Raw genomic sequence first — 55,900 nt, forward strand, 5'->3', positions numbered from 1 at the left:
CAGTTCAACAACGACGTCAATCAGGTGCTGCGGAATGCTCAGGCGCTTTCGGAGTATATTCAACGGCTGGATAACCCGTCACTCGGCGCACTGGCATCGCTGACGCCGGCAGAGAACACAGTCCCGGTGTTCACCGGGCCCGAAACGGCTGCCGCTTTGGTGGCGGTGGATTTCCTCGCCTTCCTCGGCTTCTCCAACTTCATGGCGGGGCTGCGGGATAAGGCAGATGTAGCCGCGCTGCTGACGGCGCTGGAATTCTCCAACTTCATGGCGGGGTTGCGGACTGCCGCCAATCAGGCCGACGCTCGAACTGCATTGGGTGCCCAGGCCGCGCTTGGATACACGCCTGTCAACAAGGCCGGCGATACGATGACCGGTGTTCTTACCGGTGTGGCCAGTTCTGCAGCTTTTCCACCGTCATCTTTCCTTGTGCCGGCCTCCACTCACGCGACCTCCAGGCGAGCCAGCATTCAGATCGGCAGCTGGCAGTTAGTGCAGGATGTGGTTGGGAACGGGCCTACCGACTTCGCATTTTATAACGGATCGGTTGGTCACCGTCTAAGGATGTTTACAGGTGGCCAGGTATCCCTATTGGGGAATGCGTCGCCCGCGGGCTGGATGGACATCAGTTCAGCCGCAAACGCAACGCGCCTGTACATTTCTGGATATGGCATCAATCAGGGTTTCGGTATTGTCATGCGATCTGGAGTCGCGGCAGGCGGCGGGTCGGTCGTATTTCAGAACTCAAGCGGGTCCAGTATTGGGACCATCAATCACACCAATACCGATACCACCTACGGAACGACGTCCGATTACCGCCTAAAGACCAATGTCGAGCCTTTGGTGAGCTTCACCCTGGCTGGAGACCAGTTCGATCATCTCGATGATGCCGTCCTGCGCGTCATGGCTATGCGCCCGGTGAATTTCACCTGGGCGGAGTATCCCGAGGCCGGCCTGCAAACGGGTTTCATCGCACATGAGCTACAGCAGGCAGCACCGCATGCGGTGGGCGGCCAGAAAGATGCCAAGGAAGATATCGGCACGGCCACCATTCCCGAGAAGGTCATTCCCGCCCAAGTGATCCCCGGCGATACAGTCACGGTCATTTACCCGGAGACCGGTGAACCGGTGGAGATACAGACGCCCGACCGTGAAGTTCCAGAGCAGATCATTCCCGCACAGGTCTTTGAGGACGTCCGCAATGGCGAGATCGAGGGCGCCGAGTGGGTGAAGACGGGAACACGACCGGTATACCAGGCTGTGGACCACGGCAGGTTGACGCCGGACCTCGTGGCAGCCGTCCAGAGCCTGACGCTCATGGTTTTGGAGCAGCAAGCGGAAATGAAGGCGATGGCGGAGCGTATCTCCGCGCTGGAGCTGGCATAACGCCGCGATGGTGGCGCGAGGATCCAGGCTGACGTGAATCGAGGGTGATTGTTGATCGATTGACGTAATTATTGCTTCCCGCGAATGGCTTTCGTATAAGCCTCGTAGGATTGGGCGGGGAAAAATGCCACGAATTCTTCATCTCGACGGCGTTCGAGGGCTTCTTGCTGCGAGCGTCATGTTAAGTCACGTAATTGGTGGCATCACCGGTTGGGCAGCGGATAGGCCGTTTTACGGTGCATTTTTAGCCGTTGATTTGTTCTTCGTTCTCTCGGGCTTCGTCCTGTCGAAGTTGCTGCTAGCCGAGAAGTATGGCTTCCGCGCGTTTTTCTGGATGCGCTTTTGGCGACTGTGGCCTCTGCATGTCGCGACCATCCTACTCTGCATCGTCGTCTATGAGTTAAACCGCTCGGTTGGACATTATGCGCCGCCGGACGTGATGTTCTCGGACATCCCGCTGATCCTGGAAAACGCGGCGTTCCTGATGACGTTGGGGATCGTGGATGTGGCGGTGATTAATGATCCCTCTTGGTCGATCGGGATCGAATTTTGGCTTTCAGCGCTATTGTTGCCTCTTCTGATTAGAGGCAGTTTGGCTGTGTTGCTAGCAATCATTGTGGCGGCTTACCTCTTCATCGCCATTCACGCGCATGGGCTTATGGCCATTGGTGCTGTGTACCCCTTCGTTAGCCTTGGGGTGCTGAAGGGGATTGCCGGGATGTCGCTTGGTGTAGCGATCTGCAAGGTCGAAGAGCCGCTGAACTCAAAGCTGGAAAACATGGACGTTCAGTGGTACGCCGCATTGATTTCCGTATCGTTTGCATTCACTGCGGCCGCTATTGTCTGGCAGAATAATAGCCTGCTCAACTTCGCGGTAATCGTCGCTATCATCCCTGTCCTGGCCGCGAGATCGTTCTCAAGATTGAGGTCGATCAATGGCTTTTTGTCTTCCAAGCCGTTAGTTTGGCTCGGCACGATCAGCTTCTCACTCTACCTCGTCCACACACCAGTCTTAGTTCTTCTGGATGTACCGACTGTTGCAAGAAGTCTTGGCGGTGTGAATGCAGCGATTTTTCTTAGCGTCGCCTGCATTCTTGCCGGTGCTGCTGTCCATTACTTCTTCGAGAAACCGGTAGCGCGGATAGTAAAGGGCTTTGGTCGAAAGGCCACTGGTGGGGACCTTATTGGGGCCGCAACGCGCCCAAGTCCGAAGGAAGGTGAGAGGCCTCTGGACCCAACACCGAGCAACGCCTGAAATTCGCAATCTCTTAGATGAGTATTCGGCCGGCGCACCCCAAGACTGTGCACCGGCCAGCGGCTGGCTGCTGAAGGAGCGCCTTGCCGCACTCCTTATGTGGCCCTTTGAAGATGCTCGATCAAGGCAAGCATAGGACCGGCAGTTCGCGCTCCTGCCGGTCCTACGGTCGCGGGGAGGTCAATCGGCATTCGGCCGCGACCTTCACCAAACTCTCATGAATGGGCGGTGTTCCCGCGTCGTAGGGGTAGAGCATAGCGCCGGCAAGTTTGGACTCTTGCCGGCGCTATGGTCGCGGTGCTCCCAGGAGAATGAGCACGCGCGACTTGGGGCCGAAAATACGGAGCATGAACCGTTACCTCGGCCCTAATCGCCATAAGACCGGCGACATGCCACGATCGCCGCCCCTATGGCTTAGATCAGTCTAGAACCTGCACGACTGTCCTGGATTTCGGCTCCACGATTATGCGGCGTTCATTGACGACCGTATAAGCGTAATCGGGGTTTTGAGGCACAGGGGTCAAAACTACGGTTTCAGGTACCGGCTTGCCGACCACGATCTCCTGTTCCACCACAATCGGCTGCGCTGGCATCGGTGCTTCTTCGACATACGTTACCACTTCCCGCGGCGGCGGATCGATGGCCCCGCCGGCTACACCGCCCACCACGGCACCAATACCTGCGCCGACTGGGCCGCCTACGATTGCGCCAGTGGCGGCGCCGCCTACCATGCCAGTGGCTGCACCCTTACCCTCTTGGGCAACGGCTGTGCCGGCAAATAGGATTGCGGCAGTTGATAGAATACATGTCCATTTCATTGGTGTTCTCCTCTCTGTTACGTCGTGCTCACAACAGGCCGGAAGTCAAATAGGTTCCCGGATGGGGCTTTAGTCCTAAGCAACTCGAATAAAAGGAGGAGGTATTCTTCGGCAGGGTCGGTTCCGTGGTTGGAATGCATGCTAATAAGCATAGGCCGGAAACCGCTAGCCTCGCGCCGGCGCGAGGAAAGAGGCCCGACATAGCCTGACGGAACCATGTCGAGCCCCGCCGCTAGGGAGTGGGAAGCTCTTCGCGGCGGCTCATTCTACACGCTGTCCTGACCGAAAAACCCCTAGAAATGGGGGAGGAAAGGAGAGGCCCGAACTGTTCAGGCGTTGTCCGGGCCCCTCACGCCGCAGCGGGTCGGGGAGACTTCCACGGCAAATTCTGCCGTAGAGCGGCAACCGCTTCCAAGCAATCTGTTCTTCTGGATCAGGTAAATATCAAATGAAGGAGGCCTGGTGGCTGCTACTCCACCAGGCCTTTGTGCTGCGAATTGTATTATTTCGGGGTGACGGGGATCCGCAGCCTCGCACCGCCGCTGGAGGTCTCTGGCGGGTGCGATGGCAGGTTAACCACGCATCCCCCCTAACGGTTCCCTTCAACATCGGAGAAAAATCATGACACGACGCATCAACGCGGCGGGGCTTTCGCACGTCAAGCAGTGGGAAGGCCTCAAGACCCGCGCCTATCGAGACGTGGCCGGTATTCTGACGATCGGCTACGGCCACACCTCCGCCGCCGGCGCGCCCATGGTCACGGAAAGCATGAAGATCACTGAGGCTCAGGCCGAGGAAATCCTAAGCCGCGATCTCCGGAAGTTTGAGGAGCGCGTCGAGCGCTTCGTGAAGGTGCCGCTGACCGACAATCAGTTCGCGGTGCTGGTCTCCTTCGATTTCAACACCGGCAAGCTCGACAAGTCCACGCTGCTCAAGAAGCTCAACAAGGGCGACTATGACGCCGTTCCGGTCGAGTTGATGAAGTGGGTTCACGCTGGTGGCAAGAAGGTGAAGGGTCTCGTCAATCGCCGTGCTGCCGAGGCTGGCCTGTGGGCAAAGGGCGAGTTCGTCTCGAGCAACACTGTCGAAGCGAAGACGAAGGCTCCCGCGACCGATGTTGCCGTGGTCGGCGGTACCGGTGCGGCGGGGGGTGGGGGGGCCATCGGCCCCGCTCTTCCCGAGATCGTGGGTGTGGGCAGCGGCCAACAGGACGAGCTTTCGAGCGGCGATTGGACCCGGATTGCCATTGCCGTGATAATTGTTGTTTTGACCCTCTATGGCATCTATCGGAAGGTGAGGGCGTGATGACTTCTACGCCCCGCATTCTCGGTGCCTTCGGTATCCTCCTCATCCTCGTGCTCATCGGCGGCTGGTTCTGGAAACAAGCCGGTGACGAGGCTCGTCTATCGATCGAAAGGCATAACAATGAAGCAGGTGATGCTTCGGATCGGGCTCGTAGCGATTTTGACGTTTGTCCTCACGGCTTGTGGGACTTCGGCGCCGAAAAGTGTGTCGGGGCTGCGGCGGGTGGTGGGGACTGACCTCATCGGGGCTCGTGGAGCCACGCCAGCCGATCAGCGAAAGATTGACCGGACGGTGGTCGGGATCTGCTCTGCTGACCTTTGGAGCCGGGAAGAATGCGCGCGGCACGGGGCAGAAGCCAAAGGCGCCTAGCTTACCGTCTTTCCGGGCGATCGGGTCACGGATCGCATCACTCGACTGAGTTCAGGCTCACGCTCTTCACCTTCATCCGGATTGCAAACGGGGCAGGGCATCCCGGCCCCGCCGCAATGGCAGGCCTTTGGGCCAGCCCAAGGCCGGTTCGGGTGAGCCTCACATATCCAACCGGTATCGTCGCACTTCTCGCATCGCATATCGGCACCAATCCCGCTTTCGGTCGATCTTACCACAGGCCGAGGGCGCATGAACTCTATACCACAACACGCATCATATGAGGGCCGGGGAATTGACGAGCAAGGATACGGACATGGTCACGGTACCAACTCCCACCTGGAAGTTCGAATGGAACCTGAACACTCTGGTGAGCCTGATTGGCTTCATCGGGATTTTCTTCGCCTGGGGCGCCACCTGGAACCAGGTGCAATCCGAGATGCGGGCGAACTCTGCGGCGATCGAGCGGCTCGACAAGAGGCTCACCGCGGCGGAGGTCGCTCTCCGTACACTCGATACTCAGGAAATCCGGATCGCTGCTGTCGAGAAGCAGGCGAGCGAGGCAGCCGTTTCCATGCGCTCGCTTGAAAGCACGCTCAATACCCTGGGTTCCGATATCAGGGTGGTGCGCGAAATCCTGCAGAGGATCGAAGGTGACCGGCCTTCATTGCCTGCACGCTGAGAATTGCGGGACTTCTCATGGGGCGATAAGCTGCAGGTGGGCAATGCGGCAGCGCGGGCTAGTGTTTGAAATCATGCTTCCGAAGATGAACGGATGCGAACAGAAGGTCGTCGGCACATTCCGCAATTGCTGAAAGGACTTCTTCTTCGTTCCAGCCCGCCTCTACAGCAGCAGTGACCAAGTCTTTGATTGGCTTCTCGACCACCGATCTGCATTGCAGCAGTCGGGTTCCGTCAGTGGTTTCGACTGTTGGTGACGGGAAGCGAGGCATTTCCTTCTAAGTAGAGCATGTTTGTTCTTAGACAAGATTTGTACTTGTCCCGCACCATTCTTTATTCAGACGCTCTTTCGCGCATTTCTCTTGATCTCATCCCACTGCGGATAGTGCTCATAGCACCACCATGTGACCGGCTCCGCATAGACGGCTGCTGCCAGTATTCATAGCTTGACGTTATAAACGTCTTCTAGATTGATCTGGCTGGAAAACCAACGGATGATCTGCCCCTCAAGCGAATCCTTGCATCAGTTGGAGAGGACAGGATGGAACTGCGCCACATGAGATGCTTTGCCACGCTGGCCGAGGAACTTCATTTCGGTCGCGCGGCTGCGGCGCTGTCCATGGCGCAGCCCGCCCTCAGCGTGCAGATCCAGACGCTGGAAAAGGAGCTTGGGGTTCAGCTTCTCACCCGCTCCACCCGTCGCGTTCAATTGACCAAGGCCGGCGAAATTTTCTACGAGCGGTGTATCCGTATTCTGCGAGAGGTCGAAAACAGTTCCGCGGTCGTCAGGGCTGTTGCAGGCAAGAATGTCGACCGGATCACGATCGGAACCATATACCCGGCAACCTTCGGTGTCCTGCCACTCTTTCTCAGCAAGATCGGCAAGAGATTTCCTGATATCGAGATTCACATCAGCAGCGGCTCCACCGATGCGATCGTCCGCGATCTGGAAAAGGGCCGCATCAATCTCGGTTTCATCCGGCCATTCGAGAACATCGGATCGCTGCGTTGGCAGAAGATCGCCAATGAGCGTTATCTCTTGGCGGTGCCCACTGAAAGCCCGCTGGCGACGGCGCAAACAATTACCATGAGCGATCTGAAACGCGAGCGGATCATCTCCTTTTCTCGCTCAAACCTCTCTTATACGGAAAAGTACTTCTCCGAGCAGTTCAGAAAACACGACCTTGTCGATCATGTCGCCTATAGCTGCGGCGACACCCTCTCCATGGTTTCGCTCGTTGCCGCAGGGCTTGGCGTCGGTTTCGTTCCCGAATGGACGCAGGATCTGCCTCATCGGTCGTTTTGCCTTCGGGAAGTGAAGGGAGTGGATTTTACGATCGGCATGGGGCTCGCCTGGAGCAAGGAAGACCCCACCGCGAACCGCGATGAGATCGTGGAGATCGTCCGCTCGCTTGCAACAGCCTCGCGACCACTACGTTCCTGACTTTCTCTGCTCGGCGCCCAACCTTAGGCGATCGAACAGTTCTGGACAGAACTCAAACTGCCGGGCAGTTCCGCGCCCCATGGAGTTCTTGACGATCGTCTCTGTGAGTATGCCACGCTCGACAAGCGGATCGACCGATTCCGCGACGGCATTGCGCGTCAATCCGGTGATTTTAACGATATTGGATAGAGTTAGCTTTTCGTGGCGCTGATGCATCACGAAGAGCACCGTCATCATCCCCACTTGCTTTAAACGCGATTGCGGCGTTTCACCCTCTGCCGGTTTGCCGAGGACCTCCTGCAGAGCATAGGCCGAGAAAAGCTGGCTTTGCCAATGAGCATTAAGTGCGCCTGTCATATCTTCTCTCGTGCGGCATCCGAAGTCCCCTCGTGCTAGAACACTATCGTTCTGCCACTCGGTTGAGGAGGACCGGTCATGGAGAATATCGCCACCATCGGATTAGACATTGCCAAGAACGTTTTTCAAGTGCACGGCGCGGATAAGGATGGCGCACCGTTGCTCGATCGCAAGCTTAGCCGCGCGGAAGTGCTGGGCTTTTTCGAGCGATTGCCACGATGCGTGGTCGCTCTGGAAGCGTGTGGAACTGCGCATTACTGGGCGCGCTGCATCTCGGAACTGGGCCATGAGGTGCGCCTGATACACGCCACATATGTGAAACCCTTCGTTAAGCGGGGAAAGACCGACGCCTTGGATGCGCAGGCAATCGCCGAAGCGGCCACACAAAAGACGATGCGGTTTGTTCCGATCAAGTCGGTTGACCAACAGGCAGCGACCATGATCTTCGGCGCCCGGAGCCTTTTCGTTCGTCAAAGAGCGCAGGCTACAAATGCGCTACGCGGTCACTTGTCGGAACTTGGATTTACCACGAATACCGGACTTGCAAGCTTCAAGTCGCTTGCGGCGGCTGTTCGTGGCACGGACGGGACACAACTTCCTAAGATTGCCAGAGATGCCCTCGAGGAAATCGTTCTGCAAATCGAACGCTTGTCAGAGCGCATAGAAAAACTAGATCGAGAGATCGTTGAGCGCGCAGATCGTGACGAGGATATGCGGCGACTAATGACGATACCGGGGATTGGGCCCCGGATCGCTGCGGCAGTGAAGGCAATCGTTCCAGATCCCTCCGAATACAAAACGGCGCGCCATTTCGCAGCTTGGATTGGTCTGACGCCGAAGTCACATTCAAGCGGCGGCAAAATTCTCCTGGGGCATATCTCGAAGATGGGCAATCGTGAACTTCGTTCGCTGCTCTACTTGGCGGGGGCAACAGTGCTTGGCACCGTCAAAGATGACAGTGGGATGGTGCGCTGGTCAAAAAGGCTGAAAGCTCGACGCCCCTTCAAGGTTGCTGCTGTAGCGGTGGCAAACAAGCTGGCCCGAATAATTTGGGCAATATTGGTCAAGGGCGGAGTTTACGTTCGCGTGAAAACGGCGTCGAATTCAGGGGTGGCGGCGGGCGAGGTGCAGGGACTCGCGTGATCTGCCATTGCCTATGCATAGGCGGGACGAAAACCAATGTGTTGGTCTCTTGAAACGCAAAAGATGGGCAACGAAAACCGGCATTGTGTGAGTGCGCCTAGGCACGCGAAAGATTGTGGGACTTGCCCCGCGGGGAGGCTAAAGGCTAGCGGCTAGCTGTCGCTAAGGCCGTAGTTGATACAGCACCGTTTCGACTGAGGGCATCGCAATAAACGCGTCTCGCCGGCGGGTCGCTCTGCATAGCTGGAGCGGCCCGTCCTGTTCGTCGACTACTCGCGAACAGGATCACTCCTATCCTTCAGCGGCAGGTGATCTTGAGTACTGGTCGAAGGAATGCGCATCGGTCAGTCTGGGTATCTGCGCTTCCACCCTCGGGTGGGCAAAGCCCTTGTATTCGACGCTAGGCACATCGTTTGCTGCTCATTTCATCGTAGAGCTGCTCGACGCGGCACATGGCGTCCAGCCGCGAATTCTCCCAACCGCTGCCTTTTCCTGGGCGCTTCCGACGACGCCCTTCGACGCCGTACAAAATCCAGAACCAGATATCCTTGCTGGTGGCCGCCGCCTCAAGCTGGAAGACCCTGCCGATCGGCTGTGTGCCATCGAGGCCGATGAAATCCTCCGGCTCTTCTTCCGCCCAGCTATGTTGCCAGCGGTATCGAGGCTTCGATCCTTCTGGGATTTTCTGCCAGCCCATCCAGCCATTGTAGCCGCCAACCCGGATCGCCGCGTTCTTCTCCCGCTCTGCCTGGCGGGCTTTCTCTGCCGCGCGTTGTCGGGCAGCTTCTTCTCTTTCCTTCCGCTCGCTCTCCTTTCTTGCGAGGATAGCCGCTTCGGCACTGCGCACCTGGTCGGTATAAGCGCCGCACGGCGGCTGGCTTCCGAAGGCGCGTCGATGCTCACAGTCCTTTGTTGCGTTCATGACGAGGACTTCAAGCAGCACATCGGGTGAGGACGTCTTGAGAACCTCCGCTTTCGACAGATCCTGCCGAAAGTCGCATTGCGTGCAGGCAATCTCGATTATCTCCTCCGGCACGTCTCTCAGCGAAACCAATTTTCTAGGCCTCTCGGCATCGGACACGACTTCTCCTTCGCGCCGAAGCACGTTCTTCCTTTGTAACTTTTCATAGGGAGCGCCGCCGCATTGCGGCTCCGATGTTCTGATTATGTTCTCATCTGATGCGATGAGTCAATGATGAATGTTATTAAGAACTCGCTGATGTAATATCGGGCATGACCAAGCGCCCGAGAAAACCACCCTCCAAGCCGCTGCTCAACGAAACCGATCTGCCGCTCCAAAGCCGGCCGATCCGCAAGCGTGATCCCAAGCAGCCGCAGCTTCCCTTTGACCCCATGCCGGAGCGGGTAGAGCCGTGCCTAGCTCTCCTGAAGCCGAAGGCGCCGCATGGGCCGGAATGGCTCTTCGAGATCAAATGGGACGGTTACCGGCTAGCGGTGCATATCGAGCCGAACCGCGTTCGCATCCTCACCCGCAACGGCCACGACTGGACGCACCGGTTTCCGGCGATCGTTGACGCGGCGAAGGCTCTCGGGCCGACGACGATGATCCTGGACGGGGAGGCGGTCGTTCTCGACGAGCATGGTCTACCAAACTTCGGCATGCTGCAGAACTCCCTCGGCGGCCGCGGTGGCAAGCTTCCCTCCCGAAATTCCCTTCTCTACGCCTTCGACCTCCTATACTTCGACGGCCACGATCTGAGGGGCATGGAATACGAGGGCCGGCGATCGATGCTGGAAAGCCTTCTCGTAGGCGCTGACGGCTCTATCCGTCTTTCCGAGAACTTCGATGAAGATCCGGAGGAAATGCTTCGCCATGCCTGCCAGTCCGGTCTTGAGGGCATTATTGCCAAGCATCGGGACCGGCCGTATCGATCCGGACGCACCGGCGACTGGCTGAAGATCAAATGCGTCCTCAGCGACAGCTTCACGGTTGTCGGCTACGAGCCGTCCACGAAGGTGCCGGGCGCAGTCGCAAGCCTTCTCCTGGCCGCGTACAAGGGCGTGGATCACGTCTATGTCGGTGGGGTAGGGACAGGCTTCAGCCAGGACGAGGCGAGGCGGCTCAAGAAGCAACTCGACAAGCTCAAGACGAGACTGCCGCCAGTGACGATCCGCGGCAAGAACCTAGTGCTGACCGCGCCGGCATTCATTGCCGAAATCGAGTATCGCGGCTGGACCCATGACGGAAAGCTTAGGCATCCATCATTCAAAGGGATTAGGGACGAAGCGGACGCGGGTGATGTCTATCGCCTGCCCGATTGAAATCTATCAATATTGGCAGATGGCGGTTTTGGGGAATATGGCCTATCCCAAGTGAGAACGGCACAGCAGGGAGGACTCGCCGTGGGGATTGTAGTTTACGGATACCAGATCATTCCGGGCGACGACGAGGATCTTCACTTCGCCACCACGCTAGAGGCGTGCATGAAGGATGCATCCGACCTTTTGAAGGATTTGCGCAATGATCCGGAGGTCAGCCCAACCGAGTTCGGCGCCAGAGCGGTATATGAATGCACTCTGAAGATGCCGGACCCTGCAACCCTTGTTGCCTTCCTCAATGAGCATACAGAAGCGATCGAGAATTGCATAATGGACCGTAAGCTGGTGACGGTCGTCGGGAATTAGGGGCAGCTATTCGAGCTTCCGCTTCAATGCATGCAGCAGCGCCTCCAACTCTGCATTCGAGCCGGCCGCGAGCATGAGGTTGTCGGCGACCTCGATGATTGCCGTCAGGACCTCCGTCTCCTCCCATCCAGCCTTCACCGCATCCTCAATCAGCTCCTGCAGCGGTATCTCGACCGCCATCTGGCAGAACAGGTGCCGGTTCTCGTCTCCCATAGGGAGCGTTGGGGAAGGGATATCACTCATCCCGAAAAGGATAGGGCGAACTGAGATGGCGAAAAGGGAGGGGAGGTTGACCTTGAAAAGGTGGCGGCTCATGGCCGTTCGCCAGAGCCGCCAACAAGATGCTAGTAGAGAATGCGCCGGTTATTGTTCTTGCGGTAGATGTTCCGCGAGGCTCGATCTTGCATCCGTTCAATCTGACGACGCTCGCGAGGCGAAACGTACCCGTCTCTGCCTGCGCGCCACTGCGCCCGGTCAATCCGCTGCTGCTGGCGGCGAAGATTGTGCAACTCTCTCGGCGTTAGCTCTCCGCGTGCGGCTCCGCGGTAAATTCGCTGTTCCTGGCGATATTCACGCGTGTCGCTACGGTAAGTCTGGGCAAGGATCGGAGAGGCAGAAGCCAATATGACTGCGATGGCACTGATGATGATCTTCTTCATGATAGGGGCCTCCATTTCCCAACAGTCGAAATGTGCGCGCCGAACTTTGAACAGGCGATTAACGCTCCATTCATGTGAGGGAGGGACTGAAGAGGAAGGGCCGTTTCGATCCCACAAAAGGTGAGGGGACGGCCTAAAATTCGATAATCAAATCAATGGTGCTCCAAATCCCCTCACCATCGCTGATTTTCATTGAAAACACTTAGAAATTTGGAACTTCTGGCATTCCTGCAGGGGTCGCCATTATCTTCATTGTCCGACCCGGAGATATAGGTAACAGAACTTACCGGAGACACGGGTAACAACTCTCGTTCCGAATGGGCTCGGTAAGTTCCTAGCTTGCATGGCGTCACCGCCATCCGCGGCATCGCCATGGCTCAGCATGCCGGATGCCGTCCGAGACTGCAGCAAATCGGCAACGCGGGCGGATCAATCCCATGTTTACGAAAATTTCGGCTTGGGAAGAGCCGCTTCCGCTCTTATATTAGCGATATCGGTTCCGTCGTGTTGCACGGGGAAGACCGGATTTGGATTTCGCGGGCAGGACCAGCGAAACGCGTCAAGCACATTCAATGGCTTTTAACCGGGCGGCTTCAGGCTGCCTGGCGGGTAGACTATTTTGATTTCGTCCGGGAGTTCTCATGACCAAGACGATTCGCGCCGGCATGGCGGCCATGGTTTCCATTTTTCTTGCGACGGGTCCGGCGATCGCCGATAGCGGGCGGCTGATCTGGCAACCGGCCAAGAGTTCGGACACCAGCTATTCGGTGAAGATGGGCATGCGCTTGCCGACCAGGCTCGAGCCCGAGGCCGGCATTAATATGGGCATGTCGGCCTCCAAGGGCGGGGCGCTGGTGGAGACGCCGGTCAATGTCTGGGGCAGGGTGAAGACCCAGGCCATCCAGAGGCCGGCCTATGAAAGCAACCGCGACATCGATTTGTCCTTCGATGCGCTGCACGGCAGCGGCGCAATCACCATGAACTATTATGACAAGCGCGTCGCGACGCCGACGATCGACGTCGAGCGGCGCAGCAGCTATGCGATGCGCTATGACGGTGTCGCGCAGGAGTGGTGCGGGTTGGAAACCAGCCAATCGCTACGCATTGCGCGCCCCGGCACGGTTGGCACCGCCTTTGTCGTGAAGGGCAAGGCGGCCAATAATTTCGAGACACTCGGCGCCGATCTCGGGCTGGAACAGAAATTCGGGAAGAACATGACCCTCAGCGGCTCGCTAGGGCGGACGACGACTTCGACCGACACCGCAGTGAACGTGAACGCCCGCTATTCCTTCACGTGGTAGCGGATGCGTGCCCCTCGAATAAATAAGTACCTCTAATAAAAAGGGCGCCTTTCGGCGCCCTTTTTCGTGAAAGCCCCGCTCAGTGCAGGATCTGGCTGAGGAAGAGCTTGGTGCGCTCGTGCTGTGGATTGTCGAAGAATTCCGCGGGAGAATTCTGTTCGACGATCTGTCCCTGATCCATGAAGATCACCCGGTTGGCCACCTGGCGGGCAAAGCCCATCTCGTGGGTGACACAGAGCATGGTCATGCCTTCCTCGGCGAGGCCCACCATGGTGTCCAGCACTTCCTTGATCATTTCCGGGTCGAGTGCAGAGGTCGGCTCGTCGAAAAGCATGATCTTCGGGTTCATGCAGAGCGACCGGGCGATCGCCACGCGCTGCTGCTGACCGCCGGAAAGCTGGCCGGGATATTTATGCGCCTGCTCGGGGATCTTCACGCGCGCGAGATAGTGCATGGCGACCTCTTCCGCCTGCTTCTTCGGCATCTTGCGGACCCAGATCGGCGCGAGCGTGCAATTTTCCAGGATCGTCAGATGCGGGAAGAGGTTGAAATGCTGGAACACCATGCCGACCTCGCGCCGCACCTCGTCGATCTTCTTGAGATCGTTGGTGAGCTCGATGCCATCGACGACGACGCGGCCGGACTGATGTTCCTCGAGGCGGTTGATGCAGCGGATCATCGTCGATTTTCCGGAGCCGGACGGGCCGGCAATGACGATGCGCTCGCCGCGCATGACCTTGAGATTGATGTCGCGCAGCACGTGGAAATCCCCGTACCACTTGTTCATCTTGATGATCTCGACGGCGACGTCGGTGTCGGAAATCGTCATTTTCTTGGGTTTGGCTTCTGCCATCTTTTTCCCCTTTGTTATCGTTTGCTGCCAGCTTAGCGCTTATGGCCGGTGTCGAGGTGCCTCTCCATGAAGGCGGAGTAGCGCGACATGCCGAAGCAGAAAAGCCAGAAGATGAAGCCGGCGAAGATGAGGCCGGTTAGCGGCGTGACCGGCGTGATCCAGGTCGTATCGGTGAAGTTGAGGCGCACGATGCCGAGCAGGTCGAACATGCCGATGATCGACACCAGCGAGGTATCTTTGAAGAGGCCGATGAAGGTGTTGACGATGCCGGGAATGACCAGCTTCAACGCCTGCGGCATGACGATCAGCCGGATTTTCTGCCAATAGCTCAGGCCGAGCGAGTCGGCGCCTTCGAACTGCCCCTTCGGAATGGCCTGCAGGCCGCCGCGGATGACTTCGGCCATATAAGCGGAGGCGAAGAGCGCCACGCCGACGAGGGCGCGCAGGAAGTTGTCGATCGTCCAGCCGGTCGGCAGGAAGAGCGGCAGCATCACGTTCGCCATGAAGAGCACGCTGATCAGCGGCACGCCGCGGATGATCTCGATAAAGCCGACGCAGAGCGTGCGGATGATCGGCATATTGGACCTGCGCCCCAGCGCGAGGAGAATGCCGATCGGCAGCGAGACGGCGATACCCACGAAGGACAGGATCAGGGTGACCATCAGGCCGCCCCAGAGGGGTGTCTCCACCTCTCGCAACCCGAACCCGCCATGCAGCAGGAAGAAGGCGACGATCGGCAGGGCGCCGAAAAGCAGTATGGCGTTGAGGCCCTTGCGCGGCAGCTTCGGAATCAGGATCGGCACCAGGAGCGCGATGAACATGATACCGACCAGTATCGGCCGCCAGCGCTCGTCATAGGGGTAGCGTCCGAACATGAACTGCTGGAAGCGGTCTCCGATGAAAGCCCAGCAGGCGCCGGACCAGCCGTCGGGCTGGATGCCGCCCTGCGCGATGGTGGTGCAGGCGCTGCGGTCGGAGCCGGACCAGACGGCATTGAAGAACAGCCATTCGAGCATGCCGGGCAGCACCCAGAGCAGGAAGGCGATCGCCAGGGCAGTGAGGATCGTGTCCCTCGGTGTCGCGAGCAGGTTTGCCCTGATCCAGCCTGGGACGCTCCTGATGCTGAGCGGGGCCGGTTCGGCCGGCAGCATTTGGGGACGGACGAAAGCGACGTTCTTTGCGCTCATGATCTTATCTTTCCACCAGGGCCATCTTGGCGTTGAACCAGTTCATGAACAGCGACGTCAGAATGCTGATGGTGAGATAGACTGTCAGCATGATGAAGATCGCTTCCACGGCTTGTCCCGTCTGGTTGAGGGTCGTGCTGGTCGTGGAAAAGAGTTCGGGGAAGCCGACGGCGACACCGAGCGAAGAGTTCTTCGTCAGATTGAGATACTGGCTGGTCAGCGGTGGAATGATGATGCGCAGGGCCTGGGGAACCACGACGAGACGTGTCGTCATCGCCGGTTGAAGTCCGAGTGCGGACGAGGCTTCGGTCTGTCCTTTCGCCACGCCTCGGATGCCGGCACGGATCACCTCGGCGATGAACGAAGCCGTATAGAGGGACAATGCCAGGTAGAGGGCAACGAATTCCGGCAGTATCCGGGCTCCGCCCGTCATGTTGAAACGGCCGGCGATCGGAGGATCGAAGGTGAGGGGCGCGCCCGCCGCCAGGAAGGCGAGGATAGGCAGCCCGACGACAAGGCCGATGCCCGTCCAGATGATCGGGAACTGCTGCCCCGTTGCCATCTGTCTCTTCGTGGCCCATTGCGCGATTGCGAGCGCGGCGATGATGCCGAGCACGAAGGCGATGGGTACGAACACCGCACCTTCGCCCCAGATCGGTTTGGGGAAGGCCAGCCCACGATTGTTGAGAAATGTGCTGAAGGGGAGCGCGATCGAATCTCTTACCTGCGGCAGGGTGTCGAGCACGCCCTTGTACCAGAAGAAGATGACGAGCAGCACCGGGATGTTGCGGAAGATTTCCACATAAACGGTGCAGAGCTTGGCGATCAGCCAGTTTCTGGAAAGGCGCCCCAGACCGACGAGAAAGCCGATGATCGTGGCGGTGACGATGCCGAGGGAGGCGACCAGCAGCGTATTGAGGAAGCCGACCACGATGGCGCGGCCATAGGTGGAGTCGTTCGTATAGGAGATCAGCGTCGTGCTGATGTCGAAGCCGGCGCGTCCATTGAGGAAGCTGAACCCGGATGCCGTACCAGCCCGGGCAAGGTTCTCTGTCGTGTTATGGAATATCCACCAGCCGAAGATGACGACGATTGCGAGTGCGAGTACCTGGAAAAAAATACCCCGGTATTTGGGGTCGTAGACATAGGACCGGAGAGTCCTCGCCTCGGGAGGCGCGAGTGCAGCGTCTGTCATGCTAGCCAAATCCCCTTATGACCTTGTTCAGGTCTTCTTTTTCTTATGCGTTTTTATGAGTTCTCAAGCGAGATAAGGCGGCCGGGGCCGCCTTATCAATTCACGATCCAGCGATCAGCGGACCGGGGGCGCGTATTGCAGGCCGCCCTTGCTCCAGAGAGCATTGAGGCCGCGCTCGATTTTCAGCGGCGTGTTCTGGCCGATATTACGCTCGAATACCTCGCCGTAATTTCCGACCTGCTTCACGATGTTGTAGGCCCACTCGTTGGTGAGGCCGAGGTCGGTGCCGATCTTGGTATCGGCTTCGGTGCCGAGGAACCGCTTGATGTCAGGGTTCGTCGATTCCTTCATCTCGTCGACATTGGCCTGGGTAATGCCGAATTCCTCGGCTTGAACCATGGCGTAGCCGGCCCACATCACGATGTCGAACCACTGGTCGTCACCCTGGCGGACTGCCGGGCCGAGCGGCTCCTTGGAGATGATTTCCGGCAGGATCATGTGATCGCCCGGATTGGAAAGCGACAGGCGCAGGGAATAGAGGCCGGACTGGTCGGTCGTGTAGACGTCGCAACGGCCGGACTGGTAGGCGGCGTTGACTTCCTCGAGCTTTTCGAAGACGACCGGATTGTACTGCAGGTTATTGGCCTTGAAGTAGTCGGCGAGGTTGAGCTCGGTCGTGGTGCCGGACTGAACGCAGACGGCGGCGCCGGAGAGTTCGAGCGCGGACTTCACGTTGAGGCTGTTGGGCACCATGAAGCCCTGGCCGTCGTAATAGTTGACATAGCGGAAGTTCAGGCCGAGCGAAGTATCGCGGCTGATCGTCCAGGTCGTGTTACGCGCAAGCACGTCGATTTCACCCGACTGCAGAGCGGTGAAGCGGACCTGTGCGGTGGTCGGCGTGTACTTCACCTTGGTCGCATCGCCGAAGATGGCGGCGGCGATGGCCTTGCAGTAGTCGACGTCGAAACCGGTCCAGTTGCCCGACGCGTCCGGCGCTGCGAAGCCGGCAAGGCCGGTATTGACGCCGCACTGAACGAAACCCTTGGCCTTGACATCATCGAGCGTGGCCGCGGAGGCAGCCGAGCCGAGGCCCATGACTGCAGCGCCAATTGCGGCTGACAGAAGCGTCTTTTTCATTTTCCCAACCTTTATCTGTTTTCTTGAATTGATACACCGCGCCGCTCCCCTTGTTCTTTGAAATGCAGCCGGCGGCCCGCTGACCCTCCCGGCGCGAGCGTTCCTATCTCATTCGTAAATACTGACATGGTCAAGCCTCGCTCGCCCGAATTGCGGCGGAAACGAGGTAAATTCATTAATCATGCCTGATTTGAGAGCAAATGATTACCAATTGAGCATCCGTTGCCGAAAATCTCGCCTCTGATCGCGCAGCGGTTGTCGTGGCGGTTCGGGACAGACTGCAACGGGGTTGACCCTTCCCGAACCGGCTGCAACAAAACAACGTCGTTCGTTTCCTTAATGAAAGCTTCCCCGAGAGATGAAGAAGAAAGATACCTTGCTCGCCGATGCCGGTCCCAATACCCGTCTGGCGCATATCGGCCATGATCCCCACAGCTTTCACGGTTTCGTCAATCCGCCGGTGGTGCACGCATCGACGGTTCTTTTTCCCGACAGCCGGGCCATGGAAACGCGCGCGCAGAAGTACACCTATGGCACGCGCGGAACGCCGACGACGGATGCGCTGTGCAGGGCCTTGGACGAACTCGAAGGTTCGGCAGGGACGATCCTCGTTCCCTCGGGACTGGCGGCCATTACCGTGCCGTTCCTGGCCTTTCTCTCTGCCGGGGACCATGCGCTGATCGTGGATTCCGTCTACACGCCCTGCCGCCATTTCTGCAACACGATGCTGACGCGGCTCGGCGTGACGGTGGAATACTACGATCCGGAAATTGGCGCGGGGATAGAGGCGCTCATCAGACCCAACACCAAATTGATCCACACCGAGGCGCCGGGCTCCAACACGATGGAGATGCAGGATATCCGCGCGATCGCGGATGCGGCGCACCGGCACGGCTGCATCGTGACCATGGATAATACCTGGGCAACGCCGCTCTATTTCCGGCCGCTGGATTTCGGCGTCGACATCTCGATCCATGCGACGACGAAATATCCCTCTGGCCATTCCGATATCGTGATGGGCTCGGTCTCCGCCAACGGCAAATACTGGCCGCAGCTTCAGGAGGCGACGATCACGCTCGGTATCTGCGGCGCGCCGGACGATTCCTATCACATCCTGCGCGGCCTGCGGTCCATGGGCGTACGGCTCGAGCACCACCAGAAAAGCGCGCTTGCGATCGCCGAGTGGCTGGAAGGCCGGGAAGACGTGGCAAGGGTCCTCCATCCGGCGCTGCCGAGCTTTCCCGGCCATGCAATCTGGAAGCGGGACTTCAAGGGATCGACGGGGGTCTTCTCATTCGTGCTGAAGGCTGATGCGCCGGAGAAGTTCAAGGCCAAGGCCCATGCCTTCCTGGACGCGCTCACGATCTTCGGGCTCGGCTATTCCTGGGGCGGCTACGAGAGCCTTGCCGTGCACGTCAACCTCTCCGACCGCACCATCCGGAAGGCGCCGGCGGAAGGCCCGGTAATCCGGCTGCAGATCGGGCTCGAAGACGTCGCCGATCTCAGGAAGGATATTGAGGCGGGATTCGCTGCCGCCGCTGCCGTCTGATCAGTCCGGGATACGGTAACCGTAGAGCCAGTCGAAATCCGCCGCGAGCGATTGCGGCGGACGCAGCGATAGAACCACGTCGCGGCCGAATCTCAGCGGGCCTCGGGCATGATAGGCGAAGCGGTTGAACGCGCCGCGCGCTCTCACGCGGGCGATGCGCGCTCCGCGCTCGGTTTCGAATTCAGAAAGGGCGCGCACGAGGGGCAGGGGGCCGCTAACCTTCGCGGCGAGCGCGAACGCGTCCTCGATCGCCATGGCCGCGCCCTGGGCGGCGAAAGGCATCATGGCATGGGCGGCATCGCCGATCAGCACCATGTCGCGGCCGTTCTGCCAGCGCCCCGCGCTTACCTCGTAAAGCGGCCAGAAGATCGGCTGAGCGGCCTCTTCCAGCATGGCGATGATTGCCCTGTTCCAGCGCAGGAACTGCCGGAGCAGCATCCGCCGCTGGCTATCTGTGGTTTCCGCCTCCCAGGTCTCGCCGGGGTTCACGCCCGAAGCGATCGCCACGATGTTGAAACCGCCGGTCTCCTTCAGGGGATAGGACACCAGATGGCTCGACGGCCCGAGAAAGGCGGTGACCGCATCCTTTTTCAGGAAAGAGGGGGCGGCGGCATTCGGGATGGCAAAGCGCCAGGCAATATTGCCTGAAAAATTCGGTACCGGGGCATTGGAAATCCGCGAGCGGGTTTTCGACCAGACCCCATCGGCTCCCACCACCAGATCAGGCTTTCGGCCCGCCGTGATCGCAAGCGCCTGCGGGTCGGTGTCCGTGATCCGGCTGTCGAGATGCAGGCGGCAAAGCGGGTTGGTTTCGACCGCGTTCAGCAGGGCGCGTTGCAGCGTGGAGCGGTGCAGCACTCCATAGGGCGCGCCCCAGCGATGGCGGGCGAAGGCCCCGGCCGGCATATGGGAGATGGGACGCAGCGTCGTGCCCGATACGAGTTCTATCCGCTCCGGCTCGGTCCAGACCTCTTCCAGCTCGTGGAGAACGCCGAGCCTCGCCAGAATGCCGGTGGCGTTCGGCGAAAGCTGGAGGCCCGCACCGATCTCGGTGAGCGCCGGCGCCTGTTCGAAGATATCGGAAGCTATCCCGCGTCGCGCAAAGGCGAGTGCCGCGGCAAGTCCGGCCATTCCGGCGCCGATGATCGCAACTGTTTCGACGGGCATCGCCTATGCCGCGCGCAGGGAGGTCAGGCGGCCTGGACGTGGAAGACGCAACCCGGAGGGTCGGTCTGGTCCGCCTTGAGCGCGGGATTGTACCGGTAGAGCGTGGAACAGTAGGAGCAGACCTTCTCCACGTCGTCGCCCATGTCGATGAAGATATGCGGATGATCGAAGGGCACGGAAGCGCCGGTACACATGAATTCCTTCACGCCGATCTGGATCAGCCGATGTCCGCCGTCGTTCTGGAAGTGGGGAATGCCGTGTCCCGCCATGATGATCTCCGTAACTTCAAGATTTCGCCGGACATTATCTCTCCCGGCTCCGAATGTGTAGTGATAAAACCCGGCGAGCCGCCAGGCCATGTTGCCGCTATCGGCGCGGCTCGCCGCCGGGCGGATAGTAGCTCTTGCTTTCGAACCGGAACTTGTGGCCGCACAGGCAGCGCAGCATGTATTTCTTCGGATCGCGCGATGCGAATTCGGTGGAGAAACCTCCCGGCATTTCATCGACGGAAAAGCCGCGGTCCTTGCGGCGCGGGTCGTCGTCCTCGGAAACTTCCGCAAAGCCGGTGTGGCCGCATTGCGGGCATTCGAGCTTGCGGGAATAGCGGTCGCGTGCTGCCAAAATTCCTATCCTTTCGTTCGGCGTGCTTATAGCGAGCGAGTTCGCCGGAGGGAAGCCGGGCGAGCGGCGGAAAATCTGCGGATGAGGGTTCATTCCCCCGGCGCTATCCTCTATGGTCGCGCCAAAAAAGCGGACCGCCGACGATGAACCTGAATGCTCCCTCCTTCTCTTCCTTTTCCCATGACGGATTGAAACTCGCCTATTTCGACGAGGGTGATCCCTCCGGCGATCCGGTATTGCTGATTCATGGCTTCGCCTCCAGCGCGCTCGTCAACTGGGTGCATCCCGGCTGGCTGAAGACGCTCGGCGATGCCGGCTACCGGGTCATCGCCATGGATGATCGCGGCCATGGTGCCAGCGACAAGCCCTATGACCCGGAGGCTTACAGGCCCTGGGTGATGGCCGAGGACGCGGCCGCGCTGCTCGACCATCTCGGCATTCCCGAGGCGCATGTGATGGGCTATTCGATGGGCGCGCGGATTTCCGTATTCCTTGCGCTGCGCCATCCCGAACGCGTCCGCTCGCTGGTGCTCGGGGGGCTCGGCAGCGGCATGACGGAGGGCGTCGGCGATTGGGACTCGATCGCGGACGCGCTTCTCGCGCCTTCCCTGGACGATGTTGAACACGCCCGCGGGCGCATGTTCCGCGCCTTCGCCGACCAGACGAAGAGCGACCGGGAAGCGCTTGCCGCCTGCATTCGCGGCTCGCGCGACCTGGTTTCTCGCTCCGACATGGGGCGCATCGAGGCGCCGACGCTGATCGGCGTCGGGACGAAGGACGATATCGCCGGCTCCCCCCAGGAACTCGCCGCGCTGATGCAGAATGCCCGCGCGCTCGACATTCCCGGCCGCGATCACATGCTGGCCGTGGGGGATAGGGTCTTCAAGAAGGCGGTCCTCGATTTCTACGCCGAGTTCTGAACCTTTGCCGCAATCTCACAGTTACGATCAACGGAATGCGATTTCGCTCCCATTGGTCTTCCTGTAAGATTATTCTATATGAAGTCGCCTACGGCAAACAGGGAGACGGCGATGGCCGCAAGAACCGAAATCCGCCAGAGGGACATGGTCTCCGCCGTGGACCCGATCTGGGATACGATGCGCCAGGAGGCCAAGGCCGCCGCGGAGAGCGATCCGCTGCTGGCCGCGTTCCTCTATTCGACCGTGCTGAATCACCAGTCGCTGGAAGAATGCGTCATCCACCGCATCTGCGAGCGGCTCGATCATCCCGACCTGCAGGCGGTGCTGCTTCGCCAGACCTTCCTCGAAATGCTGGCCGACCGGCCGGAATGGGGCGCCGTCCTTCGGGTCGACATCCAGGCCGTCTACGACCGTGATCCCGCCTGCGTGCGATTCCTCGAGCCCGTCCTCTATTTCAAGGGCTTCCATGCCATCCAGACCCACCGGCTGGCCCATTGGCTGCTCGAGTGCGGCCGGCGTGATTTCGCGCTCTATCTGCAGAGCCGCTCGTCCAGCGTCTTCCAGACGGATATCAATCCGGCGGCGCGCATCGGCAAGGGCATATTCCTCGACCATGCGACCGGTCTCGTGGTGGGCGAGACGGCGGTCATCGGCGACAATGTTTCCATCCTGCACGGCGTGACGCTCGGCGGGACGGGCAAGGAAGGCGCAGACCGGCATCCCAAGATCGGCAACGGCGTGCTGATCGGCGCGGGCGCCAAGATCCTCGGCAATATCGAGATCGGCAGTTGCTCGCGCGTTGCGGCGGGTTCCGTCGTGCTGAAGCCGGTGCCGTCGAAGTCGACGGTGGCGGGCGTTCCAGCCAGGGTGGTCGGCACGGCGGGATGTTCCGAGCCCGCGCGCCTGATGGACCAGATCTTGATGTCCGAGGACTGAGTTCCGCTCCGCCGCCTGTGGGCGGTGGATGCTTTGCTGCCTTTACTTTCGCCTTTATCCCGTGCCAAAAGCGCCGCAACGCGAAAAGCAACGGAGAACCTCGTGAAACCGGACGAAATCAAGAAACTCGACGCCTATTTCAAGCGCACGTTCAACCCGCAGGTCGTTGTGAAGGCTCGTCCGCGCAAGACCGATTCCGCCGAAGTCTATCTGGGCGACGAATTCCTGGGTGTCGTCTATATCGACGATGAGGACGGCGACCGGTCCTACAATTTCTCCATGGCTATTCTCGACGTCGATCTCTGATCGGCTTCAGGGCGAAAATCCCATGCAGCGGGCCTTCACGGGCCCGTTTTTTGTTTCGCCACCTCAGTTTCACGGGAGAGCGAAAGCTTCCCGGTGCCCGCCGTCGAATCACGCCGCTCATGTGCGCCTCGTATGATTGTGCGGCGCACAATTCCGTCTTGACTTTGACGGGGCGAGGCAATTCTATGAGCATCTCCGAATGAACAAGGGGCGATGCCATGTTCCACTTCGACGATGCCGAGGGGACGACCAGGGAGGCGATGGACGCCATGCTGAAGAGCTATTCCGAGGTGGCCAAGGGGTTCCAGACGATCGCCACCGAGGCAAACGATTACTCCCGCAAATCTTTCCAGGACGTGACGGTCTTCATGGAAGCCTTCGTCAGCGCCCGTAGCGTCGAAGCGGCTTTCGAGCTGCAGGCGAATTATTTGAAGTCGTCCTACGAAGGTTTCATTGCCGAAGCGACCAGAATGAGCGAAATCTATGCCGATCTCGCCAAGGCCGTCTACAAGCCGTACGAGGCGCCTATTGCGAAGCCTGCAAACCCGGCGACGACCGCCGCCGCCTGAGCGGCCAGGAAGAAAAACGGTCAACGGCCTTCATCGTCAGAGGCCGGCGTCGCTTCGCGGCGCCGGCTTTTTCGTTTCCGCTCCTCGCGGCCGGAGTTTTCCGCCGCTAATGCATGCGCGTTAGCGGATTAGTGATTGCGCGGCGGCGAAGGGGGCTTAAAATCTGCGTCCAATGAACTAAGTTAGTAAAAATCTGATGTCCGGCCGGAAACCGTTCGGAACTTCCACCGGATGATTGGGGAATGAATGAAGATGATCGCAGGGCCGATCTTGATGGAACGTGAAAAAGGCACGGACGGAGACAATGCCAATCGGGGAACTTCGGTTATCACCCGCACGAAGCCGAAGACCAAGAAGCCGAATCTCTATCGCGTGCTTCTCCTGAATGACGACTATACGCCGATGGAATTCGTCATTCACATTCTGGAGCGTTTTTTTCAGAAGGATCGCGAGGCGGCGACGCGCATCATGCTCCACGTCCACAACCACGGCGTGGGGGAATGCGGAATATTTACATACGAGGTGGCGGAAACCAAAGTGAGCCAGGTCATGGACTTCTCCCGGCAACACCAGCATCCGCTGCAATGTGTCATGGAAAAGAAGTGAGGAACCCCACGTGCCAACTTTTTCGCCTAGTCTTGAAAAGGCGCTGCATCAGGCACTGACCTTTGCCAACGAGCGGCATCACGAATATGCCACGCTCGAACACCTGCTTCTCGCGTTGATAGACGACGCGGACGCAGCGGCGGTCATGGGCGCTTGTAACGTCAATCTCGAAGTCCTGCGCAAGACCGTTAGCGACTATGTCGACAACGAGCTTTCCAATCTGGTCACCGGTTATGACGAGGACTCCAAGCCGACGTCCGGCTTCCAGCGCGTCATCCAACGCGCGGTGATCCACGTCCAGTCTTCCGGTCGCGAGGAAGTGACCGGGGCAAACGTCCTGGTCGCGATCTTCGCCGAGCGGGAAAGCCATGCGGCCTTCTTCCTGCAGGAGCAGGAGATGACCCGCTACGATGCGGTCAACTACATTTCCCACGGCATCGGCAAGCGGCCCGGCTCCTCCCAGGTCCGTCCGCCGCGCGGCGCCGAGGAGGCCGATCCGGATTCCAAGCCTGCCCGCGAGCAGGACGAGGGATCGGCCAAGAAGCCGCAGGACGCCTTGAAGGCCTATTGCGTCAACCTGAACGACAAGGCCCGCGAGGGCAGGATCGATCCCCTGATCGGCCGCAATGCGGAGGTGAACCGCACCATCCAGGTGCTGTGCCGCCGCTCCAAGAACAACCCGCTCTATGTGGGCGACCCCGGCGTCGGCAAGACGGCGATCGCCGAGGGCCTAGCCAAGCGGATCGTCGAAGGCAAGGTGCCGGAAGCGCTTTCCGACGCCACCATCTTCTCGCTCGACATGGGCACGCTGCTTGCCGGCACCCGTTATCGCGGCGATTTCGAAGAGCGGCTGAAGCAGGTCGTCAAGGAGCTCGAGGAATATCCGGGCGCGGTGCTCTTCATCGACGAGATCCACACCGTGATCGGTGCGGGCGCCACCTCGGGCGGCGCAATGGATGCGTCCAACCTCCTGAAGCCGGCGCTTTCGTCCGGGGCGATCCGCTGCATCGGCTCGACCACCTACAAGGAATATCGCCAGTTCTTCGAGAAGGATCGGGCGCTCGTCCGTCGCTTCCAGAAGATCGACGTCAACGAGCCGTCGATCGATGACGCGATCGAGATCATGAAGGGCCTCAAGCCCTATTTCGAGGACTATCACAAGCTTCGTTACACCAACGAGGCGATCAAGTCCGCCGTCGAACTGTCGGCCCGCTACATCTCCGACCGCAAGCTGCCGGACAAGGCGATCGATGTGATCGACGAGACCGGTGCGGCGCAGATGCTGCTGCCGGCCTCGAAGCGCCGCAAGCTGATTACCGAAAAGGAAATCGAAGCCACGGTCGCCACGATGGCGCGCATTCCGCCGAAGACCGTTTCCAAGGATGACGAGATGGTTCTCGCCAACCTGGAAAAGGAATTGCGGTCTGTGGTCTATGGCCAGGACAAGGCGATCGAGGCGCTTTCGACCGCCATCAAGCTTGCCCGTGCGGGCCTGCGCGAGCCGAACAAGCCGATCGGCGCCTATGTCTTTTCCGGGCCCACCGGCGTCGGCAAGACGGAAGTCGCCAAGCAGCTTGCCTCCTCGCTCGGCGTCGAGCTGCTGCGCTTCGACATGTCGGAATATATGGAACGCCACACCGTCTCGCGGCTGCTCGGCGCACCTCCCGGCTATGTCGGCTTCGACCAGGGCGGCCTTTTGACCGATAGCGTCGATCAGCATCCGCATAGCGTGGTCCTGCTCGACGAGATCGAGAAGGCGCATCCGGATATCTTCAATATCCTGCTGCAGGTCATGGACCACGGCTCTCTGACGGACCATAACGGCAAGAAGATCGACTTCCGCAACGTCATTCTGATCATGACGACGAATGCGGGCGCTTCGGAAATGGCCAAGGCTGCCATCGGCTTCGGTTCGTCCAAGCGCACCGGCGAAGACGAGGAAGCATTGAACCGCCTCTTCACGCCGGAATTCCGCAACCGCCTGGATGCCGTGATCCCGTTCGCACCGTTGCCGACGGAAGTCATCCATCAGGTCGTGCAGAAGTTCGTCATGCAGCTCGAGACGCAGCTTTCGGAACGCAACGTCACCTTCGACCTGCACGAGGATGCGATCGCCTGGCTCGCCGAAAAGGGTTACGACGAGAAGATGGGCGCGCGTCCGCTCTCGCGTGTCATCCAGGAGCACATCAAGAAGCCGCTTGCCAACGAGATCCTGTTCGGCAAGCTGCGCAAGGGCGGCGTGGTGAACGTCACGGTCGGCAAGAAGGAAGACGGCAAGGATGGCCTGATCCTCGAAGCCATTCCGGAAACCGCGCCGGTGAAACCGAAGCCGGAAGCCGAAGTGGAAGAAGCAGCCGAAGAGGCTGCGCCCAAGGCAAAAGCCAAGACGCCGAAGAAGTCCGGCAAGGACAAGGACGGCGGATCGGCCAAGGCGCGCGCGATGGTCGATGCCGATGTGATAGCATCGGAAGAGCCGCCCAAGACATCGCCCCGCAAGGGCAGCACCGTTCCAAGGGTGCCGAAGAAGAAGTGAGGCTGGCGTCACCAGCCGACAATGCCGGGCTCGTCCCGGCATTGTCGTTTCTGTATTGAAGTACCTTTGCGCTATCCGGATTTTTCATGTCCCTAGACAGTGATACGCGGCCCGCTTCGTTCTGGTTCTATACCGGAATGAAGGGCATCACCTCGCTGCCCGCCCTCATACTCATGACGTCCTTCGTCGGCTTCAGCGCCTTTGCGCTGGAGGCGGGGATCTCGCGCGGCGAGGCGATGTTCATGACCTTCGGCATATGGGCTCTGCCGGCGCAGATGATCCTTGTCGGCATGATGACGACCGGGGCGCCGCTTGCGGCCTGCTTCCTCGCGGTGACGCTGTCGTCCATCCGCATGATGCCGATGGTCGCTTCGATCGTGCCCGAGATGCGCACGCGGCGGACGCCCACCTGGCTCTTGCTCTTCGCTTCCCATTTCATCGCAATCACCGCCTGGGTGTTCGCGCTTCGAACGCTTCGCGACGTGCCGCGCGAACACCGCGCCGTCTATTTCCTGGGGTTCGGCCTGACGCTTACGACGATCAACACCGGCATCGTCGCCATCTGCTATGGGCTGGTGTCGCAATTTCCGCCGCTTGTCGCCGGCACGCTCTTCATGCTGACGCCGGTCTATTTCGTTGCCTCGATCTGGGCGACGGCGCATCACAGCGTGGTGAAGCTTGCTTTCGTGGTCGGTATCGTCGGCGGGCCTTTGATGGCGCTGGTGGCGCCGGAGTTCGACGTGCTCTATGCGGGGATCGGCGGCGGCACGGCCGCCTATCTCGTCGACCGGTTCTATATCCGCCGGCGCAGGCGGGCAGGGAGCGCGCGATGACCGAGGCCTGGTGGTGGAGCTATCTGGTGATCGCCGTAGCGGGCTTTCTCGCAACCGACATCTGGCGCTGGCTGGGGGTTCTCACCGGCAACCGCCTGAACGAAGATTCGGAAGCGCTGCACTGGGTGAGGGCGGTGGCGACGGCACTTGTGATGGCCGTCACCGCCAAGCTCATCGTTTTTCCGACCGGAACGCTTGCGGGCTCGCCGCTATGGCTGCGGCTGGCTGCTGCAGGCCTCGGGTTCGTCGCCTTCCTCCTGTCCGGCCAGAAGGTCGGCGTCGGGGTCGCCGTTTCCATGGCGCTTCTCGCAAGCGGGCTCTGGTGGCTCGGTTTCTGATACCGGCCCCGTGAAGGCTCGGGTCAGTTCCCGAGCTTGCCGATGATCTTTTCCGCCTGGGACGCGAGCACCTCATTATCTTCCATCTTGCCGGAATGCGGCTTGAGCGCCAGACCCTCGTAGCGGGGGATGACGTGGAAATGCAGGTGATAGACGGTCTGCCCGGAGGCGGGCTCGTTGAACTGGATGACCGTGATCCCATCCGCCTCAAAGGCTTCTTTCGCGGCCTTGGCAAGCTTCTGGACGATCGGAATAAGTTCCGAGAGCACCGTCGGATCGGCATCGAGTATGTTGCGGGAGGGCGTCTTCGGCACCACCAGCAGGTGGCCCGGCGATTGCGGCATCACATCCATGAAGGCGAGCGTATGGTCGTCCTCGTAGATGCGGTGGCAGGGGATTTCGCCACGCAGGATTTTCGCGAAGATGTTGTTCTCGTCATAGGTCTGGCCGCTCATGGTGATGTCCTCTCCTTGATTGATGAACCCGATTGCGCCGGGCTCAATCCTGTTCCTGCTGCCGCTCACCCTTACGGAACGGACTGTGTTCGGACAGGTATTCGCTCATATACTCGACCTCATGGCGTTCGCGCTCGAGATAATCGGCGATCGCCCGCCGCAGACCCGGATGGGCGATGTAATGCGCTGAATGGGTGGTGACCGGCAGATAGCCGCGCGCCAGCTTGTGCTCCCCTTGCGCGCCCGCCTCCACCCGTTTCAGGCCCTTGGCCAGCGCGAAGTCCACCGCCTGATGATAGCAGACCTCGAAATGCAGGAAGGGGTGATCCTCGATACAGCCCCAATGCCGGCCGTAAAGCGCATCGCCCCCGATGAAGTTGATGGCGCCGGCGATGTATTTGCCCGCGCGTTTTGCCATGACGAGGAGGATGTCGTCTGCCATGCGCTCGCCGATCAGCGAATAGAAGCTGCGGGTGAGATAGGGCCTGCCCCATTTGCGGCCGCCCGTATCCATGTAGAAGGAGAAGAACTGGTCCCAGATGTCTTCCGTAAGGTCCGTGCCGGTCAGCCACTCGATGGTGATGCCGTTCTCGACCGCGGCCCGGCGCTCCTTCTTCAGCGCCTTGCGCTTGCGGGAAGCCAGCGTTTCCAGAAACTCGTCGTGGTCGGCATAGCCTTCGTTGAAGAAATGGAACTGCTTGTCGGTGCGATGCAGATAGCCGGCCTCTTCGAAGGCGGGCAGTTCCGCCTCCGGCAGGAAGGTCACATGCGCGGAGGAGACGCCGAGCTGGCGCGTCACCTCCTGGAGACCGGCGGCAAGCGTCGCGCGGGTGGCTTCCGGATCATAGCCGGCGGAGATGAGGAGGCGCGGACCCGTCGCGGGCGTGAAGGGCACGGTGCATTGAAGCTTCGGATAATAGCGGCCGCCGGCCCGTTCGAAGGCGTCCGCCCAGCCGTGGTCGAAGACGTATTCGCCCTGGCTATGGCTTTTCAGATAGCCCGGAACCGCTCCGATCAGCGTTCCCGCATCGTTTTCCAGGAGCAGATGCTGCCCTAGCCAGCCGGTCTTTGCGGCAGCCGAGCCGGACTCCTCCAGGGAGGAGAGAAACGCATGGGAAATGAATGGATTATAAGCGATGTCTAAAGAAGCATTCGAGGTGCCGGAAAGGCGCGACCAGCTTTCCCGGTTGATCGCGCAGAAGGATTTTTCGATGCGGATGGTGAGGTTGCCTGGCATTTAGACGGCGGCCATCTCCCGTGGGTCAAAACCCTCGAATGTCATCTGGTCCGCATATTTATAGGTATCTTCGCGGGCCTTTGCATCCCTCACGGTCCAGGTGATCACCGGAATTTGTGCCTGTCTCTGCCCGGTGACGAAGCTGTTCGGCAGATGCGCCCAGTGATAGGAGATGAAATCGAGCCCGAGCTGCATGGCTTCGTCGTGCCTGAAGAAATCCTCCGGCTTGTTTCCTTCGGCGGTGAGGCCGAGCGGATAGGGAGCCTCTGCAGCCTTCAGCTCCTTCAGGAGGTGATGATCGAAGCTCATGAGGGCGACCTTGCCCTGATAGCCTTCCAGCACTTCGAGCACGGCTTCGATAAAGCCGTCATCCTCGCCTTCGCGGCCCTTGAGTGCGCGGCCTTTGAGCTCGATGACGAGCGGCACCTTTCCGGCGACGAGCGCCAGCATCTGCTTCAGCGTCGGAATTCGGTCCTTCGTCCCGCCGACGGCGAGCATGCCGAGTTCGGCCGAGGTCCGTTCGCGCACATCGCCCTTGATGCCGCAGAGCCGCTCAAGGTCGTGGTCGTGAAAGACCACCGGCACGCTATCGGCGGCGAGCTGGAGGTCGCATTCGATGGCGAAGCCCGCTTCCACCGCCCGCGAGAAGGCGGACAGCGTATTCTCCCAGACGGATTTGTTCATGTCGTGATAGCCGCGATGGGCGACGGGCAATTCCTTGACCCAGGATGCGGAGGTCATGCTTCGATCTCGATGATCGCGTCGATTTCGACGGCGGCATTGAGCGGAAGGGATGCCATGCCGACGGCGGCGCGGGCATGCTTGCCGGGCTCGCCCAGCACATTGGCGATGAGGTTGGAAGCGCCGTTCATGACGAGGTGCTGTTCGGTGAAGTCGGGCGACGAGGCGATGAAGCCGTTGAGCTTCACGATGCGGCGTATCCTGCCGAGGTCTCCCGCAAGTGCCGCCTTGGCCTGGGCGAGGATGTTGATCGCGCAGAGTTCCGCGGCGCGCTGGCCCCTTGCGACGTCCACGTCGCGGCCGACCAACCCGGTCACCGCAACTTTGCCATCTTCGATCGGCAATTGTCCCGAGAGGAAAAGAAGATTGCCGCTGATGGTGAAGGGCACGTAATTGGCTGCCGGCGCTGCTGCGGCGGGAAGCGTGATCCCCAGTTCCTTCAATCGGCTATCGATGGCATCGGACATTTTCGACTCCCGGTTTCGTTGTAATGTCTTCCAAAATCCTGCATCAAGCAGATAAGCTTGCTTGATTGCGTTCTTATAACACCGAGCCCTGAGTCCAACAGGAGATAATGAATGTATCGCATGAGCTTCGGGGCCATCCTGACCGCCGCGTTCGCCTTGAGCGGAGCGATCTCCGCAAATGCCGGGGCGGAGAGTGCGCGAATGCTCGTGCCGCACCGCGCCGTCTACGATCTCAAGCTCAAGGAAGCTTCGGAGCGCTCGGGAATCGAGGGCATGTACGGCCGCATGGTCTACGAATTCACCGGCTCCGCCTGTACCGGGTTCACCACCAATTTCCGTTTCGTCACCAGGATCAGCACCGGTGAGGAAACGCGCATGACCGACCAGCAGACGACCACGTTCGAAAATGCGCTGGCCCGCGAATTCCGCTTCGAGACGAAATCCTTCACCGACGAGCAGCTCGACAAGCAGGTGAGGGGCGAGGCGGTCGCGGGGGAGAGCGGCGTGAAGGTGGCGATATCTGCGCCCGAGCAACGGCAGATCGATCTTGCGACCAGCGATTTTCCGACCGAGCACATGCTCGAAGTCATCGAGAATGCCAAGAAGGGCAACCGCTTCTTCGAATCGCGGATTTTCGACGGTTCGGAAAACGGCGATCAGAGCCTGATGACCACGACAGTGCTCGGCAAGGAACAGGCGCCGGCGCCGGGCGATGCCGATGCGGACAAGGCGGGAGAATTCTCCAAGACCCCCTATTGGCCCGTCACCATTTCCTATTTCAATGAAGGCGCCGACGGTGACCCCACGCCGGTCTACAGCATGTCCTTCAAGCTCTACGGCAACGGCATCACCCGCGACCTCACCATGGACTATGGTGACTTCGTACTGACCGGCAGCCTGGAAAAGCTGGAAATGCTGGACAAGGGGCCGGAAAACTGCTCCGCGCCGCAATAGGCGGAACCTTGCCGCGGGAACGCCGCCCAACCGCTTGACAATTTTGGGAAATTTGCCCCCTTTGTCGTGTCTCCAGCCATGCGAGGAGACAGGATATGCAGCATTTTCCCTATATCGGTTCCGGCCCCTATTGCTACGCGAACTCCTTCGCGATGATGTTCGGCGATCACGCACCTTCGACGGCGGTGATCGAGTTTGCGACCGGCAGCCCTTTCGGCATGCAGCTGATCGGCGGCAAGCAGCCGTTCTTCGATCCGTACGGCTGGGATCCGGAAAAGGGCTTCGACGATGCCCTGCGGGCGCTCGGCTGGACTTCCAAAACCAGCAAGGCCTGCTCCTCCGAGGAGGCGCTTCGCAATCTCGAACTGTCCCTGCGGGACGGTCCTGTCTGGGTCGGGCCCGTCGAGATGGGGCATCTGCGTCACCAGCCGGGCATGACCGGGCCGATCGGCGCCGATCATTATGTCGTGGTGCTGGAAGTTGCCGGGGGCAGGGTGCTGATGCACGATCCGCAAGGCTATCCCTATGCCTCGCTGCCGGTTGCGGATTTCATGGAGGCCTGGCGCGCCGAAACGCTCGATTACGGCGAACCCTATACCATGCGCACCGGCTTCGAGCGGCTGAGCCGGGTTTCGGAGGAGGATACGATCCTCGCCTCGATCCCGACGGCGATCCGCTGGCTTTCCATGGAGGGAGATCACAAGATGCCTGCGGGAAGTCTCGGCAATGGCAAGGCAGCCGAAGAGCTTGCCCGGATGATCGAGAAGGGCTGCGACGAGGAACTCCGGGGGCATTTCATTCACTTCGCGGTCCGCGTCGGCGCGCGCCGGACAAACGATGCCGCGGTCTGCCTTCGCCGGATAGGCAATCTGGAGGCATCGGCGACGGCCGCCGAACAGGCGCAGCTCATCGGCTCCCTCCAGCACCATCTGGTTGCGCGCGAGGACGCTGCTGCTGCCGCCTCGCTGCGCCGACTCGCGCCCACCTATGAAAAGCTGCTTTCGGCGTTGAGGAAGGCGAGCTGACTTTCATTCGAAGAGGAAGGACCGTGATGGATGGCTTAAGTCATCTTTTTCCTTGCGGCCCTTGCTTTTCCGACGGATCGACTGTAAGGGCAGCCCTATTCCACACGTGAGGCATGGGATCGTCCGGGAGAAATCCGGGCAATTCCGCCGGTGGCAGGTCCGAAGGATCTGCTGTTCGCCTTGCGGAGGTTCAACCGGAAAAGGAGAAAAAGGCATGGCATTGCCTGATTTCAGCATGCGCCAGCTTCTGGAAGCTGGTGTTCACTTCGGCCACCAGACCCATCGCTGGAACCCGAAGATGAAGCCGTACATCTTCGGCGATCGTAACAACATCCACATCATCGACCTCGCGCAGACCGTTCCGATGCTGTCGCGCGCCCTGCAGGTCGTTTCCGACACGGTAGCCCGTGGCGGCCGCGTTCTCTTCGTCGGCACCAAGCGCCAGGCTTCCGAACTGATCGCCGATTCGGCGAAGCGTTCGGCCCAGTATTACGTCAACTCCCGCTGGCTCGGCGGCATGATGACCAACTGGAAGACCATCTCGAACTCGATCGCCCGTCTGCGCAAGCTCGACGAAATCCTCAACGGCGAAGCCCAGGGCTTCACCAAGAAGGAGCGTCTGAACCTTGAGCGCGAGCGCGAAAAGCTCGACAAGGCTCTCGGCGGTATCCGCGACATGGGCGGCACCCCGGACCTGATGTTCATCATCGACACCAACAAGGAAAAGATCGCTATCGATGAAGCCAAGCGCCTGGGCATCCCGGTCGTCGCCATCATCGACTCGAACTGCGATCCGGACCTGATCGACTATCCGATCCCGGGCAACGACGACGCTTCGCGCGCTGTCGCTCTCTACTGCGACCTGATCGCCCGCGCGGCCATCGACGGCATCGCTCGCCAGCAGGGCGCTTCGGGCCGCGATATCGGCGCTTCCGCCGAAGCCCCGATCGAGCCGGCTCTCGAAGGCGAATCCGAAGCCTAAGGCCAAGGTCGGAGCGGCTGAAGTCGCTCCCGCTTCCCAATTCGACCGAGGCCAGAGAGAATATCCCTGGCCTCGGTCTGTTTAACGACCTGTCCGCCCGCGGCTTCGCGGTTGAGGCGACAGGCCGGTGATGATCTTCATCACCCTGTCATACTTCCGGGTACATTCGTTCCCAAAACCTTGAGTTCGCCGAGGTTTTCCGGCGGCACGCAACATGAACCGACAAGAGGCTCACAATGGCTGAAATCACCGCTGCACTGGTGAAGGAACTGCGCGAAAAGTCCGGCGCAGGCATGATGGACTGCAAGAAGGCGCTGGCTGAAAACAACGGCGACATCGAAGCAGCAATCGACTGGCTGCGCGCCAAGGGTATCGCCAAGGCCGATAAGAAGTCGGGCCGCACGGCTGCGGAAGGCCTGATCGGCGTTGCCAGCGCCGGCACCAAGGCTGTTGTCGTCGAAGTCAATTCCGAAACCGATTTCGTCGCCCGTAACGAAGCCTTCCAGACGATCGTTCGCGGCATTGCCGACGTGGCGCTCACCACCGACGGCACCGTTGAGGCCGTAGGTGCCGCCACCTATCCGGCGACCGGCAAGTCCGTCACCGACACGATCAAGGACGCGATCGCCACCATCGGCGAAAACATGAATCTCCGCCGTTCGGCCCTGCTGTCCGTCGAAGACGGCGTTGTCGCGACCTACATCCACAATGCCGCAGCCGACCGTCTCGGCAAGCTCGGCGTTCTGGTCGCGCTGAAGTCGACCGGCAACAAGGACGCCCTGAACGCCATCGGCCGTCAGGTCGCCATGCATATCGCTGCGACTGCGCCGCTGGCCATCCGCGCCGAGGAAGTCGATGCAGCCGTCGCCGAGCGCGAACGCAACGTCTTCATCGAGCAGTCCCGCGCTTCCGGCAAGCCGGAGGCCATCATCGAAAAGATGGTCGAAGGCCGCATGCGCAAGTTCTTCGAGGAAGTCGCCCTTCTTTCGCAGGCTTTCGTCATCAACCCCGAAGTGACCGTCGGTGAAGCCGTGAAGGCTGCCGAGAAGGAAGTCGGCGCGCCGATCGAAGTGACCGGCATGGCCCGCCTGCTGCTTGGCGAAGGCGTCGAGAAGGAAGAGACGGACTTCGCCGCCGAAGTGGCCGCGGCCGCCAAGGGCTGATAGAGCCTACCTTATCCTGTCAAAAGCGGAGGGCACCGGGTGACAAGCCGGTGCCCTTCGTGTATCCGCAGGCGGTTTGATATTTTCTCCGGCAGTTCGATTTCAAGGAGCCTTCATGTCGCCCGATCCCATCTACAAGCGCGTCCTCCTCAAGGCCTCCGGCGAAGCGCTGATGGGCAGCCAGGGTTTTGGCATTGATGTCGCGGTTGCCGACCGCATCGCCTCCGATATCGCCGAGGCCTGCGCCATGGGCGTCGAGGTTGGCGTCGTTGTCGGCGGGGGCAACATCTTTCGCGGCGTGGCCGTGGCCTCCAAGGGCGGCGACCGGGTGACCGGCGACCACATGGGCATGCTGGCGACCGTCATCAACGCGCTGGCGCTCGCCACCTCGCTGCGTAAGCTCGACATCGAGACGGTGGTGCTTTCGGCGATCGCCATGCCGGAGATCTGCGAGAGCTTCTCGCACCGTCGGGCGCTGCACCATCTGGAGCAGGGCAGGGTGGTGATCTTCGCCGGCGGCACCGGAAACCCGTTCTTCACCACCGATTCCGCCGCCGCCTTGCGCGCAGCCGAGATCGGCGCCGAGGCGATCTTCAAGGGTACGCAGGTGGACGGTATCTATTCCGCCGATCCGAAGAAGGTTCCCGATGCCACGCGCTTCGAAACGCTGACCCATAGCGAAGTCCTGGAAAAGGGGCTGGCGGTGATGGATGTGGCGGCCGTGGCGCTCGCCCGCGAGAACACCATTCCGATCATCGTGTTCTCGATCCATGAAAAGGGCGGTTTCGCTGAAATCTTGACCGGCGGCGGTCGCAAGACCATCGTATCGGACAACTGAAGCGCGGCAGGGAAACTGCCGGACAGACAAATGCAGGGAGTAGTTGCATGAGTGACGCAATCGATCTCAACGACATCAAGCGCCGCATGGACGGCGCCATCAACGCCTTCAAGAGCGATATCGCATCGCTGCGCACCGGCCGCGCCTCGGCGAACATCCTGGACCCGGTAACGGTCGAGGCCTACGGGTCCCGCATGCCGCTGAACCAGGTCGCCAACATCACGGTGCCCGAGCCGCGTATGCTCGCCGTCTCCGTATGGGACAAGTCGATGGTCGGCGCGGTCGACAGGGCGATCCGGGAGTCCAATCTCGGCCTCAACCCGATCGTCGACGGCCAGAACCTGCGCATCCCGCTGCCCGAGCTCAACGAGGAGCGCCGCAAGTCCCTGGTGAAGGTCGCCCATGACTACGCCGAAAAGGCCAAGGTCGCGATTCGCCACGTTCGCCGTGACGGCATGGACGGCCTGAAAAAAGCCGAAAAGGATGGCGTTATCGGGCAGGACGACAGCCGCTCGCAATCGGAGAGGGTGCAGAAGATGACGGATGACACAATTTCCGAAGTCGACCGCTTGCTTGTGGAGAAAGAAAAGGAAATCATGCAGGTCTGATACGAAGCTCGCGTGTTGACCTGCCTTCGCTCGCCGAGGAACTGCTCTGAATATGGCCACTCCTGATCTTCCGATCATACCCGAACACGTCGCCGTCATCATGGATGGAAACGGGCGCTGGGCGAACAAGCGCGGCCTGCCGCGCGCGATCGGTCACAGCAAAGGCGTGGAAGCCGTTCGCGAGACGGTGCGCGCCGCGGGCGAGGCGGGGGTCCGGTATCTGACCCTTTTTGCCTTCTCCTCGGAAAACTGGAGCCGCCCGGAAGACGAGATCAACGATCTCCTCGGTCTTTTGCGCAGGTTCATCCGGCGTGATCTCGCCGAGCTCCACCGGGAGAACGTGCGCATCCGCGTGATCGGCGACAAGCAGAACCTGCGCGGCGATATCCTGCCGCTCCTCCTGGAAGCCGAGGAGACGACCCGCCTGAACACTGGGCTTACGGTCGTCATCGCCTTCAATTACGGGGCGCGCAACGAAATCACGCGGGCGGTCGCCAAGCTTGCCCGCGAGGTCGAGGCTGGCCGCCTGAAGGCCGAAGATATCGACGCGCGGAGCATTGGCGACAATCTCGACACCGCCGGCATTCCGGACCCGGATCTCATCATCCGCACCAGCGGCGAAGAGCGCCTGTCGAACTTCCTGCTTTGGCAGGCCGCCTATTCCGAGCTGGTTTTCCTGCCTGAATACTGGCCGGACTTCAACCGGCAGCTCTTTTTCGATGCGCTGAGGATCTTCGCATCCCGCGACCGGCGATTCGGAGGTCTTTCGGCAAAGACTGCCGCTGCTGCGGTGGTCGGCTGATGGGATCGGAACTCAAGCGCCGGATCGTTTCGGCGATCGCGCTGGCGGCTATCGTCCTGGGCGCAACATGGGCCGGCGGCCTGCCGTTCCGCCTCATCGCAGCGCTGATGGCGCTGCTCATCTATTACGAATGGTCGACGATTACCCGGCTCGACGAATCCGCTTTCCGCGGCAACATGTTCGGCTGGGTGGCCACCATCCTCATCGCGGTCAATATCGCCTTCGGCGAAGCGTCGCTCAACGTTCCACTGCTCGGCGGATTCACGATCACGGCCCTGCTGCTCGTCCCCCTCGGCAGTGCCAACTGGTGGCTGCCGGGCGGCGTTCTCTATGCGGGGCTTTCCGGCGTTTCCCTTGCGGCGATCCGCGGCGCCGACCAATCCGGCTTCGTGGCGACGCTGTTCGTCTTCGCAGTCGTCTGGGCAACCGATATCCTTGCCTATTTCATCGGCCGGGCCTTGAAGGGGCCGAAGCTCGCGCCGAGGATCTCGCCGGGAAAGACCTGGTCGGGAGCTATCGGCGGGGGGGGGTTGGGCGGGGTGGCCGGCTCGGCCGTCGCCCCCCTCGTCTTCTATCGGCTTTCCTTCTGGACGCTGGCGCTTGCGCTGCTCCTGTCGGTTTCCAGCCAGATCGGCGATCTCTTCGAATCGTTCATCAAGCGTCGATTCGGGGTGAAGGATTCAAGCCATCTCATTCCGGGCCACGGCGGGGTCATGGACCGGGTGGATGGCCTCGTTTTCGCCTGTTTCGCGGCCTTTCTTTTAACGCTTGTATATGGGGCTTCGGCAGATCATCCTGATGCGTCGGTGGCAAGCTTCCTTTTCGGGCTCTGACCGGCGCGAATGACGAAACGGACATGGCGATGGCGATTTTCGGACTGATCACTGGCTATATCATCCCCTTCATACTGGTCCTGTCGCTGCTCGTCTTCGTTCACGAGATGGGCCATTACCTGATCGGCCGCTGGTGCGGAATTCGGGTGACGGCGTTTTCCGTCGGCTTCGGGCCGGAGATCGCGGGCTTTACCGACAGGCATGGCACACGCTGGAAGCTCTCGGCCATACCGCTCGGCGGCTATGTGAAATTCTTCGGCGACGATGATGTCGCGAGCCTTCCGGACGCCAGCGGCCTTGCGGGGATGACGGAGGCCGAAAAGGCGAAGACGCTCGCCGGGGCGAAGCTCTGGAAGCGCGCCGCAACGGTGGCCGCCGGGCCGATCGCCAACTTCCTGCTCGCTATCGCCATTTTCGCCGTCCTGTTCGCCACCTATGGAAAGGTCGTGGCCGATCCGGTGGTGGCCGAGGTTCGTTCGGAAAGTGCCGCGGCTTCCGCAGGCGTCGAGCCGGGCGACCGGCTCGTGGCGCTCGACGGGACGCGTATCGACACTTTCGACGACGTTCGCCGCTATGTGAGCGTGCGGCCGGAGACGCCGATCGTCGTGACGGTGGAGCGTAACGGCCGTGAACTGGATCTGCCCATGGTTCCAAAGCGCGAGGAGATCACCGATCAGTTCGGCAACAGGATCGAGCTTGGGATCATCGGCATCGTCACCAATGGGGAGCGCGGCAATTTCCGCGTCCAGACCTTCTCCCCGATGGAAGCGGTTTCCGAAGGGGTGAAGGAAACCGGCCACATCGTCACCGGCACGTTCCGCTATATCGGCAATCTCGTTACCGGCCGGATGAAGGCAGATCAGCTCGGTGGTCCGGTGCGGGTGGCCCAGGCTTCCGGCCAGATGGCGACGCTCGGGGTCGCGGCGGTCATCCAGCTTGCCGCCGTGCTTTCCGTTTCTATCGGCCTTCTCAACCTGATGCCGGTGCCGGTACTTGACGGCGGGCATCTTGTTTTCTACGCAATCGAAGCGGTTCGGGGAAAGCCGCTCGGGGCGGGGGCGCAGGAGATCGCGTTTCGCATCGGAATGGCTATGGTGCTGAGCCTGATGGTCTTTGCAACCTGGAACGACATCAGCAACCTGATCGGGTGAGGGCCTTCATTTTACACAATAAACCCTTTGTTTACCCTGTTTCGAAGAGTTGCGTGGCCATTGGGTCACGCCTTGGAAGGAAGTAAACAGAAATTAACGCGATGCCTTGCTTGTAGAGTAAAAGCAGGTAAAACGACACACGTGGCCGGAGTCGGGTTCCAACCCGCTGAGGACAACGGGAAAAGGTAAGAATTGAAAATGAAGGCTGGTTCAAAGTTTTTGAACGCAGTGTCGGCGTTTGCGCTGTCTGCTGGTGTAATCGCGTCGGGCGCGGGTGTTTTGGTGCTTGCTTCCGCGCCGTCTGCCGAAGCGGCAGTTATTCGCAGTGTCCAGGTTCGGGGCGCGCAGCGCTCCGGCGAGGAGGCGGTCCGTTCCAATCTGACCATTCAGCCGGGCGTCAGCTTCTCGGATGCCGACATCGACGAATCGGTCAAGCGTCTCTACGCGACCGGTTATTTCTCCGATGTCCGAATCAGCGTGTCGGGCAGCGCGCTCGTCGTGACGGTGAGCGAGAATCAGCTCGTCAATCAGGTGGTCTTCAACGGCAACCGCAAGATCAAGGACGACAAGCTGCAGTCGGTCGTCCAGACCCAGGCTCTGGGCCCCTACAGCGAGGCACTGGTCAACGCCGATATCGAGCGCCTGCGTGAAGCCTATTCCGCAACCGGCCGCAGCGATGTCGAGATCACCACCCAGGTGGTTCCGGTCGGCGAAGGCCGCGTCAACATCGCTTTCGTCATCAACGAAGGCGAGCGCACGAAGATTTCCAACATCAACTTCGTCGGTAACCAGGCCTATGGCGACGGTCGTCTCCAGTCGGTCATCACCACGAAGGAATCGGGTCCGCTGTCCTTCCTGACCCGCAAGGACGTCTACAACGAGGACAAGCTGCGCGCCGATGAAGAGGCGCTGCGCCAGTTCTACTACAATCACGGCTATCCGGATTTCCGCATCATCTCCTCCGAGGCCGTTCTCGACGAGTCGACCAACCAGTACAACATCACCTTCACGGTGGAGGAAGGTCCTCGCTACAAATTCGGCGACATCGCGGTGGAATCCACGGTCGATGGCGTGAACTCCGCGGATCTGCAGGGTCTGGTGCGCACTCATGCCGGCGACGTCTACAACGCTCGCGAAATCCAGCGGTCGATGGAAGAGATCTCCCGTCGCGTGGCTGCGGCCGGCTATCCGTTTGCTCGCGTCACGCCGCGCGGCAACCGCAATTTCGATACGCAGACCATCGGCGTTTCCTACCTGGTCGACCAGGGCGAGCGCGCCTATGTCGAGCGCATCGAGATCCGTGGCAACACCCGCACGCGTGATTACGTCATTCGCCGCGAGTTCGACTTCAGCGAAGGCGATGCCTTCAATCAGGAGATGATCTCGCGCGCCAAGCGTCGTCTGGAAGCGCTGGGCTACTTCACGAACGTCAACATTTCCACTTCGGCAGGCTCTTCGCCCGACCGCGTGGTGGTCGTGGTCGACGTCGAGGATCAGCCGACCGGTTCGTTCGGCATCGGCGCCGGTTATTCCGCCGGTGGCGACGGCCTCATCCTCGAAGCCTCGATCGAAGAGAAGAACTTCCTCGGCCGCGGCCAGTTTATCCGTGTCGCCGTGGGCGGCGGTTTCGACAATGCGCGCAGCTACACGCTCTCCTTCACCGAGCCCTATTTCCTCGGTTATCGACTGGCTGCCGGCTTCGACATCTTCAAGAACCAGACTTCGTCGGAAGATTATTACGATTACGACGAGCAGGGCGTGACGCTGCGCGTAACCGCGCCGATCACCGAAGAGCTGGCGACGACGTTCCGCTATACCTACAAGCAGATCAACTACGAGGGTGAAGACGACTGGGATGTCGGCGACAATCTCTCCGAGCCCTACCGTGATCTGATCGAGCACGGCGAGTTCGTCCAGTCGTCCATTTCCCAGACGCTGACCTACAACACGGTCGACAGCACCACGCTGCCGCGCGAAGGCATCTATGCCACGCTGACGCATGAATATGCGGGTCTCGGCGGCGATTCGGAGTTCTACAAGATCACTGGCCGCGCGCGTTACTTCCACATGCTGTCGGATGAATCCGATATCATCGGCTCGCTGGCGGTGGGTGCCGGTCATGTCGTCGGCACGGGTGATTCGCTCAACGTCTTCGATCAGTTCATGATCGGTGGCCGTCAGATCCGTGGTTTCAAGAACGACGGTATCGGCCCGCGTATGCCGAACGGCGATCCGCTCGGCGGCACGACCTACTTCAACGCGTCGGCGGAAGTCTCCTTCCCGATGCCGGGCTTCCCGCAGGACTTCGGTCTGCGCGGCGCGCTCTTCGCTGATGCCGGTTCGCTTTGGGGCAACGAGGTTGCCAATAGCGGCGGTGTGGTCGGTACGGACTCTTCGATCCGTGCATCGGTCGGTGTCGGTGTGACCTGGGCTTCGCCCTTCGGCGCACTCCGCTTCGACTATGCCGTACCGGTCGCGAAGGAAGACTTCGACGAGACCCAGGAATTCCGGTTCAGCATGGCGAACCAGTTCTGATCACGCCCGTCCAGAACTGCGGACAACAACTGTTCTGGAGCTTTAGGCTTGATGGAGAACAATGAATTCTTTCCGCCCCATGGTGGTGTGCGCCTGCGCGAGCTGGCTGCCCATCTTGGGGCAGAACTGCTTGACGATTCGGCAGGAGACCGGCTGATCCACTCGGTGGCGCCGGTCGCGCGCGCGCGGGAAGGGCAGCTCTGCTACATTCTTTCGCGCAAGAGCAAGGACGAACTGGCGACCTGCCGGGCTTCGGCCATTCTCTGTGACGCGGCTTTGCGGTCGGCAATCCCCGAACATATTCCCGTCCTTCTCAGCAAGACCCCGCATACGGTATTCGCCCAAGCGGGAGCGCTGCTGCACCCGATCGCGATGCGCCCGGCGCCGGTCACTTCGCAAGCCGAGGGGATTTCTCCGGCCGCTTTCATCGATCCGACCGCGAAGCTCGAGCCCGGCGTGCATGTGGAGCCGATGGCGGTGATCGGCGCGCGCGCGGAAATCGGCTCGGGCACCCGCATCGGTGCGGGCAGCGTCGTCGGCGCGGATGTGAAGATCGGCCGGGATTGCACGATTGCGGCTGGGGCCAGCATTCTCGCGGCGTTGATCGGCAATGGGGTCATCATCCATAACGGCGCGCGTATCGGCCAGGATGGTTTTGGTTTCGCACCCGGTCCCAGGGGCATGCTGAAGATCGTGCAGGTAGGCCGCGTCATCATTCAGGACAATGTCGAGATCGGCGCGAATACAACCGTCGATCGCGGCGCCATGGACGATACGGTCATCGGCGAAGGTACGAAGATCGACAATCAGGTTCAGATCGCGCATAACGTGCAGATCGGACGCCACTGTGGTATTGCCAGCGGCGCCGGCATCGCCGGCTCCACCAAGATCGGCAATGGCGTGCTTATCGGCGGCGCTTCGGGCATCAATGGTCACATCACTATTGGCGACGGCGTGCAGATCGGAGCCATGAGCGGCGTCGTGGCCGACGTGCCCGCGGGCGCGCGCTATGGTGGTATTCCGGCTCGGCCGATGAAGGATTTCCTTCGCGAGGTGGCGGAAAAGATGGCGCGCTCCGACGAAAGGGCAAAACGCAAAGGAGAAAAGAATGACTGATGAGACCAAGCCGGTCCTCGGCGCGGCCGATATTCAGGAAATCATGAAGCTTTTGCCGCATCGCTATCCGTTTCTGTTGGTCGACAAGATTATCGAGATCGACGGCGACAATTCCGCGATCGGCATCAAGAACGTGACGGCAAGCGAACCGCATTTCACCGGACATTTCCCGGAACGTCCGATCATGCCGGGTGTTCTTCTCGTGGAAGGCATGGCGCAGACCGCCGGCGCCATCTGCGCGCGCAAGGAAGGCGAGTGTGGAAACCTGGTCTATTTCATGACCATCGACAACGCCCGTTTCCGCAAACCCGTCGTGCCCGGAGACCGTGTCGAATATCATGTGAAGAAGCAGAAGCAGCGGGGCAATATCTGGAAGTTCCACTGTGACGCCAAGGTGGATGGCGCCCTGGTTGCGGAAGCGGATATAGGCGCGATGATCGTGCGTAAGGACGCAGAATGAGCAAGATCGCTGCCAGCGCTCGCATTCACCCGCTTGCCTTGGTCGAGGACGGCGCCGTCATTGGCGAGAACGTCGTGGTCGGCCCTTTCTCGCAGGTCGGCCCGCGCGTCGTGCTGAAGGACGGAGTGGAGCTGATCTCCCATGCGGTGGTGACCGGCAATACGGAGATCGGCCGTAATTGCCGTATCTTTCCGATGGCGGTGATCGGCGGCGTTTCCCAGAGCCTTCACGAAGCGGGCGAGGATTCGTCCCTGACGGTCGGCGACAACTGCACCATGCGCGAAGGCGTGACGATGAATTGCGGCACGGTTGGCGGCGGCGGCAAGACGGTGGTCGGCAGCGATTGCCTGTTCCTCGCCAATTCACACGTTGCGCACGACTGCCAGCTCGGCAGCGGCATCATCATGTCGAACAATGTCATGCTTGCCGGCCATGTGCATGTCGGAGACCGCGCCATTCTCGGCGGCGGCTGCGCGGTGCACCAGTTCACCCGTGTCGGGCGACAGGCCTTCATCGGCGGGCTGTCTGCCGTGAATTACGATGTCATTCCTTACGGCATGCTCAACGGAAATCCGGGCATTCTCGGCGGCCTTAACGTGGTCGGCATGACGCGCGCCGGTGTCGAGCGCGCCACGATCCATCGGGTGCGCCGCGCCTTCAAGCAGATATTCGAGGGTGAGGGCAATATCCGCGTCAACGCGGCTGCGATCCGGGACGAGTACCAGGATTGCCCGGAAGTGATGGAAATCCTCGATTTCATCGCTGCAGACAGCGACCGCGCGCTTTCGTCGCCCTATCGCGGCAAGGGCTGATGCCCATGGCCGCGCCTGCGAGCCTGGCGGCAAAAGGCCGGCTGGCCATCATCGCGGGAAACGGTCTCCTGCCCGTGCATCTGGCGGAGGCCGCGCGGGCGGCGGGGGAAGATCCGTTCATCATTCTTCTCAGGCATGAAACCGATCAGCGTTTCGAGGGGTTCGAGACGACGACCATGGCGATTGCCGACATTGCCGGATTCAATCGAATTCTCCGCCAGCGCGGCATTGACCGGGTCGTGCTTTCCGGCGGGGTGACGCGCCGGCCGGACTGGCGCGACGTTCGGCCGAACTGGAAGATGCTGCGCAAATTGCCGGCATTGTTCCGTACTCTGGTTTCGGGCGGCGACGATGCCTTGTTGCAGATGACGATCGGCATACTCGAAGCTCAGGGATGCCGCGTCATCGGCGCCCACGAGATCGCTCCGAACCTTCTTGCCAGGACCGGTCCGCTCGGCAGGCAGGTGCCTTCCGAGGAGGATCGCCGCGATATCGAAGCCGCCGCGGCGGCGGCCCGCCGGTTGGGCGAACTCGATATCGGGCAGGGAGCTGTCAGCGTCGGCGGCCGCGTCGTCGCGCTCGAGGGCGTGGAAGGCACGGACCGGATGCTGGAGCGCGTCGCCGGGTTGAGAGCCGAAGGGCGGATTTCCAGCCGCCGCAAGGGCGTGGTCGTGAAGCTCTGCAAGCCTCAGCAGGATGTTCGCGCCGATCTGCCGTCCATCGGGCCTTCGACGGTTCGCACCGCAGCCGCGGCCGGGCTCGCAGGCATAGTCGTCGAGGCGGGCCGCGCCCTGGTGCTGGAGGAGGCTGCGCTGATCGCGGCGGCCGATGAAGCCGGGCTTTTCGTCTGCGGTATCGATCCCGGCCTGGCCGGTGGAGGTTTGTGATGGCGGATACGCTGAAAGTCGCTGTCGTCGCCGGTGAGGTGTCCGGCGATCTGCTGGGCGGCAACCTGATTGCGGCATTGAAGGCGGCCCACGGCGGACCGGTCGAACTCGTCGGCGTCGGAGGCGAGGCGTTGGAGGCGCAAGGCCTGCGCTCGCTCTTCGATTTTTCCGAGCTTTCCATCATGGGGCTGACGCAGGTTCTGTCGCGCCTGCCGGGCCTGGTCAGGCGCATCAGCCAGACGGCCGCGGCCATTATCGCCGCAAGGCCCGATGTTCTCGTCATCATCGACAGCCCGGATTTCACCCATCGGGTCGCCAAGAAGGTGCGTGCAGCACTGCCCGACCTTCCCATCGTCGATTACGTCTGCCCGAGCGTATGGGCGTGGAAGGAATACCGCGCCAAGGCGATGCTCGAATATGTCGATCATGTGCTTGCGGTTCTGCCCTTCGAACCGGAAGCGATGCGGCGTCTCGGTGGCCCGGAAACGAGCTTTGTCGGCCATAGGCTGACGGACGAACCGGAACTCGTGAAGGTTCGCGGTCTTCGCGCCGCGCGCCCCGTAAAGGGGAAGGGCGAGCAGCGCACTATTCTCCTGCTGCCCGGCTCCCGTTCCGCCGAGATCAAGGCGCTTCTGCCGGTCTTCTGCGAGGCTGCGCGGGAATTCGAGATGCGTAATGGCCCCACCCGTTTCCTCTTGCCGACGGTTGCGCGCCAGGAGAAGCTGGTGCGCGAGATCGTCGGCTCACTTCCGGTGAAGCCGGAGATCGTGACGGGCGAGGAGGGCAAGTGGACCGCCTTTGCGGAAGCCGATGCGGCTATCGCCGCTTCCGGTACGGTCATCCTGGAGCTGGGGCTCGCCACGGTTCCGGTTGTTTCCGCCTATAGGTCCGACTGGCTGATCACGATGCTGCACAAGCGGATCAAGATCTGGTCGGCGGCGCTGCCGAACCTCATCGCCGATTATCCTATCGTGCCGGAATATTTCAACCAGGTGGTGCGCGCCGGCAGCCTTTGTCGTTGGGCGGAGCGGCTTTCCGCCGACACCGCTCAGCGTCGCGCCATGCTGGAGGGCTTCGACCTCGTCTGGCAAAGGCTGCAGGTGCCGGTGCCTTCGGGCGAGGCGGCGGCAGGCATCGTTATGCAGGTCCTGGAAAACAGGAAGCCCGGTCATCGCTGACCGGGCTTCTTTGTTTTTGCAGGCTTGAAGCGTGATTAGCGCTTGGAGATCGGCAGATAATCGCGCTTCGGCTCGCCGGTATAGAGCTGGCGCGGACGGCCGATGCGCTGCTGCGGATCTTCGATCATTTCGGCCCACTGGGCGATCCAGCCGACCGTGCGGGCGAGCGCGAACAGCACCGTGAACATGGTGGTGGGGAAGCCCATCGCCTTCAGTGTGATGCCGGAATAGAAGTCGATGTTCGGATAGAGCTTCTTCTCGATGAAGTATTCGTCGGTGAGCGCGATGCGCTCCAGCTCCATGGCGACCTGCAGCAGCGGGTCGTCCTTATGGCCGAGCTCGCCGAGCACCTCATGCGTGGTCTTCTGCATGATCTTGGCGCGTGGGTCGTAGTTCTTGTAGACCCGGTGGCCGAAGCCCATGAGGCGGAACGGATCGTTCTTGTCCTTGGCACGGGCGATGTATTCCGGAATGCGGTCGACGGTGCCGATCTCGGTCAGCATGTTGAGCGCCGCTTCATTGGCGCCGCCGTGAGCCGGACCCCAGAGGCAGGCGATGCCGGCCGCGATACAGGCAAACGGGTTGGCGCCCGAAGAGCCGGCGAGGCGGACGGTCGAGGTCGACGCGTTCTGCTCATGGTCGGCATGAAGGATGAAGATGCGGTCCATGGCGCGTGCGAGCACCGGATTCACCACATATTCCTCGCAAGGGACGGCGAAGCACATGTGCAGGAAGTTCGAGGCGTAGTCGAGATCGTTCTTCGGATAAACGAAGGGCTGGCCGATATGGTACTTGTAGGCCATGGCGGCGAGCGTCGGCATCTTTGCGATCATGCGCAGCGAGGCGACCATGCGCTGGTGCGGATCGGTGATATCCGTGGAGTCGTGATAGAAGGCCGAAAGCGCGCCGACCACGCCGCACATGACGGCCATCGGATGGGCATCGCGGCGGAAGCCGGTGAAGAAACGGCTCATCTGCTCGTGCACCATGGTGTGGTGCGTGACGCGGTAATCGAAGTCCTTCTTCTGTGCGGCGGTGGGCAGTTCGCCGTAGAGCAGCAGATAGCAGGTCTCCAGGAAGTCGCCATGCTCGGCGAGCTGCTCGATCGGATAGCCGCGATGCAGAAGGATGCCTGCGTCACCATCGATATAGGTGATCTTGGATTCGCAAGACGCCGTCGAGGTGAAGCCCGGATCATAGGTGAATGCGCCGGTGTTCTTGTAGAGGGCACCGATATCGATGACGTCCGGACCGATCGAACCCGATCGTACCGGCAGCTCCACTTTCTTATCACCCAAGGCGAGGTTTGCGCTTTTATCCGTCATGCTGATCCTCCAACTTTCTGGCGGCATGGCGCCCTAAAAGCGCCATAAGGGTTAAGCGTCACGAGTTTAGCTATATGATCCGAGGGCGGATGCCAAGCTATCCTGACGGGAAATTGTGCAGCGCGAAATCATATTAGGCACAGGCCCGGCACCTGGAAGTTGCAAGGCGGCCGGCCCGGCAAAAGCCCGCAAAACATGGGTTTGCATCTGCAGTTGACGGTTGCGCCGTGCTGCCGCACTCTGCACTTAGGGCTTGTATTTCGGGTGGTGCGGGGGTGCCGGTGGAAAAGGAGGTTCCGGATATCGCGGAGGCGGCGAAGCCACGCCTGCCGCACGCCGAACCTCCGGTAGAACAGGACATCTTTTTGCCTGCTTTTTCGGCACATCCGCAAGGCGCGGTGGTTCCGTCCGGCATCCGGCGGCCGACCAGGATCAACCGTGGGTTTGCCGCGTGGGCCGCGGAAGGCCTTCACCGCCTCCGGCACCTCGTTCCCGCGATGATCCGCGAAGAAGCGGCGCATGGTCACGGATTTTTGTTCGTGCCCATTGCGATCGGAGCAGGGGCCGCTTTCTGGTTCTGCCTGCCGAAGGATCCTCTCTTATCGCCACTCGCCCTTGCATTCGTCTTTTTCGCGGCTGTCGCGCTTGCGACCCGCTATCGCCCGAGCCCCTGGAGCATTGCTTCGCTTGCGCTTGCGCTCTTCCTTGGCGGAATGATGCTTGCGCAGTTCGAGACCTGGCGCCGCTCGACCGTCATCCTCGACTCGCCGGTGACCACCATGATCACAGGCCGCGTGGAGCGCCTGGAGCCGGACGGGCAGGGCCGGTGGCGCTATATCGTCCGCCTCGCCGCGACGGCGGACCCCGTGCTGCGTCGCCCTCCGGAGAAGGTGTCGCTGCTTGCCCGCAGCCGCCATGAACCAATCGCAAGCGGGGAGACAATCACCGGCAGGGCGCGGCTCTCGCCGCCCTCCGGGCCGGCTTTGCCCGGCCTCGTGGATTTCGCTTTTTCCGCCTATTTCGACGATATTGGCGCGGTGGGCTTCTTTTACGGCGCGCCGAAGCGGGCGGAGCCAGCCGGACAGGATGATGCCCCTTGGCTGGACGAGATGGAGCGGAAGCTCTTCGATCTGCGCAGCATGATCGCCTCGCGCATCCGTGCGGTCGTTCCCGGCGATGCGGGTGCCTTTGCCGCCGCGATCGTCACGGACGAGAGGCGGGCGATCTCGAAGGAGACGACGGAGGCGCTTCGGGTTTTGGGCCTCGCCCACATCGTTGCGATCTCCGGGCTCAACATGGCGCTTGCCGCGGGCATCTTCTTCGTCGGCGTGCGGATGGTGCTGGGGCTTTTCATGGGCTTCGCGCAAGCCTGGCCGGTGAAGAAGATCGCGGCCTTCGGCGCGCTTCTCATGGCGACGGCCTATTACCTGATCTCCGGCTTCGCGGTTTCGGCGGAACGCGCCTATCTGATGATGGCCGTCATGCTGGTTGCCGTCCTTTTCGACCGCGCTGCGATCAGCCTGCGCAATGTGGCGCTTTCCGCGCTCGTCATCATCGCGATCTCGCCCTCCGAGATCATGGGGCCGAGCTTCCAGATGTCGTTTTCGGCGACGGTCGCGCTGGTGGCCGGCTATGCGCTCTGGAAACGCCGCGCCGCAGGGCGCGAACCGGAAATATTCCCGTTGCGTCACCGTGCGGTGACGCCCTTGCTGACGGGCTGGAACTTCATCGCTGGGATATTCGCGACCTCGCTCATCGGAGGGCTCTCCACGGCGATCTATTCCATCGAGCATTTTCACCGGATCGCCACCTATGGACTGGCGGCCAATCTCGCTGCAATGCCGATCATCTCCTTCCTTGTCATGCCGATGGGGCTGATCGGCATGCTCTTGATGCCATTCGGTCTGGAGGAGTTTTTCCTGAAACTCATGGGGTTGGGATTGGAGGCAGTGATCGCGGTCGCCAGGCATGTGGCGTCCTGGGGTGGCGATATCGGGGCCGGGCGCCAGCATCCCTGGTTTATGCCCGTCGCGACCATCGGCTTTCTGTTCCTGACGCTGCTCAGAACCAGGCTGCGGCTGATGGGGCTACCCATATTCGCTGCGGCCGTCCTTCTCTCGGTGCTCGGGCGGCCGGCCGCTCCCCCCGACCTGCTGATTGCCGAGGACGGGACGATGGCCGCGTTGACCGAAGCGGGAAGGACGGCGACGAACCGCACCCGGCCGCCGAGCTTCATCTTCTCGCAATGGCATCGCGCCCTGCTTCTGGAACCTCCGGAAAGCCCCGCCCTGTCCCTGATTGGTGACAAGGCCGCAACGCCATCCGCGGAAGCCGCGAAGCGCCGCGACTTAACTCCCGAGGAAGTGGCGAGCGCGCGTGAGAGGTTGCGAAACGCGCTTGTATCGGCAAGTGCGGCCCGTTTCACCTGCGAGCCGAAAGCCTGGTGTGCCGCGAAGACCTCGCAAGCCGCCGGCATCGTGATGGTGGAGGACTGGCGATTGACGGGCGTGGCCTGCGATGTCGCGGCCATCGTCATAGCGCCGCGCGCAAGGTTCGATCATTGCCGTTCCGGCGCGCTTCTCTTCAACGGCAAGACCCTGCGACGGACCGGAGCATTGGAAATAGAATTCAACGGCAGCGGCGATCCCTCGCTATGGAGTTTTCGCGCCGCCATGGACGGAAAAAACCGCCCGTGGAGCCGTCATCGACACTACGATTGGAGAAGCGGCGATTATGACGCCGCGCTGCCGGAACCGCTCGCGAAACTTATCAGTGGTAGCGGCGGATGAGGCCGACCAGCTTGCCCTGGATCTTGACGCGGTCCGGTCCGAAAATGCGCGTCTCGTAAGCCGGATTGGCCGCTTCGAGCGCGATGGAGGCACCGCGCCGGCGGAAGCGCTTCAGGGTCGCTTCCTCGTCATCCACCAGGGCGACGACGATGTCACCCGGATGAGCCGTATTGGCATTGCGGATGATGACCGTATCGCCGTCCAGAATGCCGGCCTCGATCATCGAATCACCCTTGACCTCGAGGGCATAATGCTCGCCCGCGCCCAGCATTTCGTAGGGCACTGTGATATCGTGGGTATTATTCTGGATCGCCGAAATCGGAACGCCTGCGGCGATACGGCCCATCACCGGCACCGAAGCGGAATTGGACTGCTCCTCGGCGGCCTTCGGAGGCGCGGGGGCAGGCTTCGGCTTGCCGAGGCTGCCTTCGATGACGCTCGGTGAAAAGCCCCGTCGCGGCTGCAGGCTCGGCGTGTAGGCTTCCGGAAGCTTGATGACCTCCAGAGCGCGGGCGCGGTTGGGCAGGCGGCGGATGAAGCCTCTTTCCTCCAGCGCGGTAATCAGCCGGTGGATGCCCGATTTGGAGGCCAGATCGAGTGCGTCCTTCATTTCGTCGAAGGACGGCGGGACGCCGGATTCCTTCATGCGTTCATGGATGAACAGAAGCAATTCCTGCTGTTTGCGCGTGAGCATGGCGGCGAACCCTTGAATCGGAAACAAATCCAGAACGGACACTATATGTTCCATATGTGTTCCGCAAGTCCCTAAATTTCCGTGAAAGTCTCATGAATTTCGTTGAGGCGAACGGCGACGAGACGCCTCGTCTGGCCGTTGTGCGCAGGCGCACCATATATTCTAAAATATTCTAACGTCTGTTCCATCCGCCTGTTTCCGGAGTCGCCGTGAATTCCCCAAGACCGATCGACCATCTCGTCCTGCCGGTATCGAATCTCGCGGCCGCCAGAAGCCGCCTTTCCGAACTCGGCTTCACCGTCGCGCCGGATGCCGATCATCCATTCGGCACCCGCAATGCCTGTGTTTTCCTTCCCGACGGCAGCTATCTGGAGCCGCTTGGGGTCGCCAATCGCCGTCAGGCATCGGGCACGGCGAAGCGCGGCAATGTCTTTACCGCGCATGATCTCGAATTCCGCGGCGGCGGGCATCGCGAGGGTCTGTCCGCGCTCGTCGTTGCATCCACGGACGCGGCTGCGGACGAAGCGCGGTTTCGCCGGCATGGCATTTCCAGAGGCGAGATGCTGCATTTCTCCCGCCCGGTGACATTGCCGGATGGCTCGGTGTCTGAAGCGAGCTTTCGCCTGGCTTTCGCGGCGGACGAGCGCGCGCCGGATTTCCTGCTGTTCGCCGCCGAGAGGGTCAATCCCTTGCCCGCCAACCGGGGCGATCTGGAGCGGCATGCGAACCATGTCCTGGGGTTCAGCGAAATCGTCCTCTCCGCGCCGGCGCCTTCGGATTTTGCAGCCATGCTGGAGACGGTTATGGAGACGCAAGCGGAAGCGGAGGCCGAATCGGGGGCAGTTCGCATCCAGGCGTCGAATTGCGCGGTCCGCATCGCGCCGGATGGCGAACTCGAGCCCGAATTCGCGCTCGCACCGGATGACGCCCCTTCCGGCCTTCACGGCCGCGCCATAATTTTCCGGGTTGCCGATCTTGCCGTGACAGAGATCACCCTTGCTGCTAATGACGTCGCGTTCATTCGCAAGGCGGGCCGCGTTCTGGTCGCCGCGGCGCCCGGCCAGGGCGTATTGTTCGGTTTCGAGGAGTGATAATGGAAGTCTCCGCCAATACTGAGGTCTTCGCCGGTGAAGGCGAGGGGCGCGTCCTGTTTTCGCAGAAGTCGCGGCTGTCGCTGATCGCCGGTCCCTGCCAGATGGAGAGCCGCGATCATGCCTTCATGATGGCGGGCGCGCTGAAGGAGCTTTGCGCCAAGCTCGGCATCGGCCTCGTCTACAAATCCTCCTTCGACAAGGCGAACCGCACCTCCCTTTCGGGCAAGCGCGGTATCGGGCTCGAAAAGTCCATGGAAATATTCGCCGATCTCAAGAAGGAATACGGCTTTCCGGTTCTGACGGACATCCATTCCGAGGAACAGTGCGAGATCGTCGCAAAGACCGTCGATATACTGCAAATCCCCGCCTTCCTGTCGCGCCAGACGGACCTTCTGATCGCCGCCGCCAAGACCGGCCGCGTCATCAACGTGAAGAAGGGGCAGTTCCTGGCGCCCTGGGACATGAAGAACGTGCTGGCCAAGTTCACCCAGAGCGGCAATCCCAACGTGCTGCTCTGCGAGCGCGGGGCCTCCTTCGGCTATAATACGCTGGTCTCCGACATGCGCTCGCTGCCGATCATGGCCTCGCTCGGTGCACCCGTCATATTCGACGCCACCCATTCCGTGCAGCAGCCGGGCGGGCAGGGCGGTTCCACCGGCGGACAGCGCGAGTTCGTGGAAACGCTGGCGCGGGCGGCCGTGGCCGTCGGCGTCGCCGGCGTCTTCATCGAGACCCATGAGGACCCGGACAATGCGCCGTCCGATGGCCCGAACATGGTTCACCTGAAGGATATGCCGCGGCTTCTCGAAAAGCTGCTCGCCTTCGACGCGGTGGCCAAGGCGGCATAAAAGCGCCCGCCGGCTCCGCATTGTAATTTTCATGTCATCGACTATGAGACATGGTCAGTGACCCCAATGGACGTCAACTCGAGGGAGAGACCTTTGACCGCCATCACCGATATCATCGCCCGTGAAATCCTCGACAGCCGCGGCAATCCCACCGTCGAGGTGGATGTCTATCTGGAAGACGGCTCCATGGGCCGTGCCGCGGTTCCCTCCGGCGCGTCCACCGGCGCGCATGAGGCGGTCGAGCTGCGTGACGGCGGTAAGCGCTATCACGGCAAGGGCGTCGAAAAGGCGGTCGAGGCGGTCAATACCGAGATCTTCGATGCGATCGGCGGCTTCGATGCCGAGAGCCAGATCCATGTCGACAAGACGATGATCGCGCTGGACGGCACCCCGAACAAGTCGCGCCTCGGCGCCAATGCCATCCTCGGCGTTTCGCTCGCCGTCGCCAAGGCCGCCGCCGAAACCTCCGGCCTGCCGCTCTACCGCTATGTCGGCGGCCCGAACGCGCATGTTCTGCCCGTTCCGATGATGAACATCATCAACGGCGGCGCCCATGCCGACAATCCGATCGATTTCCAGGAATTCATGATCATGCCGGTCGGCGCCGATACGCTGCGCGATGCCGTCCGCATGGGGTCTGAAATCTTCCACGTGCTCAAGAAGGAGCTGCATGCCGGCGGCCACAACACCAATGTCGGCGATGAGGGCGGCTTCGCACCGAACCTCAAGAGCGCGCCGGAAGCGCTCGACTTCATCATGAAGTCGATCGAGAAGGCCGGTTACCGCCCGGGCGAGGACGTCTATCTCGCTCTCGACTGCGCTTCGACGGAGTTCTTCAAGGACGGCAAATACGCCATGGAAGGCGAGGGCCGCACGCTGGAATCCGGCGCCATGGCTGACTACCTCGCGGAACTGGTCGCCAAGTACCCGATCATCTCGATCGAGGACGGCATGGCCGAGGACGATTGGGACGGCTGGAAGGCGCTGACCGACAAGGTCGGTTCGAAGTGCCAGCTCGTCGGCGACGACCTGTTCGTCACCAATTCGGCGCGCCTGCGCGACGGCATCCGCATGGGTGTCGCCAACTCCATTCTCGTCAAGGTCAACCAGATCGGCTCGCTCACCGAGACGCTGGACGCCGTGGAGACCGCCCATAAGGCGAGCTACACCGCCGTCATGTCCCACCGTTCCGGCGAAACCGAAGATGCGACGATCGCCGATCTCGCGGTTGCCACCAACTGCGGTCAGATCAAGACCGGTTCGCTGTCGCGCTCCGATCGCATGGCCAAGTACAACCAGCTCATCCGCATCGAGGAAATGCTGGGCCCGCAGGCCGTCTATGCCGGCCGGAGTGTTCTTCGCGGCTGATCTTGGCTGTCATTCCTGAACTGGAAAGCCCGCGCGTGCCAAGCGCGGGCTTTCGCATTTCATCGTGGTCAACGATTGCTTAAGCAAGTTCTGCGAATTTGAAACCTCGTAATGCGTGACGAGGTTGGCAAGGCATGTGGACCAGGCATCATAAGCAGAGAAAATTCGGTCGTTTCGTACTTCCCGCCATAACTGTCGCCTTCCTTTCCTATTTCGGCTATCATTCCATTCACGGCGATCTGGGTCTGATCGCGACCGATGAGTTCGAGCGCCAGCGGGTGGCCCGCGCCGCCGAACTTTCCAAGCTCACCGAACGGCGCGAGGCGCTCGAGCGCCAGGTTCAGCTTTTGAGCGACGGATCGCTGGAAAAGGACATGCTGGACGAGACTGCCCGCTATCAGCTCAACGTCTCGCGGGGCGACGAGATCGTCATCTTCAACGATTATTTCTGATTAACCGGAATTCGGTTAATCGGATATTTCCGTTTATTTTCAACGACTTGTGCGGAATGCTAGCCATGCATTTATAGCATTGCTGGGGTCGCCTTTCTTCCCTATGCTGCGCGCCGAACGAACCTAGTGCAGCACGCAAGGGAGGGATGAATGGCGCCGAGCAAAAACGCGTCTGTATCCGGCCGCAGATCCGCGGCGAAGTCTGCTACCAAGACGACCTCGAAATCCGCTCCGAAGGAATTCACCGGCAAGAACACGCCGGATTTCGGCAAGGACGAGGATCTTCACGCTTATCGCGAGATGCTTCTGATCCGCCGTTTTGAAGAGAAGGCCGGCCAGCTTTACGGCATGGGCTTCATCGGTGGCTTCTGTCATCTCTACATCGGGCAGGAAGCCGTCGTCGTCGGCATGCAGATGGCGCAGAAGGATGGTGATCAGGTCATCACCGCCTATCGCGACCACGGTCACATGCTGGCGACCGGCATGGAGGCTCGCGGCGTCATGGCCGAGCTTACCGGGCGTCGGGGCGGCTATTCCAAGGGGAAGGGCGGCTCGATGCACATGTTCTCCAAGGAAAAGAATTTCTACGGCGGCCACGGCATCGTCGGCGCCCAGGTCTCGCTCGGCACCGGTCTTGCCTTTGCCAACAAGTATCGTGGCAATGATGCCGTCTCCGTCGCCTATTTCGGCGATGGCGCGGCCAACCAGGGCCAGGTCTACGAGAGCTTCAACATGGCGGCGCTCTGGAAGCTGCCGATCGTCTATATCGTCGAGAACAACCGTTATGCGATGGGCACCTCGACGGCTCGCGCCACGGCTCAGTCCAATTATTCGCTGCGCGGCTCCGGCTTCGGCATTCCCGGCATCCAGGTCGACGGCATGGACGTTCGCGCCGTGAAGGCCGCGGGCGATGAAGCTCTCGAACACTGCCGTTCGGGCAAGGGCCCGATCATCCTCGAAATGCTCACCTATCGC

At 60.9% G+C, this 55,900-nt stretch carries 59 protein-coding genes (1 of these 59 cut by a window edge); 41 read left to right on the forward strand and 18 right to left on the reverse strand.

Annotated features, from left to right (window positions below; genetic code table 11):
* Window positions 1-1,386 (forward strand): tail fiber domain-containing protein (locus tag YH62_RS29020; protein WP_197082512.1); only part of this gene is annotated, 1,386 nt, incomplete at its 5' end.
* Window positions 1,387-1,510: 124 nt separating this feature from the next.
* Window positions 1,511-2,641: an acyltransferase gene (locus YH62_RS00010; RefSeq protein WP_046792126.1), complete on the forward strand. Its 1,131-nt coding sequence runs from the start codon at window positions 1,511-1,513 to the stop codon at window positions 2,639-2,641.
* Window positions 2,642-3,060: 419 nt separating this feature from the next.
* On the opposite strand, the gene YH62_RS00015 is transcribed toward YH62_RS00010, so the two are convergent.
* Complete coding sequence (locus YH62_RS00015) at window positions 3,061-3,459, reverse strand: DUF1236 domain-containing protein (RefSeq protein ID WP_046792127.1); 399 nt, start codon at window positions 3,457-3,459, stop codon at window positions 3,061-3,063.
* Window positions 3,460-4,080: 621 nt separating this feature from the next.
* Between YH62_RS00015 and YH62_RS00020 the strand changes: the two genes are divergently transcribed.
* The 5 genes from YH62_RS00020 to YH62_RS00035 all read left to right on the forward strand — a co-directional run bounded on the left by YH62_RS00020 (window position 4,081) and on the right by YH62_RS00035 (window position 7,255).
* On the forward strand, window positions 4,081-4,764 hold the full coding sequence (locus YH62_RS00020) for a lysozyme (RefSeq protein ID WP_046792128.1): 684 nt from the start codon (window positions 4,081-4,083) through the stop codon (window positions 4,762-4,764).
* Window positions 4,764-5,000, forward strand: a complete 237-nt coding sequence (locus YH62_RS30395; RefSeq protein WP_052760307.1) for a hypothetical protein — start codon at window positions 4,764-4,766, stop codon at window positions 4,998-5,000. Before YH62_RS00020 ends, YH62_RS30395 begins: the two co-directional genes overlap by 1 nt.
* The gene (locus YH62_RS30690; protein ID WP_046792129.1) at window positions 4,885-5,133 is read left to right on the forward strand and encodes a hypothetical protein; all 249 of its coding nucleotides are present in this window, start codon (window positions 4,885-4,887) and stop codon (window positions 5,131-5,133) included. Before YH62_RS30395 ends, YH62_RS30690 begins: the two co-directional genes overlap by 116 nt.
* Window positions 5,134-5,446: 313 nt before the next feature.
* Entirely contained in the window at window positions 5,447-5,812 is a 366-nt protein-coding gene (locus YH62_RS00030; protein WP_046792947.1) for a hypothetical protein, read from the forward strand.
* A 540-nt stretch (window positions 5,813-6,352) separates the two neighbouring features.
* Window positions 6,353-7,255: a LysR family transcriptional regulator gene (locus tag YH62_RS00035; RefSeq protein ID WP_046792130.1), complete on the forward strand. Its 903-nt coding sequence runs from the start codon at window positions 6,353-6,355 to the stop codon at window positions 7,253-7,255.
* On the opposite strand, the gene YH62_RS00040 is transcribed toward YH62_RS00035, so the two are convergent.
* Window positions 7,244-7,612 carry a MarR family transcriptional regulator gene (locus YH62_RS00040; protein WP_046792131.1) on the reverse strand — a complete coding sequence of 123 codons (369 nt, stop codon included), beginning with the start codon at window positions 7,610-7,612 and terminating at the stop codon, window positions 7,244-7,246. The two genes, YH62_RS00035 and YH62_RS00040, sit on opposite strands and share 12 nt — an antisense overlap.
* Before the next feature lie 78 nt (window positions 7,613-7,690).
* Between YH62_RS00040 and YH62_RS00045 the strand changes: the two genes are divergently transcribed.
* Window positions 7,691-8,755, forward strand: a complete 1,065-nt coding sequence (locus YH62_RS00045) for an IS110 family transposase (RefSeq protein WP_046792132.1) — start codon at window positions 7,691-7,693, stop codon at window positions 8,753-8,755.
* Between the two features lie 400 nt (window positions 8,756-9,155).
* Here the strand turns inward: YH62_RS00045 and YH62_RS00050 are convergent, their stop codons facing one another.
* The gene (locus YH62_RS00050) at window positions 9,156-9,836 is read right to left on the reverse strand and encodes a hypothetical protein (RefSeq protein ID WP_156176902.1); all 681 of its coding nucleotides are present in this window, start codon (window positions 9,834-9,836) and stop codon (window positions 9,156-9,158) included.
* 152 nt (window positions 9,837-9,988) lie between these two features.
* On the opposite strand from YH62_RS00050, the gene ligD reads away from it, so the two are divergent.
* The gene (gene ligD / locus YH62_RS00055) at window positions 9,989-11,038 is read left to right on the forward strand and encodes a non-homologous end-joining DNA ligase (protein WP_046792134.1); all 1,050 of its coding nucleotides are present in this window, start codon (window positions 9,989-9,991) and stop codon (window positions 11,036-11,038) included.
* Window positions 11,039-11,050: 12 nt separating this feature from the next.
* Complete coding sequence (locus tag YH62_RS00060; RefSeq protein WP_137326762.1) at window positions 11,051-11,401, forward strand: hypothetical protein; 351 nt, start codon at window positions 11,051-11,053, stop codon at window positions 11,399-11,401.
* Window positions 11,402-11,407: 6 nt separating this feature from the next.
* Here the strand turns inward: YH62_RS00060 and YH62_RS00065 are convergent, their stop codons facing one another.
* Together YH62_RS00065 and YH62_RS00070 are read right to left on the reverse strand one after the other, a co-directional pair.
* A complete protein-coding gene (locus YH62_RS00065; protein ID WP_052760308.1) occupies window positions 11,408-11,716 on the reverse strand; it encodes a hypothetical protein in 309 nt (102 codons plus the stop codon).
* A 29-nt stretch (window positions 11,717-11,745) separates the two neighbouring features.
* On the reverse strand, window positions 11,746-12,060 hold the full coding sequence (locus YH62_RS00070) for a hypothetical protein (protein WP_046792136.1): 315 nt from the start codon (window positions 12,058-12,060) through the stop codon (window positions 11,746-11,748).
* 641 nt (window positions 12,061-12,701) lie between these two features.
* Here YH62_RS00070 and YH62_RS00075 point away from each other — a divergent pair.
* Window positions 12,702-13,361, forward strand: coding sequence for a hypothetical protein (locus YH62_RS00075; protein ID WP_046792137.1), 660 nt, complete (start codon window positions 12,702-12,704; stop codon window positions 13,359-13,361).
* Between the two features lie 79 nt (window positions 13,362-13,440).
* Here YH62_RS00075 and YH62_RS00080 read toward each other — a convergent pair whose 3' ends face one another.
* The 4 genes from YH62_RS00080 to YH62_RS00095 form a co-directional block, all read right to left on the reverse strand.
* Window positions 13,441-14,214, reverse strand: a complete 774-nt coding sequence (locus YH62_RS00080; RefSeq protein ID WP_046792138.1) for an amino acid ABC transporter ATP-binding protein — start codon at window positions 14,212-14,214, stop codon at window positions 13,441-13,443.
* A gap of 32 nt (window positions 14,215-14,246) precedes the next feature.
* The gene (locus tag YH62_RS00085; protein ID WP_046792139.1) at window positions 14,247-15,401 is read right to left on the reverse strand and encodes an amino acid ABC transporter permease; all 1,155 of its coding nucleotides are present in this window, start codon (window positions 15,399-15,401) and stop codon (window positions 14,247-14,249) included.
* A 4-nt stretch (window positions 15,402-15,405) separates the two neighbouring features.
* Window positions 15,406-16,596 carry an amino acid ABC transporter permease gene (locus tag YH62_RS00090; RefSeq protein WP_046792140.1) on the reverse strand — a complete coding sequence of 397 codons (1,191 nt, stop codon included), beginning with the start codon at window positions 16,594-16,596 and terminating at the stop codon, window positions 15,406-15,408.
* A gap of 114 nt (window positions 16,597-16,710) precedes the next feature.
* A complete protein-coding gene (locus YH62_RS00095) occupies window positions 16,711-17,733 on the reverse strand; it encodes an amino acid ABC transporter substrate-binding protein (RefSeq protein WP_046792141.1) in 1,023 nt (340 codons plus the stop codon).
* 358 nt (window positions 17,734-18,091) lie between these two features.
* Here YH62_RS00095 and YH62_RS00100 point away from each other — a divergent pair, with 358 nt between their 5' ends.
* Entirely contained in the window at window positions 18,092-19,282 is a 1,191-nt protein-coding gene (locus YH62_RS00100) for a cystathionine beta-lyase (RefSeq protein WP_046792142.1), read from the forward strand.
* On the opposite strand, the gene YH62_RS00105 is transcribed toward YH62_RS00100, so the two are convergent.
* The 3 genes from YH62_RS00105 to YH62_RS00115 all read right to left on the reverse strand — a co-directional run bounded on the left by YH62_RS00105 (window position 19,283) and on the right by YH62_RS00115 (window position 21,070).
* A complete protein-coding gene (locus tag YH62_RS00105) occupies window positions 19,283-20,449 on the reverse strand; it encodes an FAD-dependent monooxygenase (protein ID WP_046792143.1) in 1,167 nt (388 codons plus the stop codon). It lies immediately after the preceding gene.
* 23 nt (window positions 20,450-20,472) lie between these two features.
* Entirely contained in the window at window positions 20,473-20,718 is a 246-nt protein-coding gene (locus YH62_RS00110) for a zinc-finger domain-containing protein (RefSeq protein WP_046792144.1), read from the reverse strand.
* A 97-nt stretch (window positions 20,719-20,815) separates the two neighbouring features.
* Window positions 20,816-21,070: a hypothetical protein gene (locus YH62_RS00115; protein WP_046792949.1), complete on the reverse strand. Its 255-nt coding sequence runs from the start codon at window positions 21,068-21,070 to the stop codon at window positions 20,816-20,818.
* A gap of 143 nt (window positions 21,071-21,213) precedes the next feature.
* On the opposite strand from YH62_RS00115, the gene YH62_RS00120 reads away from it, so the two are divergent.
* The 8 genes from YH62_RS00120 (at window position 21,214) to YH62_RS00155 (ending at window position 28,111) form a co-directional block, all read left to right on the forward strand.
* The gene (locus YH62_RS00120) at window positions 21,214-21,990 is read left to right on the forward strand and encodes an alpha/beta hydrolase (RefSeq protein WP_046792145.1); all 777 of its coding nucleotides are present in this window, start codon (window positions 21,214-21,216) and stop codon (window positions 21,988-21,990) included.
* Window positions 21,991-22,101: 111 nt separating this feature from the next.
* Window positions 22,102-22,926 carry a serine O-acetyltransferase gene (gene cysE / locus YH62_RS00125; protein WP_046792146.1) on the forward strand — a complete coding sequence of 275 codons (825 nt, stop codon included), beginning with the start codon at window positions 22,102-22,104 and terminating at the stop codon, window positions 22,924-22,926.
* A gap of 102 nt (window positions 22,927-23,028) precedes the next feature.
* Window positions 23,029-23,232 carry a DUF3126 family protein gene (locus tag YH62_RS00130; RefSeq protein ID WP_046792147.1) on the forward strand — a complete coding sequence of 68 codons (204 nt, stop codon included), beginning with the start codon at window positions 23,029-23,031 and terminating at the stop codon, window positions 23,230-23,232.
* A gap of 218 nt (window positions 23,233-23,450) precedes the next feature.
* On the forward strand, window positions 23,451-23,801 hold the full coding sequence (locus tag YH62_RS00135; RefSeq protein ID WP_046792148.1) for a phasin family protein: 351 nt from the start codon (window positions 23,451-23,453) through the stop codon (window positions 23,799-23,801).
* Between the two features lie 246 nt (window positions 23,802-24,047).
* Complete coding sequence (clpS, locus tag YH62_RS00140) at window positions 24,048-24,407, forward strand: ATP-dependent Clp protease adapter ClpS (protein WP_137326761.1); 360 nt, start codon at window positions 24,048-24,050, stop codon at window positions 24,405-24,407.
* 10 nt (window positions 24,408-24,417) lie between these two features.
* Window positions 24,418-26,940 carry an ATP-dependent Clp protease ATP-binding subunit ClpA gene (clpA, locus tag YH62_RS00145; protein ID WP_046792149.1) on the forward strand — a complete coding sequence of 841 codons (2,523 nt, stop codon included), beginning with the start codon at window positions 24,418-24,420 and terminating at the stop codon, window positions 26,938-26,940.
* Between the two features lie 86 nt (window positions 26,941-27,026).
* Complete coding sequence (locus tag YH62_RS00150; protein ID WP_046792150.1) at window positions 27,027-27,773, forward strand: AzlC family ABC transporter permease; 747 nt, start codon at window positions 27,027-27,029, stop codon at window positions 27,771-27,773.
* A complete protein-coding gene (locus YH62_RS00155; protein WP_046792151.1) occupies window positions 27,770-28,111 on the forward strand; it encodes an AzlD domain-containing protein in 342 nt (113 codons plus the stop codon). The genes YH62_RS00150 and YH62_RS00155 overlap by 4 nt, the downstream gene beginning before the upstream one ends.
* 23 nt (window positions 28,112-28,134) lie before the next feature.
* Here YH62_RS00155 and YH62_RS00160 read toward each other — a convergent pair whose 3' ends face one another.
* From YH62_RS00160 to YH62_RS00175, 4 genes are read right to left on the reverse strand one after another with little or no spacing between them, the layout of a single operon-like run.
* Entirely contained in the window at window positions 28,135-28,566 is a 432-nt protein-coding gene (locus YH62_RS00160; RefSeq protein WP_046792152.1) for an HIT family protein, read from the reverse strand.
* Between the two features lie 43 nt (window positions 28,567-28,609).
* Window positions 28,610-29,803, reverse strand: a complete 1,194-nt coding sequence (locus YH62_RS00165) for a GNAT family N-acetyltransferase (RefSeq protein WP_046792153.1) — start codon at window positions 29,801-29,803, stop codon at window positions 28,610-28,612.
* Window positions 29,804-30,544, reverse strand: coding sequence for a glycerophosphodiester phosphodiesterase (locus YH62_RS00170; RefSeq protein WP_046792154.1), 741 nt, complete (start codon window positions 30,542-30,544; stop codon window positions 29,804-29,806).
* The gene (locus YH62_RS00175) at window positions 30,541-31,011 is read right to left on the reverse strand and encodes a RidA family protein (protein ID WP_046792155.1); all 471 of its coding nucleotides are present in this window, start codon (window positions 31,009-31,011) and stop codon (window positions 30,541-30,543) included. The genes YH62_RS00170 and YH62_RS00175 overlap by 4 nt, the downstream gene beginning before the upstream one ends.
* A 111-nt stretch (window positions 31,012-31,122) precedes the next feature.
* Here YH62_RS00175 and YH62_RS00180 point away from each other — a divergent pair, with 111 nt between their 5' ends.
* The 15 genes from YH62_RS00180 to lpxB all read left to right on the forward strand — a co-directional run bounded on the left by YH62_RS00180 (window position 31,123) and on the right by lpxB (window position 46,355).
* A complete protein-coding gene (locus YH62_RS00180; protein ID WP_046792156.1) occupies window positions 31,123-31,965 on the forward strand; it encodes a cell envelope integrity EipB family protein in 843 nt (280 codons plus the stop codon).
* A 95-nt stretch (window positions 31,966-32,060) separates the two neighbouring features.
* Window positions 32,061-32,990: a hypothetical protein gene (locus YH62_RS00185; protein ID WP_046792157.1), complete on the forward strand. Its 930-nt coding sequence runs from the start codon at window positions 32,061-32,063 to the stop codon at window positions 32,988-32,990.
* Window positions 32,991-33,204: 214 nt separating this feature from the next.
* Window positions 33,205-33,972, forward strand: a complete 768-nt coding sequence (gene rpsB, locus YH62_RS00190) for a 30S ribosomal protein S2 (protein WP_046792158.1) — start codon at window positions 33,205-33,207, stop codon at window positions 33,970-33,972.
* A 236-nt stretch (window positions 33,973-34,208) separates the two neighbouring features.
* On the forward strand, window positions 34,209-35,135 hold the full coding sequence (gene tsf, locus YH62_RS00195; RefSeq protein WP_046792159.1) for a translation elongation factor Ts: 927 nt from the start codon (window positions 34,209-34,211) through the stop codon (window positions 35,133-35,135).
* Window positions 35,136-35,250: 115 nt separating this feature from the next.
* A complete protein-coding gene (pyrH, locus tag YH62_RS00200) occupies window positions 35,251-35,973 on the forward strand; it encodes a UMP kinase (protein WP_046792160.1) in 723 nt (240 codons plus the stop codon).
* Between the two features lie 47 nt (window positions 35,974-36,020).
* A complete protein-coding gene (frr, locus tag YH62_RS00205) occupies window positions 36,021-36,581 on the forward strand; it encodes a ribosome recycling factor (protein WP_046792161.1) in 561 nt (186 codons plus the stop codon).
* Between the two features lie 52 nt (window positions 36,582-36,633).
* Complete coding sequence (locus YH62_RS00210; protein WP_046792162.1) at window positions 36,634-37,383, forward strand: isoprenyl transferase; 750 nt, start codon at window positions 36,634-36,636, stop codon at window positions 37,381-37,383.
* Entirely contained in the window at window positions 37,383-38,216 is an 834-nt protein-coding gene (locus YH62_RS00215) for a phosphatidate cytidylyltransferase (RefSeq protein WP_046792163.1), read from the forward strand. Before YH62_RS00210 ends, YH62_RS00215 begins: the two co-directional genes overlap by 1 nt.
* Before the next feature lie 29 nt (window positions 38,217-38,245).
* Complete coding sequence (gene rseP / locus YH62_RS00220) at window positions 38,246-39,367, forward strand: RIP metalloprotease RseP (protein WP_046792951.1); 1,122 nt, start codon at window positions 38,246-38,248, stop codon at window positions 39,365-39,367.
* Between the two features lie 198 nt (window positions 39,368-39,565).
* Window positions 39,566-41,902, forward strand: coding sequence for an outer membrane protein assembly factor BamA (gene bamA / locus YH62_RS00225; RefSeq protein WP_046792164.1), 2,337 nt, complete (start codon window positions 39,566-39,568; stop codon window positions 41,900-41,902).
* Between the two features lie 51 nt (window positions 41,903-41,953).
* Complete coding sequence (gene lpxD / locus YH62_RS00230) at window positions 41,954-43,018, forward strand: UDP-3-O-(3-hydroxymyristoyl)glucosamine N-acyltransferase (RefSeq protein WP_046792165.1); 1,065 nt, start codon at window positions 41,954-41,956, stop codon at window positions 43,016-43,018.
* Window positions 43,011-43,478 (forward strand): 3-hydroxyacyl-ACP dehydratase FabZ, encoded by a 468-nt coding sequence (gene fabZ / locus YH62_RS00235; protein ID WP_046792166.1) that lies wholly within the window; start codon window positions 43,011-43,013, stop codon window positions 43,476-43,478. Before lpxD ends, fabZ begins: the two co-directional genes overlap by 8 nt.
* Window positions 43,475-44,290 (forward strand): acyl-ACP--UDP-N-acetylglucosamine O-acyltransferase, encoded by an 816-nt coding sequence (gene lpxA, locus YH62_RS00240; protein ID WP_046792167.1) that lies wholly within the window; start codon window positions 43,475-43,477, stop codon window positions 44,288-44,290. The genes fabZ and lpxA overlap by 4 nt, the downstream gene beginning before the upstream one ends.
* Window positions 44,291-44,295: 5 nt before the next feature.
* Window positions 44,296-45,177, forward strand: coding sequence for a UDP-2,3-diacylglucosamine diphosphatase LpxI (gene lpxI, locus YH62_RS00245; RefSeq protein ID WP_046792952.1), 882 nt, complete (start codon window positions 44,296-44,298; stop codon window positions 45,175-45,177).
* Window positions 45,177-46,355 carry a lipid-A-disaccharide synthase gene (lpxB, locus tag YH62_RS00250; protein WP_046792168.1) on the forward strand — a complete coding sequence of 393 codons (1,179 nt, stop codon included), beginning with the start codon at window positions 45,177-45,179 and terminating at the stop codon, window positions 46,353-46,355. Before lpxI ends, lpxB begins: the two co-directional genes overlap by 1 nt.
* A gap of 35 nt (window positions 46,356-46,390) precedes the next feature.
* On the opposite strand, the gene gltA is transcribed toward lpxB, so the two are convergent.
* Window positions 46,391-47,680 (reverse strand): citrate synthase, encoded by a 1,290-nt coding sequence (gene gltA, locus YH62_RS00255; RefSeq protein ID WP_046792169.1) that lies wholly within the window; start codon window positions 47,678-47,680, stop codon window positions 46,391-46,393.
* A 281-nt stretch (window positions 47,681-47,961) separates the two neighbouring features.
* On the opposite strand from gltA, the gene YH62_RS00260 reads away from it, so the two are divergent.
* A complete protein-coding gene (locus YH62_RS00260) occupies window positions 47,962-50,469 on the forward strand; it encodes a ComEC/Rec2 family competence protein (RefSeq protein WP_245282022.1) in 2,508 nt (835 codons plus the stop codon).
* Here the strand turns inward: YH62_RS00260 and lexA are convergent.
* The gene (gene lexA, locus YH62_RS00265; RefSeq protein WP_046792954.1) at window positions 50,450-51,163 is read right to left on the reverse strand and encodes a transcriptional repressor LexA; all 714 of its coding nucleotides are present in this window, start codon (window positions 51,161-51,163) and stop codon (window positions 50,450-50,452) included. The genes YH62_RS00260 and lexA overlap by 20 nt on opposite strands.
* Window positions 51,164-51,372: 209 nt before the next feature.
* Here lexA and YH62_RS00270 point away from each other — a divergent pair, with 209 nt between their 5' ends.
* The 5 genes from YH62_RS00270 to pdhA form a co-directional block, all read left to right on the forward strand.
* A complete protein-coding gene (locus YH62_RS00270) occupies window positions 51,373-52,254 on the forward strand; it encodes a VOC family protein (RefSeq protein ID WP_046792170.1) in 882 nt (293 codons plus the stop codon).
* A gap of 2 nt (window positions 52,255-52,256) precedes the next feature.
* Window positions 52,257-53,105 carry a 3-deoxy-8-phosphooctulonate synthase gene (gene kdsA / locus YH62_RS00275; protein WP_046792171.1) on the forward strand — a complete coding sequence of 283 codons (849 nt, stop codon included), beginning with the start codon at window positions 52,257-52,259 and terminating at the stop codon, window positions 53,103-53,105.
* 93 nt (window positions 53,106-53,198) lie between these two features.
* Complete coding sequence (gene eno, locus YH62_RS00280) at window positions 53,199-54,473, forward strand: phosphopyruvate hydratase (protein WP_046792172.1); 1,275 nt, start codon at window positions 53,199-53,201, stop codon at window positions 54,471-54,473.
* A 134-nt stretch (window positions 54,474-54,607) separates the two neighbouring features.
* On the forward strand, window positions 54,608-54,925 hold the full coding sequence (locus YH62_RS00285) for a septum formation initiator family protein (protein ID WP_046792173.1): 318 nt from the start codon (window positions 54,608-54,610) through the stop codon (window positions 54,923-54,925).
* Between the two features lie 150 nt (window positions 54,926-55,075).
* Window positions 55,076-55,900, forward strand: partial view of a pyruvate dehydrogenase (acetyl-transferring) E1 component subunit alpha gene (gene pdhA / locus YH62_RS00290; RefSeq protein ID WP_046792174.1) — the 5' portion only. 246 nt of this gene lie beyond the right edge of the window; the window shows 825 of its 1,071 coding nt (coding positions 1-825); its start codon is at window positions 55,076-55,078; its stop codon lies beyond the right edge, outside the window.

This window comes from Rhizobium sp. LC145 (assembly GCF_001005825.1).
GTDB lineage: Bacteria > Pseudomonadota > Alphaproteobacteria > Rhizobiales > Rhizobiaceae > Neorhizobium.

Excerpts from the sequence above, each read along its gene's own strand:
- YH62_RS00010 (WP_046792126.1), top strand. The coding sequence starts at position 1,511 with ATGCCACGAATTCTTCATCTCGACGGCGTTCGAGGGCTTCTTGCTGCG.
- YH62_RS00015 (WP_046792127.1), bottom strand. The coding sequence starts at position 3,459 with ATGAAATGGACATGTATTCTATCAACTGCCGCAATCCTATTTGCCGGC.
- YH62_RS00020 (WP_046792128.1), top strand. The coding sequence starts at position 4,081 with ATGACACGACGCATCAACGCGGCGGGGCTTTCGCACGTCAAGCAGTGG.
- YH62_RS30395 (WP_052760307.1), top strand. The coding sequence starts at position 4,764 with ATGACTTCTACGCCCCGCATTCTCGGTGCCTTCGGTATCCTCCTCATC.
- YH62_RS30690 (WP_046792129.1), top strand. The coding sequence starts at position 4,885 with ATGAAGCAGGTGATGCTTCGGATCGGGCTCGTAGCGATTTTGACGTTT.
- YH62_RS00030 (WP_046792947.1), top strand. The coding sequence starts at position 5,447 with ATGGTCACGGTACCAACTCCCACCTGGAAGTTCGAATGGAACCTGAAC.
- YH62_RS00035 (WP_046792130.1), top strand. The coding sequence starts at position 6,353 with ATGGAACTGCGCCACATGAGATGCTTTGCCACGCTGGCCGAGGAACTT.
- YH62_RS00040 (WP_046792131.1), bottom strand. The coding sequence starts at position 7,612 with ATGACAGGCGCACTTAATGCTCATTGGCAAAGCCAGCTTTTCTCGGCC.
- YH62_RS00045 (WP_046792132.1), top strand. The coding sequence starts at position 7,691 with ATGGAGAATATCGCCACCATCGGATTAGACATTGCCAAGAACGTTTTT.
- ligD (WP_046792134.1), top strand. The coding sequence starts at position 9,989 with ATGACCAAGCGCCCGAGAAAACCACCCTCCAAGCCGCTGCTCAACGAA.
- YH62_RS00065 (WP_052760308.1), bottom strand. The coding sequence starts at position 11,716 with ATGAGCCGCCACCTTTTCAAGGTCAACCTCCCCTCCCTTTTCGCCATC.
- YH62_RS00070 (WP_046792136.1), bottom strand. The coding sequence starts at position 12,060 with ATGAAGAAGATCATCATCAGTGCCATCGCAGTCATATTGGCTTCTGCC.
- YH62_RS00075 (WP_046792137.1), top strand. The coding sequence starts at position 12,702 with ATGACCAAGACGATTCGCGCCGGCATGGCGGCCATGGTTTCCATTTTT.
- YH62_RS00080 (WP_046792138.1), bottom strand. The coding sequence starts at position 14,214 with ATGGCAGAAGCCAAACCCAAGAAAATGACGATTTCCGACACCGACGTC.
- YH62_RS00085 (WP_046792139.1), bottom strand. The coding sequence starts at position 15,401 with ATGAGCGCAAAGAACGTCGCTTTCGTCCGTCCCCAAATGCTGCCGGCC.
- YH62_RS00090 (WP_046792140.1), bottom strand. The coding sequence starts at position 16,596 with ATGACAGACGCTGCACTCGCGCCTCCCGAGGCGAGGACTCTCCGGTCC.
- YH62_RS00095 (WP_046792141.1), bottom strand. The coding sequence starts at position 17,733 with ATGAAAAAGACGCTTCTGTCAGCCGCAATTGGCGCTGCAGTCATGGGC.
- YH62_RS00100 (WP_046792142.1), top strand. The coding sequence starts at position 18,092 with ATGAAGAAGAAAGATACCTTGCTCGCCGATGCCGGTCCCAATACCCGT.
- YH62_RS00105 (WP_046792143.1), bottom strand. The coding sequence starts at position 20,449 with ATGCCCGTCGAAACAGTTGCGATCATCGGCGCCGGAATGGCCGGACTT.
- YH62_RS00110 (WP_046792144.1), bottom strand. The coding sequence starts at position 20,718 with ATGGCGGGACACGGCATTCCCCACTTCCAGAACGACGGCGGACATCGG.
- YH62_RS00120 (WP_046792145.1), top strand. The coding sequence starts at position 21,214 with ATGAACCTGAATGCTCCCTCCTTCTCTTCCTTTTCCCATGACGGATTG.
- cysE (WP_046792146.1), top strand. The coding sequence starts at position 22,102 with ATGGCCGCAAGAACCGAAATCCGCCAGAGGGACATGGTCTCCGCCGTG.
- YH62_RS00135 (WP_046792148.1), top strand. The coding sequence starts at position 23,451 with ATGTTCCACTTCGACGATGCCGAGGGGACGACCAGGGAGGCGATGGAC.
- clpS (WP_137326761.1), top strand. The coding sequence starts at position 24,048 with ATGAAGATGATCGCAGGGCCGATCTTGATGGAACGTGAAAAAGGCACG.
- YH62_RS00150 (WP_046792150.1), top strand. The coding sequence starts at position 27,027 with ATGTCCCTAGACAGTGATACGCGGCCCGCTTCGTTCTGGTTCTATACC.
- YH62_RS00155 (WP_046792151.1), top strand. The coding sequence starts at position 27,770 with ATGACCGAGGCCTGGTGGTGGAGCTATCTGGTGATCGCCGTAGCGGGC.
- YH62_RS00160 (WP_046792152.1), bottom strand. The coding sequence starts at position 28,566 with ATGAGCGGCCAGACCTATGACGAGAACAACATCTTCGCGAAAATCCTG.
- YH62_RS00165 (WP_046792153.1), bottom strand. The coding sequence starts at position 29,803 with ATGCCAGGCAACCTCACCATCCGCATCGAAAAATCCTTCTGCGCGATC.
- YH62_RS00170 (WP_046792154.1), bottom strand. The coding sequence starts at position 30,544 with ATGACCTCCGCATCCTGGGTCAAGGAATTGCCCGTCGCCCATCGCGGC.
- YH62_RS00175 (WP_046792155.1), bottom strand. The coding sequence starts at position 31,011 with ATGTCCGATGCCATCGATAGCCGATTGAAGGAACTGGGGATCACGCTT.
- YH62_RS00180 (WP_046792156.1), top strand. The coding sequence starts at position 31,123 with ATGTATCGCATGAGCTTCGGGGCCATCCTGACCGCCGCGTTCGCCTTG.
- YH62_RS00185 (WP_046792157.1), top strand. The coding sequence starts at position 32,061 with ATGCAGCATTTTCCCTATATCGGTTCCGGCCCCTATTGCTACGCGAAC.
- rpsB (WP_046792158.1), top strand. The coding sequence starts at position 33,205 with ATGGCATTGCCTGATTTCAGCATGCGCCAGCTTCTGGAAGCTGGTGTT.
- tsf (WP_046792159.1), top strand. The coding sequence starts at position 34,209 with ATGGCTGAAATCACCGCTGCACTGGTGAAGGAACTGCGCGAAAAGTCC.
- pyrH (WP_046792160.1), top strand. The coding sequence starts at position 35,251 with ATGTCGCCCGATCCCATCTACAAGCGCGTCCTCCTCAAGGCCTCCGGC.
- frr (WP_046792161.1), top strand. The coding sequence starts at position 36,021 with ATGAGTGACGCAATCGATCTCAACGACATCAAGCGCCGCATGGACGGC.
- YH62_RS00210 (WP_046792162.1), top strand. The coding sequence starts at position 36,634 with ATGGCCACTCCTGATCTTCCGATCATACCCGAACACGTCGCCGTCATC.
- YH62_RS00215 (WP_046792163.1), top strand. The coding sequence starts at position 37,383 with ATGGGATCGGAACTCAAGCGCCGGATCGTTTCGGCGATCGCGCTGGCG.
- rseP (WP_046792951.1), top strand. The coding sequence starts at position 38,246 with ATGGCGATTTTCGGACTGATCACTGGCTATATCATCCCCTTCATACTG.
- bamA (WP_046792164.1), top strand. The coding sequence starts at position 39,566 with ATGAAGGCTGGTTCAAAGTTTTTGAACGCAGTGTCGGCGTTTGCGCTG.
- lpxD (WP_046792165.1), top strand. The coding sequence starts at position 41,954 with ATGGAGAACAATGAATTCTTTCCGCCCCATGGTGGTGTGCGCCTGCGC.
- fabZ (WP_046792166.1), top strand. The coding sequence starts at position 43,011 with ATGACTGATGAGACCAAGCCGGTCCTCGGCGCGGCCGATATTCAGGAA.
- lpxA (WP_046792167.1), top strand. The coding sequence starts at position 43,475 with ATGAGCAAGATCGCTGCCAGCGCTCGCATTCACCCGCTTGCCTTGGTC.
- lpxI (WP_046792952.1), top strand. The coding sequence starts at position 44,296 with ATGGCCGCGCCTGCGAGCCTGGCGGCAAAAGGCCGGCTGGCCATCATC.
- lpxB (WP_046792168.1), top strand. The coding sequence starts at position 45,177 with ATGGCGGATACGCTGAAAGTCGCTGTCGTCGCCGGTGAGGTGTCCGGC.
- gltA (WP_046792169.1), bottom strand. The coding sequence starts at position 47,680 with ATGACGGATAAAAGCGCAAACCTCGCCTTGGGTGATAAGAAAGTGGAG.
- lexA (WP_046792954.1), bottom strand. The coding sequence starts at position 51,163 with ATGCTCACGCGCAAACAGCAGGAATTGCTTCTGTTCATCCATGAACGC.
- kdsA (WP_046792171.1), top strand. The coding sequence starts at position 52,257 with ATGGAAGTCTCCGCCAATACTGAGGTCTTCGCCGGTGAAGGCGAGGGG.
- YH62_RS00285 (WP_046792173.1), top strand. The coding sequence starts at position 54,608 with ATGTGGACCAGGCATCATAAGCAGAGAAAATTCGGTCGTTTCGTACTT.